Here is a 45,698-nt window from a genome sequence, read left to right on the forward strand (position 1 = left end):
CAGCCTCAAAGGCACCAGCTACCGGCTCCGAGGACACAAAACCCTCACCACTACGACAAACTAGACACACCACGTGGCACCGTTTTCAATCGGCAACATTGGTACCGTTTTCGGTCGGCGTTAACAGAGCCCTCTGCGGAGGAGCTGGCGGCCAAGGAATTGGTCCGGATGGCGGCTGAGCAGGGCCTGTCTTTGACGGGGCCTGATGGGCTGCTGAAGCAGTTCACCAAAACGGTCCTCGAGACGGCGCTGAACGAGGAAATGACCGAACACCTCGGGCATGCGAAGAACCAGGCCGAACGTGACCGTGGTTCTTCGAACGTGCGGAACGGGTCACGGTCGAAGACGGTTCTGACGGAGGCGACGGGGCACGTGGGGATCGAGGTGCCCCGGGACCGGGACGGGACCTTCGAGCCGGTGATCGTGAAGAAGCATCAACGCCGCCTCACTGGCGTCGACGAGATGGTCCTGTCGCTGTATGCCCACGGTTTGACGACCGGGGAGATCAGTTCGCATTTCGCTCAGATCTATGGTGCGCAGGTGTCCAAGGAAACGATCTCGAGGATCACGGACAAGGTGTCCGAGGAGATGGCTACCTGGGCCAACCGGCCCCTCGATAGCGTGTACGCGGCGATCTTCATCGATGCCATCGTGGTGAAGATCCGGGACGGCCAGGTCGCCAACCGCCCAATCTATGCCGCGATCGGCGTCTCCTTAGAGGGTGAGAAAGACGTCCTCGGCCTGTGGGCAGGGACCGGTGGTGAGGGGGCGAAATTCTGGATGAGTGTCCTGACCGACATCAAGAACCGTGGCGTCCAGGACACGTTCTTCCTCGTCTGCGACGGCCTGAAAGGGCTCCCGGAGGTGGTGTCCAACGTATGGCCGTTAGCGACGGTTCAGACCTGCATCATTCATCTGATCCGAGGCACATTCCGGTTGGCGTCGAAGAAGGACTGGGACGCGTTGAAGAAGGACGTCCGACCGATCTATACCGCCCCGAACGCGGCCGCAGCACGGGTGGCTTTGGAGGAGCTGACGGAGAAATGGGGACGTCAATACGGGGCGATCATCCGGCTGTGGGAAAACGCGTGGGAAGAGTTCACACCGTTCCTGTCCTATGACGTCGAGATCCGCACCGTGATCTGTTCCACGAACGCGATCGAGTCCCTGAACGCCCGCTACCGGCGGGCCGTCAGGGCCAGGGGTCATTTCCCGACCGAGGCCGCGGCGCTGAAATGTCTGTATTTGGTGACTCGGTCGCTTGACCCGACCGGGGCCGGCAGGACACGCTGGACAGTGCGGTGGAAACCCGCGCTGAACGCGTTCGCGATCACCTTCGCCGACCGCTGGCCGGCAGCAGAAACCTACTAACCGAAAATGCTGGAAACACCGAAAACGTTACAGACCCGTGCCCCGACGTATGAAGGCGAAGTGTTGTTGTTCGCCCGAAATAATATTCTCCCGGCAGCCGAGGACAGTCGCTTAGTTGTGGCTCGCAGGAGATGGTATCGGGTGAACGGATGGGAACCCCGTAGAGCGTCATTGGGTCAGTGAGGGTCGTTGGTCAGCTGAGGTGACATGCGCTTCCTCGGGCCAGAGGCTCACTCAGCGATTCGAGCACCAAGATGGATTGGGTGACGTGGTCAACGATATGCGGGGGGAGTAGGCCATCCGTGAGATCGAAGAGGTCTTCGCGTAGCAATTTCACGAGAGGCTCGATTGGGTGGTTGAGTGGCGGGGCGATCTTCTCGTCTCGCGGTTCGATGTTCACTGGGGTGCCTTTCTATAGATGATGCTTTACCCAGTATAGTGACAAAACCTCGATTGATATAGTGGCATTTGTGGCCGAAACTTTTGATGAGCTTGAGAAGGCCGTCGCGGCGTTGCGTAGTGTCACCGAGGAGCGCGAAATACTGATCCGTCGTCGCGACGAGCTGATACGCGCATCACTGAAGGGCGGTGCGACCTGGGTTCAGGTTCAAAACGTGACCGGGCTTAGCCCGCGTGGCCTGTCTCTCGCGATTAACAGGCTGCCGAAGGAATGAATCTGACGCTTTCGTCAGGCCTGCGATCGGCTGTGCAGCGGGGTCGGCCCGGGTGACGGCGTCAGCGCACGAACAGCTGCAGCGCGACGGGATCCGGCATCACGGCGAAGCCCGTCAGTCGTTCGATCTCCGCCTCGGCCTCAGCGGCGAGCCTCTGGTGGGCTTCGCGGAAGGTGTCGTGGGCGCGTTGCCCGATCCATTCGGCCGGCAGTAGTTTGCTGGGGCAGGTCGGGTTCGCGGAACGGGAAGTGTCGGTACTCGTCCCTCTCCCCACGCTGGCTGTCTCACTACACTTGCGGCATGACAACAGGGCTCCTCTTGGATCGTGTCGCGATCGCTCGTGCGTGTCGCGCTCATGGAGTCAGCCGGCTTCGGATCTTCGGGTCTGCCACTACCGATCGGTTTGATCCAGAGCGGAGTGACGTCGACATTCTCGTTGAGTTCACCCCTGACTCGCTGCATCCTTTCGAAGACTATTTCGGTCTGCGCAACATTCTGGCTCACGGATACACGACCATCGACGATGCGTTGTCTGGGGTGCCGCATCGGAGCGGGTGCCTGAGCTGATCGTCGCGGTTGACAGGCTCCTCGGCGCCGAGGGTGGAACGGGTGGGGTCGCTTCCGCCTGATTTGCGATTGGCGGAAAGCCCTGGCGGCGGTAAAAAGGCTGACCGTGCGTCGGTACTCAAGCACTGTTTCGATCCGGCGAACGCGTAGTCGCCTCATCAACTTATCATCGAGCTCTAGCTAGGCTCGAGGCATTGATAGAGCGGGGATCGGCGAGAATCGTTTGCCTGCCGGACATCTCGGGAGGGAAGAGTCGTGTCATGTATCCGTACCGGCCCGCGCTTGTCCTCGTCGCTCTCAGCGTCTGTCTCGTCATTCTCGGCGGAGCGGTCGGTCGGGCCGGGTTCTGGTACGGCCAGGCGTGGCTTGAATGGGACTCGCAGGGTGCGAGCTACTTCTATACGGAGCGCCCCGGCGGTTTTCTGGTGTTGCTCGTCACCCAGGCGTGGATGCTGATCGTTTTCATCGCGGCGGCCGGGCTCGTGATCCTGGCCGTGACCCGGTGGTACAGACAGTCGATGAGGTACCGGCGGCGCGCCGACGAGGTGTGAGCGTCACCTACCCGCGGTTCGCCACCCAGCGCGCCGCCTCTACGAGTTCTGCCTCGGTGATGCCGTGCCCGCCGGGGCGTCTCACACGGGTCACGGTGGCTCCGGATGCCCGGGCCGTCCGTTCGAGCGTGTCGACACTGGTCGACGGGGCCATCGGATCGTTATCGCCATTGAGGAGCAGCAGCTGTGTCGGGATCGGGTCGGTCAGAGTTTCGCGCGATCCGAACGGGTACATCCCCGAGAAGGCCACGACGGTGGCCGCGACCGAGGGGTGGAGCATTCCGAGTGCGAGAGCCATGTTGGCGCCGTTCGAGAACCCCGTCGCGATGACGGGGCGTCCGCCCAGGTCGTATTCGGCGAGAGCCCAGCCGACGAACCCGGCGAGTTCCCCGGCGCGGAAGATCACGTCGTCGACGTCGAACACGCCTTCACCGGCTCGGCGGAACCACCGGCTAGCCCCGTTCTCGTCGACCCGGCCCCGGGGCGCGAGGATCGCGGCGCCCGGGGCGATCCGTTCGGCGAGGCCGACGATGTCGGATTCGCTGGCGCCGGTTCCGTGCAGGGCGAGGATGAGGGGGCCTGTGGAGGGCCCTGAGGCGGGCCGGAAGATGTGCGGCCAGGCGGCGAACCCGGATCCGGATCCGGCCGCCGCGGTCGACGACGTCATCGGTCGTCACCCTCGGAGAGGGCGGGGTTGTTCTCGTGAGGGAGGGTGACGGGAACGACGGCGTGCTCGATCTGCTCGCGGTTCGGTTCGAGCCACGGCGGGAGCTTCAGGCCGCGGCCGAGCTCGAGGAGGGGCTCGTCGATGTCGAATCCGGGGGTGTCCGTGGCGATCTCGAACAGCACTCCGCCGGGTTCGCGGAAGTAGATCGAGGTGAAGTACTGGCGGTCGAGGATCTCGGTGACCTGGTAGCCCTGGTCGACCAGCTGCGAACGCCAGAGCGCCTGCGTGGCACCGTCGGGCACGCGGAAGGCGATGTGGTGCACGGTGCCACCGGCCGTGAGGCCGAGTTCTGCCCGGGGGTCGGCGACAACGTCGACGATGTGTCCGGCGCCGCCGGGGCCTGCGGAGAATCGCTGCCGGTCAGCGGTCTCAGAGACGAGCTGCAGGCCGAGGTGCTCGGTGAGGGTGCGCGCGGTGCCGGCGGCATCCCGCACGGTGAGCACGGAGGAGTGCTGCCCGCGCACGGCGAATTCGGCGGGAACGGATGCCGAATCCCACGGATCGCGAGGATCGACTACGTTCGAGGCGACGAGGTCGAGCTGCAGGCCGTCGGGGTCGCGGAGGCTCAGGCGCTCTTCGTCGGAGGACTGTGTCGACACGGTCGAGTCGACGCCGAGATCGGCGAAGTGCTGCTTCCACCAGCCGAGGCTGCCCGCCGGCACCGAGAATGCTGTCGTGGTCGACTGGCCGGCGCCGACGCGGCCCTGGCGCACGTTCGGCCACGGAAAGAAGGTCATCAGCGAGCCGGGACGGCCCGCGTCATCCCCGTAATAGAGGTGGTAGGTGCCGGGGCTGTCGAAGTTGACGGTCTTCTTCACCAGCCTGAGGCCTAGCCCGGTGATGTAGAAGTCGATGTTCTGCTGCGGTGCGCCGCCGATGGCAGTGACGTGGTGCAGTCCTTGAGTCTGTGTTGGCATGATGCTCTCTTCTCCTGAGACAGGCGGCCCGACGAGGGCCTATCTATGCAAACGCATGTAAGCCGTGGTTATTCCGCGGACACAACCAGATCTGAGGATTGCAGAGGCAGTGTGGGGTGGTGCCGTGAGCGCGCCAGGTTTTCTGGAGTTCTGCGCAGCGCGGCGAACGCGCGCTCGAGGTCGTCGAGCAGGTCGACGTCGTCCTCGATGCCGACCGAGAGCCGGATGAGCCCCTGCGGGATGCCGAGGGCGTCGCGTTCGTCATCGGTGAGGTGCGCGTGCGAGGTCGATGCGGGGTGCAGGATGAGCGACCGCACATCGCCCATGTGCGACATCCGGCTGAAGAGCTCGACCGCGTCGATGACCGTGCGTGCGGCATCCCGTCCCCCGGCCAGCGTGAAGCCGAACACGGAGCCCGTGCCCCGCGGGTAGTGCTTGAGGGCGATCGCGTGCGATGGGTTCGAGGCGAGTCCCGGGTAGTCGACGGAGACGACCTCGGGCTGCTGCTCGAGCCACGTCGCGACAGCGAGGGCGTTCCGGCAGTGCCGTTCGACGCGCAGCGAGAGAGTCTCGAGCCCCTGCTGCAGCAGGAACGCATTTATCGGCGACAGCACGGGGCCGAACCGGCCGGCGATCACCAGCCGGGTGTACTCGAGGTAGGCCTTGCGGCCGAACTTCTGAACGAGCGTCGGGCTGTCCGGCCTGCTCGGTCCGCCGGCCGGGGTGTTGAACTGGGGGAACTTCTCGGGGTAGGCGGCCCAGTCGAAGTTTCCGCCATCGACGACGACGCCGGCGAGGGATGCGCCGTGCCCGCTCAGGAACTTGCTTGCAGAGTGCACCACGATGTTGGCACCGTGCTCGATCGGCCGGATGAGGTAGGGAGTGGATGCCGTGCTGTCGATCACGAACGGCAGGCCCTCTGCGCGCGCGAACCCCGCGATGAGGTCGATGTCGATGAGGTCGTTCTTCGGGTTCGGGATCGTCTCGCCGTAGATGGCCCGGGTGTTCGGACGCACACGGCGCTTCCATTCGCCGAGGTCGTGCGGATCATCCACGAACTCGACCTCGATGCCGAGGCGTTCGAAGTTCTCGCGGAACAGCGTCTTCGAGCCCTCGTAGAGGCTCGGCGTGCTGAGGAAGTGGTCGCCTGAGCGCAGGATGCCGAGCAGGGCGACCGTGATCGCGGCCTGGCCGCTCGCCACGAGGAGGGAGTCGACGCCGCGCTCCATCGCGGTCAGCTTGGCTTCGACGGCGGTGTGCGTCGGGTTGGCGTACCGGGTGTAGACCAGCCCGCCATCCTCACCGGCGAAACGTGCCTCGGCGTGGTCGAACGAGTCGAACAGAAAACCGGCCGTCAGGTAGATGGGGGTGATGCGGGCGCCGAACTCTGCGTCGATGACTTCGCCGGCGTGCACCTGCTCGGTGCTGAAGCCGAAGTTGTCCTCGCCGTACGCCTGCCGGGTGGTTGTCATGGTTCTACCTGTGCTCTTTCTCGATGCCGCCACGCTACGGGTTCGCCCGCCTGACCCGGAGCCCGCCCTTCACATGGCGAAACATTGCGGTTCTGGGCCGGGCTCCTCACCCAGACTGGGGGCATGTCACAGCTCCAGCACTTCGGATGGTTCTTCGGCCGCGGCTTCGGCCCGCAGGGCTGGGGCGGCCCGACTACCGCTGGAACTACGCATGGCAGCGGCCCGACATCTACCAGCAGTCGGCCAGGGAGCTCGAGCAGGCGGGGTTCGACCTGCTCATCGTCGAGGACGCGCTCTCGCTCGGCTCGCCGTCGACGCTTCCGCTCCGGGTCGACTCGGCCTACGGCGGGCCCAAGCATGACCCGCTGCTGCTCGCGCCCTACCTCTTCGGTGCCACCACGCACCTCGGTGTGGCGCCCACGGTGAATGCCGGCGCCTACCCGCCCTATCTCGCGGCCCGCCAGTTCGCCACCCTGCAGCACCTCAGCAGCAACAGGTTCGGGGTGAACGTGGTCACGGATGTGAAGAGCGCGAGGCGCTTCGGCCTGCCCGAACTCTCGCACGACGCCGCCTACGATCGCGCCGAGGAGTGGCTGGAGGTCGTGCGCCGGCTGTGGCACAGCTGGGGTTCGGGAGCCTACGTCGGTGACGTCGACTCCGGGCGGTTCGCCGATGCCTCCCGGCTCGACGCGTTCGAGCATCGCGGCGAGTACTTCACGCTCGACGGGCCCCTCAACGCCCTGCCGTTCGACGAGGGTGTGGGCGATCCGGTGATCGTGTCGCCGGGCGGATCCGGTCGCGGGCTCGCCTTCGCGGGGCACCAGTCCGACGTGCAGCTCGCGCTCGCTCCACTCGACGCTTCGAGCGTGCGGGCGTACCGTGCACGCATCCACGACGCCGCCGTGGCCGAGGGCCGGGAACCGTCGGACATCGCGGTGCTCTTCGTGATCAAGCCCGAGATCCTGGGCAGCCAGGAGGAGGTGGATCGCCTCGTGCGGGAGTCCGAGCATCCGACCGACGACGTTCTGCTCGCCGTTCTCGCCGCACAGTCGAGCGACCTCGAGACCGACCTCACCGGGCTCGACCTCGACCGCCCCCTGCCCGCCGGGGTCTTCGGGCAGCACGTGTCAGAGGGCACGATCAACAACCTCGTCGGGCGGGGAGGCTCGCTCACCTCCGACACCGTGCGCCAGATCGCGACCCGCAAGGCGCGCAAGGGGCGGCTCGCCGACGGTTCCGGTTTCGTGGGCACGGCCGTGCAGTTCGCCGACTTCGTCGAGGAGCTCGGCGACACGTGCGACAACGACGGCTTCATCATCAACGGCGACCTGCATCCTGTCACCGTGCACCGGATGCTCGACGAGACCGTGCCCGAACTCCGTCGCCGTGGCATCCTCCGTACCTCCTTCGGCGGCGGCGGCCTCCGAGCGAACCTCCGCGACTTCTGACGCCCCTCAATAGATCGGTCTGTGCTCGAACGATGATCAATGTGACGTTCTCCCTGGAGAGAACCCGATTCGATGAGGACTATCGCCCTCGCGGCGATTCGCGCATCACGACGAACTTCGCCAACCTGGCGCGGGGCGAGAACCGCGAGCAGAACCTGCGGAAGGCCCTGGGGATGATCGACAGGCGGTTCGCCGAACTCGCCCACGTGGGCGGCGGAAGCGGGGATCGGTACTCGATCGAACTCGACATCGTCTCGGTGAGCGTCGCCATCGACGGTGGCAGCGACGGTGGCGGCCAAAGCGGTGGCGGCGGAGGCGGCGGTGACGCCATGCCGGTGATCGAAGTGCTGCAGACCACCCTGGTCGACCGACGGTCCGGTGAACGCATTCAGGGCATCACAGGGAACAACTTCTCGTCGTACGTCAGGGACTACGACTTCAGCATCCTGCTCCCCGAGTACAACAGGAACCAGCTCGCGGCCGGCCTCCCCAACGACTTCGGGGTTCTGCACGGAAACCTGTTCAAGGCGTTTCTGAGTTCCGACGCCTATGCCCGGAACTTCGCCAAGCCGCCCGTCATCTGTCTCAGCGTCTCGACCAGCAAGACCTACCGGCGTACCGAGAATCGTCACCCTGTGCTGGGCGTCGAGTACCGGCAGAGTGAGTACTCGCAGACGGATGCCTACTTCGCGAAGATGGGGCTGGGCGTCCGCTTCTTCCTCCCCCCGAATGGCGTGGCCCCTCTGGCCTTCTATCACCTCGGTGATCTGCTCGGTACGTACAGCGACCTCGAACTGGCCGCTACGATCGGAGCGATGGAGACCTTCCAGAAGATCTACCGACCGGAGGTCTACAACGCCACCTCCGTAGCGGGCGCCCTGTACCGGCCGAGCCTCGCGAACCCGGACTTCTCGCCTATCCCGATCGTCTACGACCGCGAAGAGCGCAGCCGGCTGGCCCTCGAGCAGGGCAGGTTCGCAGAGGAGTACTTCATCACTCCGCACAGGGCCGCGCTCGAGGAGTGGTCGAACAGCGTCACGGTCCATCAGCTCGATCCGCACGGAGAACGGTCATGAACACAGTACGTCCGACATCCACACTTCCGACCTCCACCGCCGGCAGCCTGCCCAAGCCCTCGTGGCTCGCAGAGCCCGAGAAGCTCTGGTCGCCCTGGAAGCTCGACGGCGACGAGTTGGCGGAGGGCCGGCGGGATGCCCTCCGCCTGTCGCTGCTGGATCAGCAGCAGTCGGGAATCGACATCGTGAGCGACGGCGAGCAGACCCGCCAGCACTTCGTCACCACCTTCATCGAGCACCTCAGTGGAGTCGATTTCGAGAACCGGAGGACGGTCAGGATCCGCGACCGCTACGACGCCTCTGTGCCCACCGTGGTCGGCGCCGTGACCCGGGAGCAGCCGGTCTTCGTCGACGATGCGAGGTTCCTCCGGGCACAGACCGGCCAGCCCATCAAGTGGGCCCTGCCCGGGCCGATGACCATGGTCGACACTCTCTACGACGCCCATTACGGGAGCCGGGAGAAGCTGGCCTGGGAGTTCGCCACCATCCTCAACCAGGAGGCGAGAGAGCTGCAGGATGCGGGCGTCGACATCATCCAGTTCGATGAGCCCTCCTTCAACGTCTTCTTCGACGAGGTGAACGACTGGGGCGTGGCCGCGCTGGAGAGAGCGATCGAAGGGCTCACCTGCGAGACGGCGGTGCACGTCTGTTACGGCTACGGCATCAAAGCCAACACCGACTGGAAACAGACCCTCGGGGCGGAGTGGCGCCAGTACGAAGCGATCTTCCCGAAGATCCAGGCCTCCGACATCGACATCGTCTCGCTTGAGTGCCACAACTCGCACGTACCCCTCGACCTGATCGAGCTCATCCGGGGCAAGAAGGTCATGGTCGGTGCCATCGACGTGGCGACCACCGCCATCGAGACACCGGAGGAGGTCGCCCACACGCTGCGGAGATCGCTGCAGTTCGTCGACGCCGACAAGCTCTACCCCTCCACCAACTGCGGCATGGCGCCCCTGCCCCGGGGAGTTGCCCGGGCCAAGCTCGCCGCGCTCGGGGCGGGGGCGGAGATCATCCGAAGCGAGCTCTCGGCGTAGGTTCGGAGCCCGGAGTCGACGGCGTCGACAGAGGGGGGACCTCTGTTGCAGATGCGGTCAACAAGAATGGGGGCCAACTGTCGTTCATCGAATCGAAGAGGACGAAGATGTCGGGTAAGCGCAACCGGCTGCCGACGATGGCCGATGTGGCCGCACTGGCGGGGGTCTCACCGCTGACCGTATCCCGTGCTCTGCGCGGTCTCGACTCCGTGACCGCGTCCACGAGGCGAAGCGTTGAGGAGTGGCGACTGGAGTCCGGAAGAGGGCTACCGCAATGGACTCATCCTCGGCAGGATGCCCGTCGATCGAGTTCTGGCGCTCATCGAAGCGGCGCCCGCGCCAGCCGAGGTGGTCACCGTCGAGCCGCAGCTCCGATCTCCCCGTACCTCCCCAGGAGCGTTTCGTCGACCCAGACGAAACCCTTATCGAACCCCGGGAGGTGAAGGTGAGCATCCGCCGACTCGGCGACGGACAGCACCGCGGTGAGGAGCCCCGCCCGGCGAAGTGACGACGTCGGTACACGATGACGGTGTGTGGACAGCGTTCCGCCGACACCGGCTCATCTGACGCCGCGCCCGCGATGTCTTCCCCGATTCCCAGCCGGTCGCGGGCAGGTGTCGATTCGAAGCTGTACTGGCCTCAGAAAATCATTGCGGTGGAAACAGACTCGGCAACCCCGGCCGCAGCCGTTCGTCGAACGCCCAGGTCAGACTTCTCGCAAACGGGTCTGTCAAGTGGCTGTCATCACGGTACGTCACGACGTTGCCGATCGCGGCGTTGCAAACATCGCCCGGACAGAGCAGGTCGTTCAGGTTGAGGGGTATGACACGAGGCGAGCCTCGGTGCCGTCGTCACCCGAGGTCAATCCGACTGGTCTCTGGGGCCGGCCTCAGGATGGGCGGGCCGCTCCGTTACGGTGCGGGCGAGCCGTTCGGGTGACGCGGTGACGATCCGGGCCCGGGTGGATGAGGAGATGTGGCGCCTGGTTCGGGTGGCGCCGCTCCGACCTGAAGCCGTGGTGAGCGCCGGGCCGTTCTGCTGCGCGCCGTCACGGGCGGGCCTCGTCGTTCTCTTCACTTCGTGGCGCACGACCGACGCGGACATCAGCCTCCACCCCTGACCGACCGTCCGGCCAAGTGAGACCGGCTGTCGCCCGCTTGCGGACATGACCGCTTGAGGATGTTGCGACCGCAACCGGGCTGCTGCCGGAGTTGGGCAGCGACCGACAACGGCTCGCCGGAGGCGAAAACCACTCGAAAGGCCAGCCATGCCCGAGTGGTACACCCTGGGCGTCGTTGCGCTCGTGATCGCGGCGGTCGTCGTGGTGATCGTGCGGTTCCGCGTCAATCCCGTCATCGCGTTGGCGCTCGGTGCGGCTGCGATCGGCCTGCTCACGGGGCTCGGCCCGGTCGACACCGTCTCGGCCATGACCCAGGGCTTCGGCGACGTGATGATGGAGGCGGGCATCCTGATCGGCTGGGGGGTACTGATCGGGGCCATGCTGAACGAGCTCGGCGCCATCACCCGGCTCGTCGAGAGCCTGATGCGCGTCTTCGGGCGGCGCGGCATCCCGTACGCCCTCGGCCTGTCGCTCGCGACCTACCTGCAGACGGTCTTCGTCGACGTGCTGATCGTGATCGCGGCGCCTCTCGCCCGGCGCATCGCCCCGCGGCTCGGGCGCGTCGGCACCGGCATCGTGGGGGTGACCTTCGCCGTCGGGCTCGAGATGGGGATCGTGATGATGGTGCCGGGGTTCGCGGCGGTCGCTCTGGCGGGCCTCCTCGGGGTGCCGCTGGGGGTGATGATGCTCGGGGGCTTCGCGGTGGTGGCGCCGACGGTCGTGCTGACCATCCTGCTGATGTCGCTGTTCTTCCGGCTCGGCTTCTGGAACCCCGAGCGTGACGAGCCGGTCGTGGTGCGCGACGACGATGAAGCCCCCGCACCGCAGGCGGCAGGGGGAGGCGAACCTGACGAAAAGGAGCAACCGCTGCTGCTGCTGTTCGCCCCGATGCTGGTCGCCCTCGCGCTGATCGCCGCTCAGGCGGTGCTCTCCGTGGCCGGGATCGAGGTGCCCGTGATGCAGTTCCTCGGCAGCCCGATCATCGCCCTGCTCCTCGCCGTGATCGCGACCGGCATCACCGGCCGCGCGGCCGTCGGCAGCAAGCGCATCGAGAACGCCGTGGTGAAGGGCTTCCAGGACGGCGGCCAGATCTTCCTTCTCACCGGCATCGGCGGGTCGCTGGCCGCGGTGATCGCGAAGGGCGACCTCGGTGCGGTGCTGCAGGGCTACTTCTCGGCGACGGCGTTCGCCCCCATCCTGCTGGTCTGGGCGATGGCGGCGGTGCTGCACATCGCGGTCGGCTCGGTGACCCTCTCGGCCATCACGGCGGCCGGCATCATCGCGCCCGTCGCGCACACGAGGGGGCTCGACCCCCTGCTCATTGCGCTCGCCGCCGGGTCGGGGGCGCTGTTCTGCATCCACGTGACGTCGAACACCTTCTGGTTGCTGCAGAGCTTCCTCGACCAGTCGGTTCGGGGCGCCCTCAAGACCGTGACCGTCGGCGTCTCGCTTGCTTCGGTGATCGCGCTCGGGATGACGCTCCTGATCTCGCTGGCGCTGTCCTGAGCTTCTTCGACGCGTGGTGCGGCATCCACGAGAGTGAGGGTAGCCTTACATAACCCGAAAACTGAGCGTGAAAGCCCGAAGGATCCATGAAACGCCTCCCCCTCCTCATCGCCGTCTCCGCAGCGGTCGCTCTCGCCCTCTCCGCCTGTTCCGGTTCCAGCCCGACGCCGGGCGCCTCGGGCGACTCCGCCTCCCTCGCCGGCACCTCGATCACGGTCTACAACGCCCAGCACGAAGAACTCACGCAGGCCTGGGCAGACGCCTTCACGGCGCAGACCGGCGTGAAAGTGACCCTCCGGAACGGCGACGATTCCGAGCTGTCGAACCAGCTCGTCGCCGAGGGCGCGGCCTCGCCCGCCGACGTGTTCCTCACCGAGAACTCACCGGCGATGTCGCTGGTCGAGAACGCGGGTCTGTTCGCCGACGTCGATGCGGCGACGCTCGCGCAGGTTCCGGATGCGTACAGACCGTCGACCGCGAAGTGGACCGGAATCGCCGCCCGCTCCACGGTGCTGGTCTACAACCCGTCGTTGCTGCCCGAAGCCGACCTGCCCGCATCCCTCAGCGACCTCGCCGACCCGGCATGGAAAGGACGCTGGGCCGCGTCCCCGGGAGGAGCCGACTTCCAGGCGATCGTGTCGGCCTACCTCGACCTCAAGGGTTCCGACGCAACGCTCGCCTGGCTCACCGCGATGAAGACGAACTACGTCGACTACAAGGGCAACAGCACCGTGATGAAGGCCGTCAACGCCGGTCAGGTGCCGGCGGGCGTGATCTACCACTACTACTGGGCCATCGACCAGGCCGGCACGAAGGAGAACAGCGGCAATACGAAGCTGTACTACTTCAAGAACCAGGATCCGGGCGCGTTCGTGAGCATCTCGGGCGGGGGAGTGCTGGCCTCGAGTAAGAACCAGGCCGCGGCGCAGGCGTTCCTCGCCTTCCTCACCGGCACGGCCGGCCAGACGATCCTCCAGACCGGCACAAGCTTCGAATATCCTGTGGCCAGCGATGTCACTCCGAATCCGGCGTTGCCCGCACTCGACACTCTCGATGCTCCCGCGATCGACCCGTCGACGCTGAACAGCACCCAGGTCACCGACCTCATGACCCAGGCCGGCCTCATCTGATGAACGCGGGGCGGCGGCGGCCGTCACTCCTGCTGGTCGTGGTGGCGGTGTTGGCCGTCGTGATGCTGCTGCCCGTCGGCTACGTGGTCGCCATCGGGTTCCAGGTCGGTTGGCCGACGCTCGCCCCGCTGGTCTTCCGGCCGAAAGTCGGCGAACTGCTGGTCAACACCGTGCTGCTCGTCGTGCTCGGAGTTCCCGTGACGGTAGTGCTCGGGGTGGGCGGCGCGTGGCTCGTGGAGCGCACGAACCTCCCGGGCCGGCGCGTCTGGGCAGTTCTGCTCGCCGCTCCGCTGGCCATCCCGGCGTTCGTGAGCAGCTACGGCTGGGTCAGCGCCATTCCCTCGATCGGAGGTATCGGCGGGGGCCTTCTCGTTGCGACTCTGGCCTACTACCCGTTGGTCTATCTCCCGGCGGTCGCTACGCTCCGTCGGCTGGACCCTGCGCTCGAGGAATCCGCCCGGGCGCTCGGGCTGGGTCCCTGGGGGGTCTTCGCGCGTGTCGTTCTGCCGCAGTTGAGGCTCGCGGTCTGGGGCGGCGGCCTCGTCGTCGCCCTGCACCTGCTGTCGGAGTACGGCGCGTTCGCGCTCATCCGGTTCGACACGTTCACCACCGCGATCGTGGTGCAGTACCAGTCCACCTTCGCCGGGCCCGCTGCCAGCGCGCTCGGCATCGTGCTCGCCGGTCTCTGCCTCATCCTGCTCGTCGGCGAATCTGCGACGCGCGGCACGGCGAGGTACTCCCGGGTCGGATCGGGCGCGGCGAGGTCTGCAGTGGTGCAGCGACTCGGCTGGTCGGCGCCCTTCGCGTTGGCCGCGCTGGCGGCGCTGCTGGTCGCGGCAATCGGTGTGCCCGCGGCGAGTCTCGTGCGCTGGCTCAGCATCGGCGACCCCTGGTCGCAGCGTGAGCTACCGGGGGCGATCATCCAGACGGCCGGCCTGGCCGTGACCGGTGCCGTCGTGACCGTGCTCGTCGCCCTTCCCATCGCCTGGCTCACCGTTCGACGCCCGGGGCGCCTGGCCCGCTTTCTCGAGGGTGCCTACTACCTCGCCAGCAGTCTGCCGGCCATCATCATTGCGCTGGGGCTCGTCACCATCACCATCAGGATCGTTCCGGCGCTGTACCAGTCCGTGTTCACCGTGGTGCTCGCCTACGTCATCATCTTCCTGCCCCGCGCTCTCGTGAGCCTCCGGGCCGGTATCGCCCAGGCGCCGGTCTCCCTCGAAGAAGCCGCCCGGTCTCTCGGCCGCTCACCCCTTGCAGCCCGGGCGCAGGTGACCCTGCCGCTCATCCTCCCTGCCCTCGGCGCCGGGGCCGCGCTGGTGGGTCTCGGTGCCGCGAACGAACTCACCGCGACACTCCTGCTCGCCCCCAGCGGCACACGGACTCTCGCCACGCAGTTCTGGTCGGCCAGCTCGTCTGTCGCCTACTCCGACGCCGCCCCGTACGCGTTGCTGCTCATCGCACTGTCGTTTCCCTCGGTGGCCATCCTCTTCCTGCAGACCCGAAAGCGTGCTCGCTGATGTCCACTCTCACCCTCACCGACGTCACGAAGCACCTGGGCGGGCACCCTGTTCTGCAGAACGTCGACCTCACCGTGCCCAGAGGTTCACGGACATCCGTCGTCGGCGCATCCGGCAGCGGCAAGAGCACCCTGCTGCGCATCATCGCCGGCTTCGATGCTCCGGATGCCGGACGGATCAGCCTCGGAGACGTGCTTCTGGCGGGCGGGGCCTCGCCTGTTCCCGCGCATCAGAGGGGGGTGGGTTATGTCGCGCAGGATGGGGCGCTCTTCCCGCACCTCACGGTCGAGCAGAACATCCGGTTCGGACTGTCCCGACCGGCACGGAGATCCACGCGGGTGGCTGAGGTCGCCGAGCTGGTGGCGATCGGCGCGAACCTGTTCGGCCGGTATCCGCACGAACTCTCCGGAGGCCAGCAGCAGCGGGTCGCCCTGGCTCGCGCGCTGGCTCCGGAACCGCAGGTCGTGCTGCTCGACGAACCGTTCAGCGCGCTCGACACAGGGCTTCGGGCATCCACTCGCGAAGCGGTCATCCAAGCCCTCGAACACAGTGGTGTCACGACGATCCTTGTCACGCACGACCAGGATGAGGCCCTTTCGTTCGGTGACCAGGTCGCCATCCTCGCCGGCGGTCGCATCTCACAGGCCGGACCGCCCTCGGAGGTCTACGACAACCCAGGCACAGCAGACATCGCGGACTTTCTCGGAGACTCGATCTTCCTGCCCTGCGAGGTGAGCGCCGGCGAAGCCCGGACCGTGCTCGGGTCGCACCCCGTCCGGCATGACCACCGCGCGGCGATCGGGCTGCACCGGGCCCTCGTCAGGCCGGCGCAGCTCGCCATCGACGTCGGGAGCACGTCGCCCAACGCCACGATCGTCGACGTGCAGTCGGTGGGCTCGACGCTCTACGTGACCGTCACGATCGGTGGGGGTGGGGAGCTCGTGAGAGTTCCCTACGTGACTCCCGTGCCCGAACGATACAGCGCGGGCCAGGATGCCCGGGTGAGTGTCACCGGCGGAGTGGTCGTCTACCCGGCCTGAGGAGCGGGGCGAGCGGCAGTCGTGGAAGGAGAACGACGTCTCTCAGTCGTACTCTTCCGGGCTCCATTCTTCGCGCCAGTCGATGACGGGGGTGTCTTCGTCGAAGCGGATCGGCAGCCAGACATAGTCGGCCAGCGAGGTGTTGACCTCGGCGAACTCCTCCATGGGTTCGTCGCTGTCGCGGCCGGGGGCGAAGTGTTCGACGAAGGCCTCGTGGGCCTGGGCGCCGTCGGCGAGGTAGCTCGAGAGCCAGCGGTCGCCGAGCGCGATGTACAGGTCCTTCTTGGTGGGGTGCTTGAACACCGACGAGATCTGGGAGTGGAATGACGTGCGTGATGAGTCGGTGGGGTGGAGGTCGCCGAGCACCTCGAACGGGCCGTGGTAGCTGTGGGCCACCGCTGCTTCTGAGGGGTTGGGGTAGTACCCGGTCGTGCCCGAGGTGAGCAGGTAGTGCAGCCCGTTCCGGGCGAAGTAGGCCGGGGCCTCCCTCACGAAGGGTGGCTGGGGCTGCGGGAAGTGCGTGGAGTAGTACCCGGTGACGTCGGTGTAGTCGTCGGTGAGGTCGGCGCAGATCATCTCCGAGTGCACGCGTTCGAAGTAGTAGTAGCCCTTTCCGTCGTGAGGGTCGACGACGAGATCGAAGTCGCCGGCGCTCATCCCCAGGGGCCGGAGCCAGGTGCGGGCGATCGTGTAGGGGCCGAGGATCGAGTCCGCGGTGAGTACGGTGGAGCGCTGGATGGATCCTTTCGTCATGATCTTGATCCAGCAGACGAACTTCCCCGTCTGCTCGTTGTGGATGATGTGGGGGCGGTCGACGTACTGCGCCGGGTGCATCGGGGATTCCGGGTCGGTTTGGTCGGGCGGGATGATCAGGCCACGGTCCTGCCAGTTGATGAGGTCGCTCGAGGAATAGCAGCGCACCCCCCAGTGCCAGATGTCGGAGCCGGGAGTCGACCGCTCCTTGTTCTCTACGTACCAGTAGAAGACTCCGTCGACGGTGATGACGGAGCCCCCGTGGGCGTGGATGCGGTTGCCGTCGGTGTCGAGCCAGGGCTGGCCGGGGCGGATCATGGTCTGCGGGTCGGTCACGATGACAGTTCTCTCTGGTCTTGTTCGGCTGGGGTGAAAGTGGAGGAGAAGTGGTGCCGGCCTGGCCCGACAGGCAGGCCCTCTCCAGTGCTGCCGGGCAGCACGACGGTCGCGGTGGCTCCCGCCGGCACTTCGACATCCAGGTCGAAGGTCGTTCCGACGCGGGTCCATGCCACTGATGCCGTGCCGAGCGGGCCCCGGTGTTCGGCGGACGCGTGGGTGAGACCCCCGCCGGGCCTGGGCGCGATCCGGAGCCTTCGGCTTCCGACACCTTCTGTGCTGAGCCCGGCCACGACGCGGTGCATGAAGTCGGCCACGGCGCCCAGGGCGTAGTGGTTGAACGAGGTCATGCCGCCGGGGTTGATCGAGCCGTCGGGCAGCATGCTGTCCCAGCGTTCCCAGATCGTCGTGGCTCCCATCGACACGGGGTACAGCCACGAGGGCAGTTCGTCCTGAAGGAGGAGCCGGTAGGCCGAGTCGACGCTCCCCGCGATCGTGAGGGCGTCGCAGATGATGGGGGTGCCGACGAAGCCGGTCGTGATGTGGAATCCGGATGCCCGGACGAGGTCGTTCAGGCGTCGCCCGGCGTGGGCGGCCTGCTCTTCGCTCGCGAAGAGATCGAAGACCAGGGCGATGGCGATCGAGGTGACGGTGTCGCTGACGACACGTCCGGTCTCGGAGAGGTACTCGTCGCCGAAGGCGGCGGCTGCCGTGTCGGCCATGACGCGATACCGCTCGGCGTCGGCCGTGTGCCCGAGGATCTGGGCGACATCCGCGAGGATCCGCGCGGTTTTCACGTGGTAGGCGGTCGCGACGAGGTATTTGTCGGTCTGCGAGGTGCCGGGATTCTCCGGTGGTGCGGCCGGGTCCAGCCAGTCTCCCAACTGGAACCCGGTGTTCCAGAGACCCGTTCCACCGGTCAGCGAGGAGACCAGGTCGACCCAGGCCTTCATGCTGTCGTACTGGTCGGCGAGGATCCGGGGGTCGCCGTCGTGGCGGTACAGCTCCCAGGGCACGATCACGGCAGCGTCGCCCCAGGCTGCGGTCGGGAAGTTGGGGAAGCCGCATTCGATCCACGGCACGAAGTTCGGAACGTGGCCCTGATCCCGCTGTTCGAACGCCAGGTCCCGGAGCCAGCCGGTGAGCGTGCCGTGGGCGCCGTAGAGGGAGAGGGCAGTGGGAGTGAAGACCTGGATGTCCCCGGTCCAGCCTGCGCGCTCATCACGCTGGGGGCAGTCGGTCGGGAGGTCGACGAAGTTGTCGCGCATGCTCCAGACGACGTTCTCGTGGAGCCGGTTCAGGCCGGCATGGGAGCTGTCGAACCATCCGGTGCGTTCCATGTCGGTGTGGATCACGACCGCTTCGACGTCGATCCCGTCGGTGTCGCCGGGCCAGTTCTCGAGCTCGGCGTACTGGAAACCGTGGATGGTGAACCGCGGGCTCCACTCCTCGAAACCGTCGCCGCTGCAGGTGTAGGTGTCGATGGAGATGGCGGTGCGGAGGGGGCGGATGCCGAGGAGCCCGTCTTCGATCACTTCGGCATGGTGGAGTCTGAGCTGGTGGCCGGCGGGCCCGCTCACCCGGATCCGGAGGCGACCGGCGATGTTCTGGCCGAAGTCCAGACGGATGCGGCCACTCGGCAGCAGCTCCGTGGATGTCGGTCGCAGAGTCTCCGTGACCCTGACCGGGGGGCCGGTCGGCGCTTCGATCTCAGCCGGATAGTCGCTCAGTTCGAGGCGGTGGGGGGTGGCCCAGTCGGCGGAATCGAAGTCGGGGGTGCTCCATCCGATCGGCAGTTCCCTGGCGTCGTAGGTCTCCCCCTCGTAGAGTCCGGTGGCCTGGATGGGGGAGACTCGGTACCGCCAGCTGTTCTCCAGCGGAACGCGGATGACCGTGCCGCTGTCGAGGGTGAGCTCGAGCTGCAGCAATACCGACACGTCGGGCCCGTAGGCATCCCAGACGCCGCCGTCGAATCCGATCCGACCGCGGTACCAGCCGTCGGCGAGCCAGACGCCGACGGTGTTGCCGCCTGGCCGCAGGCGTCTCGTGACGTCGGTGGTCTGGTACCGGAGGCGGTGGCTGTAACTCGTCCAGCCGGGGGCGAGCAGCTCGTCGCTGACCGGGGCGCCGTTGATCTCGAGCTCGTACATTCCGTGTGCGGTCGAGTAGATGCGGGCACGACTGATCCGTGCCGAGTCGGTTCCGAGATCGGCGGGGTCGAAGTCGGCGCGGAGGAGGAAGCCCGGCCGCAGGGTTCCCGCGGCAGCTGAGGGAGAAGGGCTGATGAACGGGACGGCCCAGTCGTCGCGCTCCAGAAGCCCGGCCTCGATCGTGAGCGGCTCGCTCCAGGATTCCCCGCCATCCTGCTGGGTGATGTGCAGCCGCACCTGCACCTGCGTGCGGGAGCGGAGCGGGCTGAAGGGCCAGTCGATGAGCCGGGTGGTCGTCGGGTCGACGGCCTCGACGTGGAGTTCGCCGCTGTTGTCGTTCAGTTCGATGTCGACCGCGGCGGGAGTGTCCCAGCCGCTGAGTTGCCAGGACAGTCGGGGCCGGCTCTCGCCGATCCCCAGAGCCGAGCTGCCCCGACGGTTCTCGAGCCAGATCTCGGCGATGACGGTGGTGGTGATGGCGGGGTTGGCGCGGTTGATGGGGTTAGTGGTGGTGCTCACGTTCAGCCCTTGACCGATCCGGCCGTGAGGCCCTTCATGACGCGCTGATTGAGGAAGAGATAGATGACGAGCGTGCCGAACACGCTCACGCAGATGGCCGCGAACAGGGGGCCGTAGGAGACCTGGCCGTAGTTGCCGGTGAAGTTCAGGAGACCGACCTGGATGGTCTGGAGGCTCTGGCTGTTCGTGAACGTCAGGGCGATCAGCAGGTCGTTCCAGAGGAAGAAGAACTGCACGAGTGCGACGGTGAAGACCGCGTTCCGCACCATCGGGAAGCCGACCGACCAGAACGTGCGGAAGATGTTCGCGCCATCCAGGGTCGACGCCTCGAAGATCTCCTTCGGGATGGATCGGAAGTAGGTGGCCATGAAGAACACCGTCAGAGGCATCCCGGTGGCCGTGTACGTGATGATCAGAGGCCAGAGCGAGCCGGTGAGTCCGGTCTGGAAGTAGATCGTGAAGAGCGGGAGCAGGATCATCTGGCCGGGAATGAGGATGCCCGCCAGGAACAGCATCAGGATGAACCCGCGCCCCTTGAACACCATGACCTCGAGGGCGAAGCCGGCTGCGGTGCCGAACAGGATGATCAGGGCCAGCGACGGGAAGACGACGATGGCGCTGTTCAGGATGTAGTGGCCCATGTCGCCGACCGTGAACGCGTTCACATAGTTGGAGAACTGCGGGTCGGCGGGAAACGACCAGAACGATTTGCCGAGAAACTCGGCCTGCGTCTTGAAGGAGCTGATGAGCATCCAGACCAGCGGGTAGATCTCGATGATGAGGATGACCGCGATCAGGATCTTCATCGGCACAGAGAGGAGGACTCCCTTCAGCGTGCGTGAATTCCGGCGGCGCCTGGCCTGCGTGATCGGTGGTGCGGAGGGGTGGGATGCGGAGGGGTGGGGCGCGGTGAGGTTCGGAGTGGCCACGGGGATCACGCTTTCGTGAGGTCGCGTCGTTGCGCGCGGAAGATGAACACGGTGACGAGCAGGCAGAGGATCGTCAGCATCAGGGCGATCGTGCTGCCGTAGCCGTAGTCCCCGTAGGTGAACGACGTCTGGTACATGTAGAGGGTCAGCGGGGTGGTGCCGCTTCCCGGCCCCCCGTTCGTCAGTGCCAGAACACTGTCGAAGACCTTCAGGGTGCCGTTGATGCTGAAGATGACGGAGGACAGCAGCACCGGCAGCGACAGCGGCAGGATGATGTGCCGGAGCAGCTTCCAGCCGGAGGCGCCGTCGATGCGGGAGGACTCGACGATGTCGTCGGGGATGTCGACGATGCCGGCGTAGAGCAGCACGGCGTAGAACCCCATCGATCGCCAGATGTCCACGGCGACGATGACCCAGAACGCTGAATCTGCGTGGCCGAACCAGTCCACGCTCGACAGGCCCAGCGAGTTCAGGAACCCGTTGACCGGCCCTGTTGTCGGGGCGGACTGGAAGAACTGCTGGAAGAGGAGCGCGACAGCCACCGTGGGGAGCACGACGGGAAAGAAGACGAGGGTGCGGATGATCGCGGATGCGCGCTTCAGATAGAAGTGGTACATCAGCGCGAAGGCGTAGCCGATGACGACCTGGCCGACGGTGAGCACAACGGCGTACTTGACCGTGAAGGCCAGAGCCGACCACGCCGTCGGATCCGTGAAGAACTCGACGAAGTTGTCGAACCCGTTGGGGGTGAATCCGCTGACGATGCTGCCGGTGAAGAACGTGTAGCCCAGCGACCAGAAGATCGGGACCATGACGATCAGGGAGTAGACCAAGAGGGCCGGCCCGAGCAGGGCGAAGATCGCCCGTCTGTCGCCGAGAACGCTTTTCATCGGGGTACGTCTTTTCTGTGAAGGAGGTCGGTGGAGCAGGAGGAGGGCCGGAACGGCGGGTCTGCTGACGCCGCTTCGGCCCCCCTGCGTGCGGGCTGCTACTGGCCGGCGTCCTGGACCATCTGCATGAACTGCTCACCCGTCAACGAGCCGGTCGCGAGAAGAGCTGCGTTGTTCTGGCTGACGGTGGTCTGCTTCGGGGAGAAGAGCGCCTCGAACCAGAGCGTGGCGGTGGTGGTGGCTGCGACCTTCGCCTGAACGACCTGGGTGAGCGCGGGGAGATCCGTCGGCACGTTGGTGACCTTGAAGCCGGAGACGACGCCCCCGTTGGCCAGGGCGAGGTCGCCGTAGTTCGCGGCGATGCACTTGATCCAGGCCTGTGTGTTGGTGCCGTAACTGCTCTGGCCGAGCATTACGGGGATACCGATGTTGGCCGGGGTGTCGTCGATCGATCCCTTGCCGCCGGTGACCGCGGGGAACGGCATGTAGGCGATGTTGTCGAGGCCGATCGTGTTCTGGGCGGGGTCGTTGAAGTTCGCCAGCGTCCAGCTGCCGTTGTACATCATCGCTGCACCGCCGGTCAGGAACGCGTTCTCCATACCGTTGTAGTCGATGGAGCCGACCGAGGGCCCGAATGCTCCGCCCTGACCGAGGGCGGCGACGGCGTCAGCCGCCTTGACGTAGGCGGCGTCGGTGAGTTTCGCACTGCCGTCTTTGACCGCCTGCAGGGCGTCGGCGCCCTGGTCGCGAAAGATGTAGTTGCCGATCAGGCGGGTGATCGGCCAGCCATCCTTGCCGTCGGCGGTGATGGGCTGAACGCCTGCCGCTTCGAGCTTCTGGGAAGCCGCGACGAGCGCGTCCCAGGTCTCCGGCACGGTGATGCCGTTGTCGGCGAAGATCTTCTTGTTGTACCAGATGCCTTCGATATTGAACTCGGTCGGCAGCACGTACGAGTCACTGCCTCCGCACAGCTTGGTGATGATCGACTGGGCCGCCGGCAGCAGGTTGCTCGACTCGTCTCCCAGGGCCTCCGTGATGTTCACGATCTTCTTCGCCTCGACGAACTGGGTCATCAGGCTGGGCGTCCCCGAGGCGGTCGAGATGGCCGGAAGCGCATTCTGGCCGGCGAGCAGCTGGAGCTTCTGGTCCACCCCCGTGCCGGGCGTCGTGCCGACGGAGAGTGGTTGGGCGGTGTTCTCGCTCGAGCACTGGTCCTTCGACATCAGCGTGAGAACCGTGGAGATCTCGGTGTTGGTGTCGGCGCCGAGATAGTCGAACTTCGCGCTTCCTGTCGCGCTGCCGGATGCTGCCGAGCCGGAGGCGCAGCCCGCGAGCAGCAGCGCCCCGGTTCCGATGATGGCGACGGCGGGCACGATACGCCCCAGGCGCCCCTTGGCTGTGGTGATCACATTTCCTCCTTGAGATGCGAATGTGCCTCGAATGAAGCGCTTCAAAAGAACCATATAGACGGGTCACCACCCTGTCAACGCTGTTTTGGTTACGCTTCAATTACTTTGCTAAAGTAGCGTCACACTGGCTGGGAGGTTCCAATGGCGGATGCTCGAAAGGCTCGTCCCACCCCGCTGCAGCCCAACATGTCCGACGTCGCCCGGCACGCCGGGGTCGCCATCGGCACGGTCTCCAACACACTGAACAATCCCGAGAAGGTTCGAGAGCCCACCAGGCTCCGTGTGCAGGCGTCGATCGAGGCGCTGGGCTTCGTGCGCAACGACGCTGCCCGGTCCCTGGCGGCGGGCTCGAGCAACACCGTCGGCATCGTTCTGGTGGACATGGGCAACTCGTTCTTCGTCGACATCGCCCGGGGTGCGGAGGCAACGCTCCGTGAGCAGGGAATGAACCTCCTGATAGCCAACAGCGACATCGAGATCGAGAAGCAGCTCTCGAATCTCGAGGTGTTCGAGCAGGCGCGGGTGGCAGGCATCATCCTCGCGCCCCTTGACCCTCACATCACGAACTCGCTCGTCTCGAAGGCAGTGAGCAGACCGTTGGTGCTGGTCAACTACGCAGCCGAAGACGCTCGCTATGCCGGGGTCGTCGCCGATGAGCACTACGGCGGGTACATCGCCGCGCAGCACCTGATCTCCCTCGGGCGGAAGAACCTGGTCTTCGCCGGCGGTCCGATAAAGCTGCAGGCCGTCGCGGAGCGTCTCGCCGGAGCCGGACAGGCGGTGAGCGAGACTCCGGGAACCGTTCTGACACTGATCGAGACGACCGGCATGAACATCTCCCACGGGCGCACTGCGGGCAGCCGGATCGCCGCTCAGGATGCATGTGTCGACGGCGTCGTGGCGGCCTCCGACCTCCTCGCCATCGGCATCATCCAGGTTCTCGAGCAACAGGCGGGGCGACGCATTCCGGAAGACGTGGCCGTCGTCGGATACGACAACAACCACTTCGCGTCGGAGAGCACGACCCCGGTGACGACGATCAGCCAGCCCGGCGAAGACATGGGCCGGGCCGCGGCCGAACTGCTCCTCGCCGAGATCCGCGGCGAGGACGAGGGGGGCAGGAGCACGATCGTGCTGCGGCCCCACCTCATCACCAGAGCCAGCACTGTCGCCACGCGCAACAGAGTCTGACTCGACTCGCCTCGCCTCGCCTCTAGGAGAAGGCGTTCAGTCCTCGCCCAGAAGGACGGCTCGCCGGTCGTGTGCCCAGGCCGACATCGGCCGGGCCGGCGTTCCGGTGAGGCGTTCGACGTCGGAGGTCAGCGCGTCGACGCCGTCGAGACCGAGACGGGCGACCCGGCCGAACTGCCTGCGGAGTCCCTCGGCCTGCCATGACGAGACGCCGGACAGGCGGAGCATGCCGGCAAAAGCCCGGCTGGGGAGGTGCAGGTAGCGCACTCGCCGACCGAGACCCGCGGTCAGCGATTCGGCGATCCCCCGCCCGTCGAGCAGGGCCGGCCCGGTGAGGACGGGCTCTTCGCCGGCGTGCACCCCAGCGGCGAGAACCGTGGCGGCGACCCGGGCGATGTCGTCGGTGTCGATCCACCCGATCCGTCCGCGTCCCATCGTCTGCGGAAAGATGCCGCGCCGAAGCGCCGGCGCCGATGATTCCAGGTTCGTCATGAACCCGGACGGATGGAGGATGGTGTACTCGAGTCCGCTGGAGCGCACGAGCTCGTCGATCTGCCAGATCGCGCTCGCCCAGGGCAGGGGGGAATGCTCGGCAGCGTCGCCGCCGGAGAGCTGCACGATCGCCCGCACTCCCGCCGCCTGTGCGGCACGCACGCCGTTGGCCCCGTGCTCGGCCTGCCTTGTCGTCGCCGCCGTTATCAGGAACAGTTGGTCCGCGCCGTCCAGGGCGGCGGCGAGAGACTGCGGATCGCCGAGATCTGCGACCCTGGCGTCGACGCCGCGGGCGCGGAGTGCGTCTGCCTGGTCCGTCCGGCGCACGATCGCCCGTACGGGCACTCCCGCTGCCCGGAGCTTGTCGAGAGTCTTCCCGCCCACGTCCCCAGTCACGCCTGTGACAGCTACCAGCGAATCCATGATGCCTCCTAGTATCAGCTAACTGATACTCAAGCATACGCGGCTAGGATCGACCCATGGCCGCAGAGTTCTCCGTGTCACGGGACGACATCGATGACGTCGCGGCGTGGACCGTCATCCGCGCCGCCCGGCAACTGGCCCGGATGCTCGCCCTCGAACTCGCGCCGATGGAGCTCAGCCCCGTCGAGTTCGGCGTACTCGCCCAGCTCGCCGACTCGGACGGGCTCAGTCAGGCCGAACTCGCGCGGTCGGTGGGAGTCCGGCCGCAGAGCATGACCGCCCTCTGTGCTGCACTCGAAAGCCGCGGTCTCCTCGCCCGCGGCCCGGACCGGGGCCGAGGCCGGCTCTCCCGGATCCGCCTGACGGAAGAGGGCCGGGCTCTCCTCGCGCGCGCCTACCCCCGGGTGCTGGCGAGCAACGACTGGTTCGGCGAAGACACCACCCGGCTCGAGGTGTTGCGCTCGACCCTCCGGCCGATGCTCGGCACGCCGGGCGAGCCGGTACCAGACGTGCCGTAGTGAAGCGCTAGAGGGTGACGACGATCTTCTGGGCGGAGACGCCCTTCCGCTGGAGGTCGAGGGCATCCTGGATGGCGCCCACACCGTGGCCGACAACCCGGGGCTTCGGAACGATCTGGTACGAGCCGTCCGCGAGGGCCGCCGGAAGGAAGTCTCGGTAGATGGCCAGGCTGACATCCGTCTTCTTCAGCGCGCTGCCGAAGATGTACTTCAGCTTCACGCCCCGGGTTCTGGCGGAGACCTGCATTCCGATGTTCGACGAGATCAGTTGGGCGGTGATCCGCGCGCGTGTGGCGAGGCGGCCATCGGCCAGTGCTGCAAACGAGACTGGGGGTGTGCCGATGGCGACGAAGCGGCGGCCTTTCGAAGCGCCGGCGATGCGGATGCACGCCGGAGCGCCTGTCGTGCCGAACGAGACGGCGCCGGCAAGAGTCCGGCTGGACAGGGCCCCGATGATGTCCTCTTCGACGGTGGGGCTGTTGTAGTCGAACACGAGCGCCGCGCCGAGTTCTCTCAGCGAGTCGACGTTCCGGGGCGAGGCGGTCGTGATGACCTCATACCCTGCTGCGACGGCCAGCTGGATGGCCTGGCTTCCCACGCTCGTCGAACCACCCCAGACCAGTACCGTCTGCCCGGTCGCCGCCGGGTGCGCTGAGGGATGCTGGAGGCCGAGCCACGCGGACTCGAAGAGCGCACAGGATGCCGTCGACACGGCGAGCGGAAGGGTCGCGGCCTCTTCGAACGGCAGCGCCTGGGGAATCGGCGCTGTCAGGCGCTCGAGCACGACGGTGTACTCCTGGAAGGTGCCCTCGGCTGCACTGGTGACGTCCCTGTCGGTGCCGACAGCGTGCCCGAGCACGCGGTCGCCGACCTGGAAGCGGGTGACACCCGAACCGATCTCGACGATCTCGCCGGCAGTGTCGGAGCCGAGAATCGTCGGATAGTCGAGCCATCCGTAGGTGAGGTTGCCTTCCACCTGGATGATCCATTCCAGCGGATTCATCGCGACCGCTCTGTTCCTGACGACCACCTGGTCGGCGGCGGGCGAGGGGTAGGCGGCCTCCCCGAGGTGGAAGCGGCCGTGCTTCTCTGTCAGCCAGGCGGCGGTATTGGTGGGCATGGTGGGCTCCTCAGGCAGTGTTCCGCGTGCGTGATTGCACTTGGTGTAGTCGATCATGCCATGTGATTGCACCGTATGCAATGGCAGGTTAGAGTGTTGCCATGTCGAGATGGAGACCGGATGGCCGGGAGCGCCTCCAGGAAGCAGCCGTCGAACTGTTCCGGGAGCACGGTTACGAAGCGGTGACCGTGGCCGAGATCGCCGCCCGAGCGGGATTGACCAAGCGCACGTTCTTCAACCACTTCACCGACAAGCGGGAAGTGCTCTTCGCCGGCGGCGCCGACCTCCAGGCCGAGGTGCTTCGCTGCCTGCAGGATGCCGATCGAGCGAAGCCACCTTTCGAGAGGGCGATCGAGGCGCTGGGCCGAGCGGGCCGGACCCTGGCTGATGTGGTGCCCTATGCCTCCTTGAGGCGCGATCTCATCGATTCGTCGCTCGAGCTCCGAGAGCGCGACCTGATGAAATCCTCTTCTCTTTCGGCGGCAATCGCCGCCGAGCTCGAGGCGCAGGGCGCTTCCGGCCGGCTTGCCGCCTTCGCCGCCCACGCCGCTGTGGCGGTGTTCGGTGTCGCCTACGACGACTGGACGGAGACGCCCGAAGCAGATTTCGCCGACCTCATCACGGCCGCGGCTTCTGAGTTGCAGGCATCCATCGGTGCCCGCCCGGGCCGGGATGGCGACGGCCAGGGCGCGTCGTTCGGCTAGCCTTGACGCTGCGGCCGGCGGTTCCGGCGGGAATGAGGCGTTCGGGAATGGTACGGGGTGAGGGCGTGCCGACGCGGGAGCGCATCCGTTCCGCGGCGTCCACGCTCTTCCGGGAGCGTGGTTACGCACGCAGTTCCGTTCGTGACATCGCAGCCCTGGCGGAGGCGGACGCGGCGCTCGTGATCCGGCACTTCGGGTCGAAGGAGCTGCTGTTCCTCGAGACCATGCAGCCGTCTCTGGATGACGAACCGCTGCTCGCGGTGCCGCTCGAGCAGCTCGGCCGTCGGTTCGTCGAGGTCGTGCTGGCCGACGCCGACGAGTTCAGCGACGTCTATCTCGCCCTCGTGCGCGGGAGCGGGGAGCCCTCGATCGCCGGGCGACTCCGCACCGTACACGAGGAGACCTTCGTGCGGCCGCTGCTCGCCCGGCTGCCGGGTCAGGGCGGGGAGCTGCGGGCACGGCTCGCCGCTGCGCTCATCGGCGGGCTGCTCTACTCCCTCTGGGTGGTCGGCGACGAGTACCTCCTGGCCGCCGACCGGCACGAGGTCGTGGAGCGCTACGGGTCGCTGCTGCAGGACATCCTCACGCCTGCAGCCTGACGCGCCCCGGCCCGCCCGCCCCGTGCTACTGCACTGACCAGCCGCCGTCCGACGGCAGCACGACGCCGTTGATGTTGACGGCATCGTCGCTCAACAGGAAGGTGATGGAGGCGGCCAGCTGCTCGGCGGTCGCAACCGTCGGGATCTGCGCCTGGAAGGGGGAGAGCCGCGCCTTTCCGGCTTCGGAGACGTTCGGTGGGAACGGGATACCCGTGGCCACGCCGCCCGGAGCGACCGCATTCACGCGGATACCCTGCAGACCGTACATGAAGGCGGCGCTGCGGGTCAGGCCGATCACGCCGTGCTTCGAGACCGTGTACGCATTGCCCGAGGCGTCGCCGCGGAGACCTGCCTCCGAGGCGACGTTCACGACCGAACCGCTTCCGGCAGCGAGCATCGCCGGCAGCACGGCGCGCATGAGCTTGAAGCCGCCGGTGAGGTTGATCGCGATGACCCGATCCCAGACCGCATCGCTGGTCTCGTGCGCCGGCGAGAAGTCGTCGTTGATGCCGGCGACGTTGGCGAGGGCGTGGATCGACGGACCCGCGGCGGCGGTGATGGCATCGATGTCGGCCTGCTGGGTGATGTCACCGGCGACGGTCACGATCTCGGCGCCGGGAACAAGGCCGGCCAGGTCGGCCAGGCGTTCCGCGGAGATGTCGACGGCGATCACGCGGCCGCCTTCCCTGGCGACGCGGAGGGCGGTGGCCCGGCCGATGCCGGAGGCGGCGCCCGTCACGATGACCGTCTGCCCGGCGAACCGACCGGTCGTGACGCGTTCCTGCCAGCCCGTCGGCTCCGCAGACCCGTCGGGGACGACTCCGCCGTTCACCTGCAGCACGAGGGCATCCACGGCCTCCTGGGGGAGCTGGCCCTGGCTCAGCACGACCAGTTGCTGCAGGGGGAGGCCGAGTACCGGGGTCAGGCTGCTGGCGTCGAAGCCGCCGCCGGCGCCGAGCAGGGCGGTGATGGCGGGGCCGCCCACCGGGTGATCCAGCCACGTTCCGATCGGACTGTTCGCAGTCAGGGGGGTCTGGTCGGTCATGATTCGCTCCTTCTCGGGTGGGGGAGCCCCGTCTTTCGCCAGGGCAGGGGTGTCAACTAAGTTGACACCCCTCATCCTAGGTCGCCGGGAGCGGATGAGGGGGATGGCGTCCCCGCTTCGGGAAAGCTCGGGGGAGCTAGCATGGAGCGAGATGTCACCCTCTTCCGCCCCACCCGCATCCGCCCCGTCGATCGAGCGGTCACTCGCCCTCAGCGCGTCGGGGGGAACGCTCAGCGCAGAGGCAGCCGAGGCCCTGCTGCACGCGCGCGGCGCCGAGCTCGACGCACTGCTCGCCGAGGCCGGCCGGCTGCGTGACCTCGGGCTCGAGCGCGCGGGCCGCCCCGGCGTCATCACGTACTCCCGCAAGGTCTTCATCCCGCTCACCCATCTCTGCCAGGACCGCTGCCACTACTGCGTGTTCGTGCAGTCGCCGGGCAAGCTGGAGCGTGCGGGGATCGCGCCCTTCCTTTCGGCAGACGATGTGCTCGAGATCGCCCGGCAGGGCGCCGCGCTCGGCTGCAAGGAGGCCCTCTTCACGCTCGGCGACCGCCCCGAGAACCGCTGGGCCGCGGCGCGCGACTGGCTCGACGAGCACGGCTACGAGTCGACGATCGACTACATGCGGGCGATGTCGCAGCTGGTGCTGGAGGAGACCGGGCTGCTGCCGCACCTGAATCCGGGCGTCATGACGTACGCCGAGCTGGAGTCGCTGAAGGCCGTTGCCCCATCGATGGGCATGATGCTCGAGACCACTGCGACGAGGCTCTGGGCCGACAGGGGGGAGGCGCACTTCGGCTCGCCCGACAAGGATCCGGCGGTGCGCCTGCGGGTGCTCGACGACGCAGGCCTGCTGAAGATCCCGTTCACGACCGGGGTGCTGTTCGGCATCGGGGAGAACACCGCCGAACGGGTCGATGCGATGTTCGCCATCCGGGCATCCGCAGAGCTCCACGGGCACGTGCAGGAGACCATCGTGCAGAACTTCCGAGCGAAGGACTCGACGGCGATGATGTCGACGGGCGACCTGGCGACCGACGAGTACGCGGCGGCCGTCGCCGTGACGCGGCTGGTGCTCGGCCCGGATGCCCGGCTGCAGGCCCCGCCGAACCTCACCGATGCGGCAGAACTGGCGCTGCTCATCCGCGCCGGCATCGACGACTGGGGTGGGGTGAGCCCGCTCACGCCCGACCATGTGAACCCCGAGCGGCCCTGGCCGCAGATCGACGAGCTCGCCAGGCTGACGGCGGCGGGTGGCTACACGCTTCGGGAGCGGCTGACGGCGCATCCGCACTACATCCGTGAGGGTGCGCCCTGGATCGACGATGCCGTGCTGCCGGCGGTGCGCGCCCTCGCCGATTCGCGGGGCCTTGCCCGTGAGGAGGGTCTGCCGGTGGCGCCGCCGGCGACCGCGACGCGCTCGCGCTCCGCTCGCGCACTGCCGTTCCCCGCGCCCCACGCGGCGGTGCGTTCGGTGGTGTCCCTGGCGCTCGAGCGGGCGGAACGCTCGCCCGGCACGCTCAGCGATGGCGACTACGCGGCGCTCCTGCGGGCTTCGGGCGCCGAGCTCGACGCGCTCACGGGCCTGGCCGACGACCTCCGCCGTGCCCGCTTCGGGAACACCCTGTCGTTCGTGGTGAACCGCAACCTCGACTCGTCGCTCGTTCGTTCGGGAGCTGACAGAACGTCCCCGACCCTGGGTCTCGACGACTTCGCCGACCTGGCCGACGAGGCACGGATGCTCGGGGCGACCGAGATCTGCATGCAGGGTGCCGCGCATCCGGAGCTCGGGCCGTCGGGCTACGTCGACCTCGTACGCGCGGTGAAGGCCCGGCAGCCCGCTCTGCACCTGCACGCCTTCCGCCCCGCCGAGCTCGCCGACGGGGCGGCCCGCGCAGGCCTCGCGCTGCCCGACTTCCTCACCGCGCTCGCCGAAGCCGGAGTCGATTCCGTGCCCGGAACCGGTGCCCGCATCCTCGACGACACCGTGCGAGAGACGATGACCGGCGGCCGGGACCTCAGAGTCGCCGCGTGGCTCGGCATCGTCGAGGCGGCCCACCGCGCGGGCCTGGCCTCGACCGCCACGATGATCTACGGCCACATCGAGACCGCGCCTCAGATCGTCGCGCACCTCCGCACCCTCATCGCGCTGCAGGAGCGCACCGGCGGGTTCAGCGAGTTCATCCCGATGCCGTTCGTGCCGGCCGAGCATCCGTCCATGCCGCCGCATCTCGCCGGCCGCGGGCCGAATCTCCGGCGGTCCCGCGCCGTGCACGCGGTCAGCCGGCTCATGCTCGACGAGCACATCCCGCACCTCCAGTCGGCGTGGACGAAGCTCGGCCCGGCCGGCGCCCGCGCTGTTCTCGGAGGCGGCGCCGACGACCTCGGCGGAATCCTGCTCGACGGTTCGCTCCGACCGGATGCCGGGGCCGAGTCGGGCCGCCAGCTCACTCTCGACGAGGTGGCTGGTTTCGCCCGCGACCTCGGCCGGAGCGCCTGGCAGCGATCGACGCTCTACGATCCGATCGGGCCCGATGCGGGCTGACGCTCGCGCACCTGCGACCGAGGCCGCCCCCGAACGCGTCGACGTGTTCATCGTCGGGGCCGGCTTCGCGGGCCTCGGCCTTGGCATCCGGCTCGCCCGCGAGACAGCGCACACCTTCGTCATCGCCGAGAGATCCGACAGCGTGGGCGGAACCTGGCGAGACAACACCTACCCCGGTGTCGCCTGCGACATCCCCTCGCACCTCTACTCGTTCTCGTTCCGTCAGAAGCCCGACTGGTCGTCGGTGTTCGCCCCGGGGCCCGAGATCCGCGCCTACCTCGAGGAGTGCGCCCGCGAGGAGGGACTGCTGCCCCACCTCCGTCTCGGCTCCGAGCTCCTCCACGCGGAATGGAAAGGGGCCGACGGTCGGTGGCTGATCACCACGACCACCGGCCGGTACTCCGCCCGCGCTCTCGTCACCGCGGCCGGCCGACTCTCCGAACCGCGGATCCCCGCCACACCGGGTCTCGACACCTTCGAGGGCCCGCACTTCCACACCAGCCGGTGGAACCACGACGTCGATCTGCGGGGCATGCGCGTCGGCATCACCGGCACCGGGGCATCCGCTGTGCAGGTGCTGCCCGCGCTCGCCGCCGAGGCCTCCGAGGTCGTCGTCTTCCAGCGGAGCGCCCCCTACGTGGTGCCGCGGGGCGATCGCCGTTACTCCGACGCCGAGAAGGCCCTCCTCGCGGGTGACCCGCAGCTGCTCGACGACTCCCGCAACGCGATCTTCTGGAAGGCCGAGCAGACGTTCCCCAGCCGCCTCGGCCGGCAACCGGACCTCGACGCCCAGCGCGCCCGCTGGCAGAACCACCTCGACGCGCAGGTCGACGATCCGGCCCTCCGCGAGGCGCTGACGCCCGACTACGAGATCGGCTGCAAACGCGTGCTGCTCTCCGACGACTACTACCCGACGCTCGCGCTGGCGAATGTGCACCTCGAGAACTCAGCACTCGCCTCCCTCGACGCCTCCCGGGCGACCGCCGCCAGTGGCCGCACCCACGACCTCGACGTGCTCATCTTCGCGACCGGTTTCCACTCCACGCGCCAGCCCTACGCCGAACGGATCGCCGGCCGCGCCGGAGAACTCCTCAGCGAACACTGGGCCGACGGGATGACCGCCTACGCCTCCACGGTCGTGCACGGCTTTCCGAACCTGTTCATCATCGACGGCCCGAATGCGAGCCTCGGCCACAACTCGGCGATCCACATGATCGAGACGCAGCTCGAGTACGTCCTCGGTGCGCTGGAACACCTGGCCGGGCATCCGGATGCCGCACTCGAGGTCAGCGCCGAGGCCGAGGTTGCCTACACCGCCGACATCGATGCCGCCGCGGCGCAGACGGTCTGGCTCACCGGCGGCTGCCGCAGCTGGTATGTCGACGACCGCAGCCACCGCCTGACCCTGCTCTGGCCGGGGTACGCGCACACCTTCCGCGAGAGGAACGGGCGGTTCGACGCGCGGCCGTTCGGCGTCTGACCGGTCTGTCAGCGCGCTTCCTGCCGCGGCACGACCACCCGGTTCACGATGATGAGGCCCGCCGCCGCGACGGGTACGGCCACGAGCGCGCCGAGGATTCCGCCGAGGGCGGCGCCGCCGATCGCCGAGACGATGACGAGCGCACCGGGCACCGCGACGGCCTTGGCCATGACCCGGGGCGAGAGGATGTACGCCTCGACCTGCATGTAGACGAGCAGCACGACGGCCACGATGAGCGCGCCCCCCGGGTTCACGATCAGGGTCGCAAGAGCGGCGATCGCGGAACCGAAGACCGTGCCGACGACGGGGATGAGGGCCCCGATGAATGCCACGAGGGCGAGGAGGGCCGGGGCGGGGCTGCCGACGGCCGAGGTGACCGTGAAGGTCACGACCGCATTGGCGAGGGCGAGCACGACCTGGCCGCCGACGTAACGTCCGACGGACTGGAAGATCTCCTCGGCGAGCTCGGTCACGCGCTCGCGGCTGGAGCGGGCGACGAGGGTGTACCCCTTCCTCTTCACGGCAGGGAGGGTGAGCACGAAGTAGATCGTGAGGATGCTGACGACGATCACGCCCGTCACTGCGTCGATGATCCCCGTGCCGACGCTGAGGATGCCGCCGGCGATGCCGAGCAGCTTGCTGGGGTCGGTGAAGAAGGCGGTGACGCTCGAGAGGAGGCCGTCGACGTCGATGCTCGGCCCGACGTTCGCGGTCACCCACTGGAACCAGGCCTGGTTCGGGAGGTTCTGGACGAGCGTCGTCAGCTGGGCACTGATAACGGACACCTGTGCGGTGACCGCGGGGATGATCGCGAACACGAGCCCGACGACGGCACCGAGCACGATGACGCCGAGCACCGCGGAGGCGGCCCAGCGGGGCCAGCCACGGGCCGACATGCGCTGCAGGAGCGGATCGAGGGCCAGCGCGAGGAACAGGGCGATGCCGAGGTAGATGAGCACGGTCGACAGGCTCGACACCGCGCCGAGAACGACCGTCGCGGCCCCCACGCCGAGGGTCGCGATGAACGCGTAGCGGAACGGATGATCGGGCAGGAGCCCGCGCTGACTGTCGTTGGCCCGGGCGGGCCTCCCGGCCATCCCGGCCAGTCGCCGTGCTCGTCGGTCGGAGGGGCGCGTCGGGCTCGTGCTCATGGGCTCAGAGTACCGAACCCGACGCCGGGGGGAGGGGAGGGGCGCTACTGCTGGCGGGCCAGCTCATGGAGCGTCGGGTAGGTCGTGTAGCCCTCGGCCGTCGAACCGTAGAACGTCGACGGATCGACTTCGTTCTCGGGGTGGTCGCCCTCCCAGCGCTCGACCAGGTCGGGGTTCGCGATGATCGCGCGCCCGACGGCCACGGCGTCGGCGAAGTCGCCCTCGACGAGGGTGGTCGCCTCCTCGCGGGTGGTCATGTGGCTGAAGCCGCTGTTCACGACGAAGCCGCCGCCGAACCGCGTGCGGAGTTCCTGCACGAATTCACCGGTCGGGTCGGCGTGCAGAACGCTCACGAAGGCGAGTCCGAGCGGAGCGAGGGCATCCATCAGCGCCTGGTAAGTGGCGCGCGCGTCGTCTGCGTCGGTCTCGAGAACGTCCTGGATGTTGTGCGAGGGCGAGATGCGGATGCCGGTGCGCTCCGCACCGATCGCCTCGACCACGGCCTCGACCACCGACACGACGAAGCGGATCCGGTTCTCAGGGCTACCGCCGAACTCGTCGGTGCGCTGGTTCGAGGCAGGGGAGAGGAACTGGTGCAGCAGGTAACCGTTGGCCGAGTGCAGTTCGACGCCGTCGAGACCGGCACGCACCGCGCGGCGGGAGGCTTCGACGAACTCGCCGCGGACGATGGCCAGTTCGTCGGTCGTGAGCTCGTGCGGCACCGGGAACGGCTTCTTGCCCTCGGGCACGTGCACGTCGCCCTCGATGGCGATCGCGCTCGGTGCGACGATGCGGGGCGTGCCGGTGATGTCGGTGTGCGACACGCGTCCGCCGTTCATCACCTGCATGATGAGCTTTCCGCCGCGCTCGTGCACGGCGTCGGCCACGCGCTTCCAGCCGGCCTCCTGCTCGTCGGTCACCATGCCGGGCTGTCCGGGGTAGGAGCGCGACTCGGCGCTCGGGTAGGTGCCCTCCGTGATGATCAGGCCGGCGCTCGCGCGCTGCGCGTAGTGCTCGACGTTCAGGTCGTTCGGTACGCCCGACTCACCGGAGCGGGTGCGGGTGAGCGGTGCCATCACGAGGCGGTTGGCGAGGTCGATGCTGCCGAGGCTGAGCGGCGAGAAGAGATCCACGGAGGTCCTTTCAGGTGGTGCCGCCGTCTGCGGCACCACAGGTCCAACGCGCAGGGCGCCGACGCATTCCCCGGTCGCACCGATTCTCAGTGGGTGAATCCCGTCGTCTGGCCCTCCGTCGGCATGGGGGACTCGAGCCGGTCGAGGTAGCCGACGGCGTCGCGGATGTCGGCCATCAGGCTTTCGGCGAGGTTCCGGCTGAGTCCGTTCCGAACGACGATGCGCTGCACCGTGATGTCGCTGAGATTGTCGGGCATCGGGTACGCCGGGATCAACCAGCCCTTCAGTCGCAGTCGTTCGGACAGGTGGTAGAGGTTCCAGTTCGTGGTGTAGCCCCGACTCAGCTGCCAGGCGAAGACCGGGATGTCGGTGCCCTCGTTCCACAGGTCGAATGCCGGCATCGCCCCGATCTCCCGGGCGAGGTAGACGGCCACGTCGTGCGAGGTCTTCTGCACGCGGTAGTAGCCGTCGAACCCGAGACGGAGGAACAGGTAGTACTGCAGCAGCACCTGCGCGCCGGGCCGGGAGAAGTTCAGCGCGAAGCTCGGCATGTGCCCGCCGAGGTAGGTCACGTCGAAGATGAGCTCCTTCGGCAGGGCGTCGACGCTGCGCCAGACGACCCAGCCGAGACCGGGGTAGACCAGGCCGTATTTGTGGGCCGACGTGCTGATCGAGGCGACCCGTTCGATCCGGAAGTCCCACTTCAGGTCGGGCTGCAGGAACGGCGCGATCATGCCGCCGGACGCACCGTCGACGTGGATCGGCACGTCGAGACCCGTCGCGGCCTGGATGCGGTCGAGCGCCTCGGCGATCTGCTCCACCGGCTCGTACATGCCGGTGTAGGTGACGCCCATGATCGCGACGACGCCGATCGTGTTCTCGTCCACATACTTCTCCAGCTCGTGGCCGTCGAGCACCTTGTGGTCGTCGGTGATCGGAACGTAGCGCGGCTCGACCTCCCAGTAGTTGCAGAACTTCTCCCAGCACACCTGCACGGCACTCGAGAGAACGATGTTCGGCTTCGCGGTGTCGAGACCCTGGGCGCGGCGTGCCAGCTGCCAGCGGCGCTTCAGGGCGAGGCCGCCGAGCATGCACGCCTCCGAGGAGCCGATGGTGGATGTTCCGATCGTGTTGTTCGCATCGGGGGCGTTCCAGAGGTCGGCGAGCATCATCCAGCAGCGGGTCTCGATGGCGGCCGTCTGGGGGTACTCGTCTTTGTCGACCATGTTCTTGTCGGCGGACTCGGCGTAGATGCGCTGCGCGTGCTCGTCCATCCAGGTGCCGACGAAGGTGGCGAGGTTGAGCCGCGAGTTGCCGTCGAGCATCGCCTCGTCGTGCACGATCTGGTAGGCCGTCTCGGGCAGGGACTCCTCCTGCGGAAGGGTGTTCAGCGGAAAGTCGTTCGCCTCCCCGTCGCGACAGAACAGGGGATTCAGCTGGTTGCGGCCGGAGACGCCGGTGAAGGCGAGGCCCGATTCGCTCGGTTTCATCGGGTTCGGGGTGTTCTGGGAGTTCTGGGCGTTTTGGGAGTTCTGGGCGTTCACAGCGACCTTCTCACGTCTCACAGCGGGCAGGCGGCGGCCAGCCGTGATACCAGTGTGTCGTACCGGGAGACGGCTGTCTCAGCGCGGGGCCATGCGGATCGCGCCGTCGAGCCGGATCGTCTCGCCGTTGAGGTACTCGCTGCCGGCGATCGTCAGCACGAGGTCCGCGAACTCGGTGGGTCGCGCGAGCCGGGCGGGGAACGGAACCGACTTCGCGAGAGACTCGTTCACCGCCGGACCGAGCGCCGCGAGCATCGGGGTGTCGACGATGCCGGGTGCGATGGTGACGACGCGGATGCCGCTCGACGCCAGATCCCTCGCCCCGGCGATCGTCATCGCGACCACTCCGCCCTTCGAGGCGGCATAGGCGATCTGGCCGATCTGCCCCTCGAACGCCGCAACGGATGCCGTGTTGACGACGACGCCGCGCGCGCCGAACTCGTCGTAGGGTTCGTCGCCGGCCATCTTCGCGGCCGCGAGTCTCATCACGTTGAACGTTCCCACGAGGTTGATGTCGATCGTCTTCTGGAACAGGGCGAGGTCGTGCACGCCCGACTTCGAGAGGATGCGGCGGGCCGGCCCGATGCCGGCGCAGTTCACCACGACCCGCAGGGGCCCGTCGATGCCGTCGATCGCCTGCTGCACCTGATCCTCGTCGGTGATGTCGGCCGCCACGAACCGCACGTTCTCGGGAAGCGTCGCCTTCTCCAGGGCGGCCGCCAGATCGACGCCCGTGACGCTCATGCCCTTCTCGGCCAGGGCCAGGGCTGTTGCAGCACCCAGCCCGGAGGCCGCGCCTGTCACGAGAGCGTGTGCGCCGGTGAATTCCATGTTCTGTCTCCTTGTTGTCTGTCGAGAGTCGTTTCGTCGAGACGGTGTCTCGTGTGCCGAGGAGGTCTCAGCCGGGTGTGCAGAACCTCAGCGCGCCGTGACCTTCCCGAAGAGCGACGCGATCGGTGCGATGACCAGCGGTCGTGCCGCGATCCAGCCCGCCACCATCACCACGAGTGAGGCGAAGAAGATGCCGAAGCCCACCCAGTTGACCTCATCGCTCGAGCCGTACATGTGGTTCAGGTTGCGGAGTGCGCCCGTGGCGAAGACCAGGGCGACATGCACGACGATGAAGCCGACGAAGAAGAGCATCACCGGAAAGTGGATGGCCCGGGCCACCTCGATCGGGTAGGCGGCGTTCAGGCGTGTGGCGCGCTTCGGCCAGACCCCCGACATCCGCACCCCGGTGAGGGCCGCGAGCGGGGCGGCGACGAAGACGACGATGAAGTACATGAGCTGCTGCAGGCTGTTGTAGTTGACCCACCCGTTGTCGGTCGGCCACTCCAGTGTGAGGTAGTGGATGAGCGCGGAGACGGCATTCGGAAAGACCGCCCAGCTGGAGGGCACCAGCCTCAGCCAGTGCCCGGTCGCGAAGATCAGCACGACGAAGACCACACCGTTCAGGAGCCACAGCACGTCGAGTGCCTGGTGGAACCAGAGGGTGAGGCTGATCCTCCGCTTCGTCTTCGCCCAGCGCGCTGTCCAGAAGGCGCTCGGTCGCTTCTCGGTGCGCACCTGCCAGCCCGAGCGGATGATCAGCACGATGAAGAACGCATTCAGGAAGTGCTGCCAGCCGATCCAGGCGGGAAAGCCGGATTCGACGGTGTCGGGCAGGGGGTACTCGCCCGGGTAGGTCTGCAGGAAGTCCTGCACGACGCGATAGGTGGTGAGGCCGCGCGCAGCCAGCACGGCGACGGCGGCCACGAGGAGCAGGGCGAGCGAGCCGAGCACGATCTGCGTGGGTCGCGGCAGGTGCCGCAGTCGGGTGATTCCCGTGCTGGCGCCGGTCGGCGCGGGTGCTGCTGCGCTGGCGCTGCCGTTGGCTTTGGGTGCGGTGCTGGCGGCGGGTGCGGCGGCGGGTGCGGCGCCGGTCGAGATGATGATGGGCGACCGCCTGGGAGGGGCGCCCGTGCGGGCGGCAGGCCGGCGCGGCGACTCGGGCGCGGTCGCCGGTGGTGCGGGCGCGGCGGCGGGTGCGGGCGCGGCGGCGGGAGTGGGCGCGGCGGCGGGAGTGGGCGCGGCGGCGGGCGGCGGCGCGGCGGAGGGCGGTGACAAGGGCTCCGCCGGCGCGTCGGGCGAGGTGGCGGGGGAGGCCGCGAGGCTGGCGTCGGAAGCCTCCGGCGGCCACGGTTCTCCGCCAGCGGAACGCGGGAGGCCGCGGCGCCTCGCCTGCGTGGTCGCACCCATGTCGGTGGGTGCGGGGGGAACCGCGGTTGTCGCCGAAGGAGGGGCGGTCGCGGTCGTCGCGGCAGCGGGGATGGGCGCGGTGGGTGTCGCGCCCGGAGCCGGCACCGTGGCAGCCAGAGACGCATCCGCCGCCGATGTCGGTGCGGTGTCGACCGGAGCCGCGCCGGCCGGCGGCCACGGTTCGCCGCCCGCCACACGGGGCAGCCCACGACGCAGCGGCGCTGCATCCCCCCGCACAGTGCCGGCCACTACTGCTTCTTCTTCTCGAGGGCGGCGATCAGCTGGGGGACCACCGTGAAGACATCGCCCACCACCCCGAAGTCGGCGATGTCGAAAATGGGGGCGTCACCGTCTGTGTTGATCGCCACGATGGTCTTCGCCGTCTGCATACCCGCCCGGTGCTGGATGGCGCCCGAGATGCCGAGCGCAATGTAGAGCTGGGGCGCCACCGACACCCCGGTCTGGCCCACCTGGAAGCTCTGCGGAACGTAGCCCGCATCCACCGCTGCCCGCGACGCCCCGACGGCGGCACCGAGGGTGTCGGCGAGTTCGTCGACGAGTGCGAACTTCTCCTGGGAACCGAGCCCGCGGCCGCCCGAGACCACCGTGGTCGCTCCGCGGAGCTCGGGACGGGTCGACTTCCGGGCGGTCTGGGTGAACGTCTCGATGGTGGCGACGGGAGTCGTCGAGACCTTGACGTCGAGGGTCTCGGGCCGGGCATCCGTCGCCGCCGCTCTCTGCTCGATCGACCCCTGCCGGATCGTCACGACGGGGGCGCCGAAGGTGGCGGCCGAGTCGACGGTGTACGTTCCGCCGTAGACGGAGTGGTGGATGACCACGCCCTCGTCGTCGCGCGAGAGGCCGACCGCGTCGACGCAGATGGCCGAGTGGCTGCGGGCCGCGAACCGGCCAGCGACCTCGCGACCCTCGATGGAGTTGGAGATGAGCACCGCGCCTGGACCGACAGCCTCGACCGCGGCCTCGAGCGCTGCGACGGTGGGTGTCGCGACCTCGGTGAGCACCTGGGCGCTCTCGACGACCAGCACGCGGGCGGCTCCGAGCTCTGCGGCGGCGCGCGCTGCGGACGCCCCGGTGCCGGGTAGCACGACGATCAGGGCCACGGGGGTGCCGATGCCGGAGGCGGCTCCCAGCAGTCCGGCCGCACTCTTCAGAGGTTCGCCGTCGGGTGTGGTGTCGACCAGCACGAGGATCGGTTCGGAAACACTGTCGGTCGTCTTCTGTCCATCGGTCATCTTCGCCCCTCCCTCAGACGAGCTTGTTCTTCAGGAGGAAGTCCGCGAGCTGCTGCCCGCCGTCACCCTCGTCGACGATCTTCGTGCCCGCGGTGCGGGGCGGCTTGCGGGCGACGCTCAGCACGATCGAACGGGGGGCGCTCTGGTCGGCGGGATCGATCTTCAGGTCTGCGGCACTCAGCGTGACCACGGGCTTCTTCTTGGCCGCCACGATGCCCTTGAAGTTCGGGTACCGGGCTTCGGGCAGGCTCTCGGTGATGGCGACCACCGCCGGCAGCGCTGAGCGGAGCGCCATCGTTCCTGCGTCGGTGAGCCGCACCCCGGTGACCCCGGTCTCGGAGATCTCCACGCTCGAGAGCGATCCGGCCAGGGGGACCCCGAGGTGCTCGGCGATCATCGAGGGCAGAACCCCGCCCGATCCGTCGGTCGACAGGTTGCCCGTGATGACGAGGTCGTACCCGGTCTGGGTGATCGCGGCGGCGAGGATCTCGGCGGTGAGCCCGAGGTCGGCGCCGGCGAGGGCCACATCGGCGACGTGCACCACGCTGGTCGCGCCCATGGCGAGCCCCTTGCGGAGGGTCGTCGACGCCGACTCCGGCGCCATCGCGAGGATCACGACCTCGGTGTCGGGATTCGCATCCCGGTAGGTCAGTGCGACCTCGAGCGAGCGTTCCCCGATCTCGTCGAGCACCGCTTCGCTCGCGGCACGGTCGGCCAGACCCGTCTCTTCATCGATGGTGCGATCGCCGTAGGTGTCGGGCACTTCCTTGACGAGAACGATGATCTTCACGGGTTCAACTCCTTGGCTTCTGATTCTGTCGGACACGTCGTTGCGGCCACAAGGTGACGGTCGCATCAGCAAGGTGTTCCCTCCATATTGTCACCCGTACCGACGATCTACCAGCACGCCCTAGTTTATTGGTGCACGTCCTTGTAGAGTCGAGAAAAGCGCAGGCATTGGAGCAGGCGAGACGAGAGGGATTGTCCATGGTTCGCGAAACGACCCTGCTCGAGGACGCACCCGCACCGGCGCCGGATGACCTCACCGACGACCAGCGCGACATCGCCCTGGCCGTGCGCCAGTTCGCCCAGGAGGCCCTTGCGCCGCACGCGGTGGAGTGGGACCAGGCGAAGCACTTCCCCATCGATGTGCTGCAGCAGGCCGGAGAACTCGGCCTCGGCGGCGTGTACGTGCGGGAAGACCTCGGAGGCTCGGCGCTCAGTCGGCTCGATGCCGTGCTGATCTTCGAAGAGCTCGCCCAGGGCGACACCACCATCGCCGCCTACATCTCGATCCACAACATGGTGGCGTGGATGATCGACACCTACGGCAGCGACGAGATCCGCCGTGAGTGGCTGCCGGGCCTCTCGGCCCTGGAGCTTCGGGGCAGCTACTGCCTCACCGAGGCGGGGGCGGGTTCGGACGCCGCGGCCCTTCGAACCACGGCCGTCGTCGACGGCGACGACTACGTACTGAACGGCGAGAAGCTCTTCATCTCGGGTGCCGGATCCTCGGCCGTCTACGTCGTGATGGCGCGCACCGGTGGCCCAGGTCCCAAGGGCATCAGCGCCATCGTCGTGCCGGCCGACACCCCCGGGCTCACCTTCGGCGCCAACGAGAAGAAGATGGGCTGGAACGCCCAGCCCACGGCGGCCGTCTGGTTCGACAACGTGCGGGTGCCGAGATCCAACCTGCTCGGCGAGGAGGGTGGCGGGTTCACAATTGCCATGAAGGGGCTGAACGGCGGGCGACTGAACATCGCAGCGTGCTCCCTCGGCGGTGCGCAGTGGGCATACGAGAGGGCCGTGGTCCATGTGAAGGAACGCCAGACGTTCGGCCATCCGCTCTCCGACCAGCAGGCGCTGGTCTTCCGGCTCGCCGAGATGCGGATCCAACTCGAGGCGGCCCGCGGGCTGCTGCGCCGTGCCGCCCGGGCCCTCGATGCGGGTTCCCCCGACACGGTGGAGTTCTCTGCCATGGCGAAGAAGTTCGGAACCGATGTCGCGTTCACGGTTGCGAACGAGGCTCTGCAGCTGCACGGTGGATACGGGTACCTCGCCGAGTACGGCCTCGAGAAGGTCGTGCGCGACCTGCGGGTGCACCAGATCCTGGAGGGCACGAACGAGATCATGAGCCTCATCGTCGGACGATCGATCATTGCAGGCACCATATGACGGCGGCCGGGCCCGCATCCGCCTCCGCCTCCGCTGAGCCTTCGTCCTCTGCCTCCGAGGCTGAGGTCGTGTTCACCCGGCGCGGGCAGCTCGGCGAGATCGCCCTCAATCGGCCTCGCGCCATCAACGCGCTGACCCACGGCATGGTCACGCTCATCCGGAAGCAGCTCGACGAGTGGGCGGCGGCCCCGGATGTCGCCAGCGTCGTGCTGGTCGGCAGGGGTGAGCGCGGGCTCTGCGCGGGAGGCGACATCGTCTCGCTCTACAACGACGCGACGACCGGTGACGGCCGCGCCTCCCTCTCCTTCTGGGCCGACGAGTATGCCCTGAACGCCGCCATCGCGCGGTTTCCGAAGCCCTACGTGGCCCTCATGGACGGCATCGTGCTGGGCGGAGGCATCGGCCTTTCGGCCCACGGGTCGCACCGCATCGTGACCGAGCGTTCGAAGCTCGGGCTGCCCGAGACGGGTATCGGGTTCATCCCGGACGTCGGGGCGACCTGGCTGCTCTCACACGCCCCCGGCCGGCTCGGAACCCACCTCGCCCTCACTGCCGGAACCGTGGGGGCGGGCGATGCGATCGAGGTCGGGCTGGCCGACAGCTACGTGCCGAGCGAACGGTTGCCCGACCTGCTGGTCGCTCTCGAGGAGACCGACGCGGATGCCGCGATCGCTCTGTTCTCGATGAGCCCACCCGACTCCGAACTGGCGGCCGAGCGCGGTTGGATCGACGCGGCCTATGCGGCAGACACCGTTCCGGGCATCCTGGCCGAGCTTCGCGCGGATTCCGCGAACGAGAAGGCCCTCTCCACCGCCTCGACGATCGAGAGGAAGTCGCCCATCGCGGTCGCCGTCTCGCTCGAGTCGCTCGCTCGGGCGGCCGCGCTGCCCGACCTCGAATCCGCCCTGGAGCAGGAGTTCCGCGTCTCGGCGAACGCCCTCACGTCGCACGACTTCGCGGAGGGCGTGCGCGCCCAGGTCATCGACAAGGACCGTAATCCGCAGTGGGAGCCCCGCTCGGCGAGCGAGGTCGACCGGGCGCAGATCGACGCCTACTTCGCCGCTGCCACCTGATCTGAACCACAAGGAGAGACATGCGCATCGCATTCATCGGGCTCGGCAACATGGGCGGGCCCATGGCCGTCAACCTCGCGCGGGGAGGCCACGACGTTGTGGGCTTCGACCTCGTGCAGGCGGCCACCGAATCCGCTCGCGCGGCGGGGGTGGCCGTCGCGGAGTCTGCGGCCGAAGCCGTCGCGGGTGCCGAGGTCGTCATCACCATGCTGCCGGCCGGGCGCCACGTGCTCTCGGCCTACGGGGGCACTCCCGACGCGCCCGGCCTGCTTGCCAGCGCCGCGCCCGGAACCCTCTTCATCGACTCCTCGACCATCGCGGTGGATGACGCCCGCCAGGCGCACGACCTCGCGCTCGCGGCAGGCCACCGGGCGATGGATGCGCCGGTCTCCGGCGGCACGGTGGGAGCCGAGGCCGGAACGCTGGCGTTCATGGTCGGGGGTTCCGACGAGGACTTCGCCGTGGCCGAGCCGATCCTCGCCAGCATGGGCGCGCGTATCGTGCACTGCGGCGGAACAGGACTCGGCCAGGCCGCTAAGGTCTGCAACAACCTGATCCTCGGCATCACGATGATCGGGGTGAGCGAGGCCTTCGTGCTCGGCGAGAAGCTCGGGCTCACGAATCAGGCGCTGTTCGACGTGGCATCCAACGCCAGCGGGCAGTGCTGGGCGCTCACCACGAACTGCCCCGTGCCCGGCCCCGTGCCGACGAGCCCCGCCAACCGCGACTACCGGCCCGGTTTCGCCGGAGCGCTGATGGCGAAGGATCTCGGCCTGGCCGAGCAGGCCATCACCTCGACGGGTGTGCGCGCCGAGATCGGCCTGCTCGCCGCCGCGATCTACCGCCGGTTCGCCGACGGGGCGGGTGCCGGCCTCGACTTCTCTGGCATCATCGACGACATCCGCGTCAGCAGTGAAGAAGGAGTTACAGCATGACCGACTATGAGAACATCCTTGTCGAGCGCCGGGGGCGCGTCGGCCTCATCACGCTGAACCGGCCGAAGGCGCTGAACGCGCTGAACGCTGCCCTGATGCGTGACGTCGTCGCTGCCGCTGAGGAGTTCGACGCCGACCGGGGCATCGGGGCGATCGTGCTCACCGGTTCCGACCGGGCCTTCGCCGCGGGCGCCGACATCAAGGAGATGGCGACCCTCAGCTACCAGGAGGTCTACCTCGACGGGCTGTTCTCGGGCTGGGCCGCCTTCACTGCGGTGCGCACGCCGATCGTCGCCGCGGTTGCGGGGTATGCCCTCGGCGGCGGCTGCGAGCTGGCGATGATGTGCGACATCCTGATCGCCGCCGACACCGCGAAGTTCGGGCAGCCGGAGATCAACCTGGGTGTGATTCCCGGCATGGGCGGCACGCAGCGGCTCAGCCGCGCGATCGGCAAGGCCAAGGCGATGGACCTCATCCTGACGGGTCGCACGATGGGCGCGGAGGAGGCGGAACGTGCGGGCCTCGTCTCGCGGATCGTTCCGGCGGCTGAGCTCCTCGACACGGCTCTGGAGGTCGCGACCACGATCGCGTCGAAGTCACTCCCGGTCGCCTACGCGGCGAAGGAGTCGGTCCAGGTCGCGTTCGAGTCGACTCTCGCCGAGGGCCTCCGCTTCGAGAAGCGCGCCTTCCAGGCCCTGTTCGCGCTCGCCGACCAGACGGAGGGCATGGCGGCCTTCGCCGAGAAGCGGGATCCGACCTTCGTCAACGGCTGACCCTCTCCTCTCCCCTCCCCTCCCCTCACGCCTCAATCGCGGGGGCGCGCGGGGCGTCAGAGGGGGTCGGGGATGGTGGGCGGGTCGCCGAAGTCGCCCGATTCGCGGCGGAAGCGGGCGAGGATGCCCACCAGGCTCGACAGCTCATCATCGGGGAAGCCCGG

General features: G+C 67.8%; 42 protein-coding genes and 1 pseudogene. 23 read left to right on the forward strand and 20 right to left on the reverse strand.

What is annotated here, in order from left to right:
- Positions 1 to 168: 168 nt before the first annotated feature.
- Together B7R21_RS08485 and B7R21_RS19710 are read left to right on the forward strand one after the other, a co-directional pair.
- A complete protein-coding gene (locus B7R21_RS08485) occupies positions 169 to 1,371 on the forward strand; it encodes an IS256 family transposase (protein WP_437184182.1) in 1,203 nt (400 codons plus the stop codon).
- Positions 1,372 to 1,841: 470 nt separating this feature from the next.
- Complete coding sequence (locus B7R21_RS19710; protein WP_147305850.1) at positions 1,842 to 2,045, forward strand: hypothetical protein; 204 nt, start codon at positions 1,842 to 1,844, stop codon at positions 2,043 to 2,045.
- A 61-nt stretch (positions 2,046 to 2,106) separates the two neighbouring features.
- Here the strand turns inward: B7R21_RS19710 and B7R21_RS08495 are convergent, their stop codons facing one another.
- On the reverse strand, positions 2,107 to 2,319 hold the full coding sequence (locus B7R21_RS08495; protein ID WP_172592104.1) for a PaaX family transcriptional regulator C-terminal domain-containing protein: 213 nt from the start codon (positions 2,317 to 2,319) through the stop codon (positions 2,107 to 2,109).
- Positions 2,320 to 2,345: 26 nt separating this feature from the next.
- On the opposite strand from B7R21_RS08495, the gene B7R21_RS20945 reads away from it, so the two are divergent.
- Positions 2,346 to 2,612: a nucleotidyltransferase family protein gene (locus B7R21_RS20945; protein WP_116282825.1), complete on the forward strand. Its 267-nt coding sequence runs from the start codon at positions 2,346 to 2,348 to the stop codon at positions 2,610 to 2,612.
- A gap of 260 nt (positions 2,613 to 2,872) precedes the next feature.
- Positions 2,873 to 3,163 carry a hypothetical protein gene (locus tag B7R21_RS08505; RefSeq protein WP_116282826.1) on the forward strand — a complete coding sequence of 97 codons (291 nt, stop codon included), beginning with the start codon at positions 2,873 to 2,875 and terminating at the stop codon, positions 3,161 to 3,163.
- A gap of 7 nt (positions 3,164 to 3,170) precedes the next feature.
- Here B7R21_RS08505 and B7R21_RS08510 read toward each other — a convergent pair whose 3' ends face one another.
- From B7R21_RS08510 to B7R21_RS08520, 3 genes are all read right to left on the reverse strand, one after another.
- Positions 3,171 to 3,830, reverse strand: a complete 660-nt coding sequence (locus B7R21_RS08510) for an alpha/beta hydrolase (protein WP_116282827.1) — start codon at positions 3,828 to 3,830, stop codon at positions 3,171 to 3,173.
- Positions 3,827 to 4,807: a ring-cleaving dioxygenase gene (locus B7R21_RS08515; RefSeq protein ID WP_116282828.1), complete on the reverse strand. Its 981-nt coding sequence runs from the start codon at positions 4,805 to 4,807 to the stop codon at positions 3,827 to 3,829. Before B7R21_RS08515 ends, B7R21_RS08510 begins: the two co-directional genes overlap by 4 nt.
- Before the next feature lie 68 nt (positions 4,808 to 4,875).
- Positions 4,876 to 6,279 (reverse strand): O-acetylhomoserine aminocarboxypropyltransferase/cysteine synthase family protein, encoded by a 1,404-nt coding sequence (locus B7R21_RS08520; RefSeq protein WP_116282829.1) that lies wholly within the window; start codon positions 6,277 to 6,279, stop codon positions 4,876 to 4,878.
- 123 nt (positions 6,280 to 6,402) lie between these two features.
- Here B7R21_RS08520 and B7R21_RS08525 point away from each other — a divergent pair.
- The 4 genes and pseudogenes from B7R21_RS08525 (at position 6,403) to B7R21_RS08540 (ending at position 10,286) form a co-directional block, all read left to right on the forward strand.
- Positions 6,403 to 7,727, forward strand: a pseudogene (locus tag B7R21_RS08525) (LLM class flavin-dependent oxidoreductase).
- A 32-nt stretch (positions 7,728 to 7,759) separates the two neighbouring features.
- Positions 7,760 to 8,803, forward strand: a complete 1,044-nt coding sequence (locus B7R21_RS08530; RefSeq protein WP_116282830.1) for a putative oxygenase MesX — start codon at positions 7,760 to 7,762, stop codon at positions 8,801 to 8,803.
- Complete coding sequence (locus B7R21_RS08535; protein ID WP_116282831.1) at positions 8,800 to 9,843, forward strand: methionine synthase; 1,044 nt, start codon at positions 8,800 to 8,802, stop codon at positions 9,841 to 9,843. The genes B7R21_RS08530 and B7R21_RS08535 overlap by 4 nt, the downstream gene beginning before the upstream one ends.
- A gap of 137 nt (positions 9,844 to 9,980) precedes the next feature.
- Positions 9,981 to 10,286, forward strand: a complete 306-nt coding sequence (locus B7R21_RS08540; protein WP_253259717.1) for a LacI family DNA-binding transcriptional regulator — start codon at positions 9,981 to 9,983, stop codon at positions 10,284 to 10,286.
- Positions 10,287 to 10,490: 204 nt separating this feature from the next.
- Here the strand turns inward: B7R21_RS08540 and B7R21_RS20950 are convergent, their stop codons facing one another.
- Positions 10,491 to 10,667 carry an SGNH hydrolase domain-containing protein gene (locus B7R21_RS20950; RefSeq protein ID WP_367379395.1) on the reverse strand — a complete coding sequence of 59 codons (177 nt, stop codon included), beginning with the start codon at positions 10,665 to 10,667 and terminating at the stop codon, positions 10,491 to 10,493.
- Between the two features lie 53 nt (positions 10,668 to 10,720).
- On the opposite strand from B7R21_RS20950, the gene B7R21_RS08545 reads away from it, so the two are divergent.
- The 5 genes from B7R21_RS08545 (at position 10,721) to B7R21_RS08565 (ending at position 16,159) form a co-directional block, all read left to right on the forward strand.
- Positions 10,721 to 10,963 carry a DUF1349 domain-containing protein gene (locus B7R21_RS08545; protein WP_116282832.1) on the forward strand — a complete coding sequence of 81 codons (243 nt, stop codon included), beginning with the start codon at positions 10,721 to 10,723 and terminating at the stop codon, positions 10,961 to 10,963.
- Positions 10,964 to 11,110: 147 nt separating this feature from the next.
- Complete coding sequence (locus tag B7R21_RS08550; RefSeq protein ID WP_116282833.1) at positions 11,111 to 12,469, forward strand: GntP family permease; 1,359 nt, start codon at positions 11,111 to 11,113, stop codon at positions 12,467 to 12,469.
- A gap of 86 nt (positions 12,470 to 12,555) precedes the next feature.
- Positions 12,556 to 13,599, forward strand: coding sequence for an iron ABC transporter substrate-binding protein (locus B7R21_RS08555; protein ID WP_116282834.1), 1,044 nt, complete (start codon positions 12,556 to 12,558; stop codon positions 13,597 to 13,599).
- Complete coding sequence (locus B7R21_RS08560) at positions 13,599 to 15,119, forward strand: ABC transporter permease (RefSeq protein ID WP_116282835.1); 1,521 nt, start codon at positions 13,599 to 13,601, stop codon at positions 15,117 to 15,119. The genes B7R21_RS08555 and B7R21_RS08560 overlap by 1 nt, the downstream gene beginning before the upstream one ends.
- Positions 15,119 to 16,159 (forward strand): ABC transporter ATP-binding protein, encoded by a 1,041-nt coding sequence (locus B7R21_RS08565; protein ID WP_116282836.1) that lies wholly within the window; start codon positions 15,119 to 15,121, stop codon positions 16,157 to 16,159. The genes B7R21_RS08560 and B7R21_RS08565 overlap by 1 nt, the downstream gene beginning before the upstream one ends.
- A 42-nt stretch (positions 16,160 to 16,201) precedes the next feature.
- On the opposite strand, the gene B7R21_RS08570 is transcribed toward B7R21_RS08565, so the two are convergent.
- The 5 genes from B7R21_RS08570 to B7R21_RS08590 form a co-directional block, all read right to left on the reverse strand.
- A complete protein-coding gene (locus tag B7R21_RS08570) occupies positions 16,202 to 17,248 on the reverse strand; it encodes a family 43 glycosylhydrolase (RefSeq protein ID WP_253259711.1) in 1,047 nt (348 codons plus the stop codon).
- The gene (locus tag B7R21_RS08575) at positions 17,245 to 19,917 is read right to left on the reverse strand and encodes an alpha-L-rhamnosidase (RefSeq protein WP_253259712.1); all 2,673 of its coding nucleotides are present in this window, start codon (positions 19,915 to 19,917) and stop codon (positions 17,245 to 17,247) included. Before B7R21_RS08575 ends, B7R21_RS08570 begins: the two co-directional genes overlap by 4 nt.
- A gap of 2 nt (positions 19,918 to 19,919) precedes the next feature.
- A complete protein-coding gene (locus B7R21_RS08580) occupies positions 19,920 to 20,846 on the reverse strand; it encodes a carbohydrate ABC transporter permease (protein ID WP_253259713.1) in 927 nt (308 codons plus the stop codon).
- A gap of 5 nt (positions 20,847 to 20,851) precedes the next feature.
- The gene (locus B7R21_RS08585; protein WP_116282837.1) at positions 20,852 to 21,736 is read right to left on the reverse strand and encodes a carbohydrate ABC transporter permease; all 885 of its coding nucleotides are present in this window, start codon (positions 21,734 to 21,736) and stop codon (positions 20,852 to 20,854) included.
- Positions 21,737 to 21,834: 98 nt separating this feature from the next.
- Positions 21,835 to 23,145, reverse strand: coding sequence for an ABC transporter substrate-binding protein (locus tag B7R21_RS08590; RefSeq protein WP_216364185.1), 1,311 nt, complete (start codon positions 23,143 to 23,145; stop codon positions 21,835 to 21,837).
- A gap of 186 nt (positions 23,146 to 23,331) precedes the next feature.
- On the opposite strand from B7R21_RS08590, the gene B7R21_RS08595 reads away from it, so the two are divergent.
- Positions 23,332 to 24,336 carry a LacI family DNA-binding transcriptional regulator gene (locus B7R21_RS08595; protein ID WP_253259714.1) on the forward strand — a complete coding sequence of 335 codons (1,005 nt, stop codon included), beginning with the start codon at positions 23,332 to 23,334 and terminating at the stop codon, positions 24,334 to 24,336.
- Between the two features lie 36 nt (positions 24,337 to 24,372).
- On the opposite strand, the gene B7R21_RS08600 is transcribed toward B7R21_RS08595, so the two are convergent.
- On the reverse strand, positions 24,373 to 25,251 hold the full coding sequence (locus B7R21_RS08600; protein ID WP_116282840.1) for an NmrA family NAD(P)-binding protein: 879 nt from the start codon (positions 25,249 to 25,251) through the stop codon (positions 24,373 to 24,375).
- A 56-nt stretch (positions 25,252 to 25,307) separates the two neighbouring features.
- Between B7R21_RS08600 and B7R21_RS08605 the strand changes: the two genes are divergently transcribed.
- Positions 25,308 to 25,769 (forward strand): MarR family winged helix-turn-helix transcriptional regulator, encoded by a 462-nt coding sequence (locus B7R21_RS08605; RefSeq protein ID WP_116282841.1) that lies wholly within the window; start codon positions 25,308 to 25,310, stop codon positions 25,767 to 25,769.
- 7 nt (positions 25,770 to 25,776) lie between these two features.
- Here the strand turns inward: B7R21_RS08605 and B7R21_RS08610 are convergent, their stop codons facing one another.
- Positions 25,777 to 26,889, reverse strand: a complete 1,113-nt coding sequence (locus tag B7R21_RS08610; RefSeq protein ID WP_116282842.1) for a zinc-binding alcohol dehydrogenase family protein — start codon at positions 26,887 to 26,889, stop codon at positions 25,777 to 25,779.
- A gap of 101 nt (positions 26,890 to 26,990) precedes the next feature.
- Here B7R21_RS08610 and B7R21_RS08615 point away from each other — a divergent pair, with 101 nt between their 5' ends.
- Both B7R21_RS08615 and B7R21_RS08620 read left to right on the forward strand, forming a co-directional pair.
- Complete coding sequence (locus B7R21_RS08615) at positions 26,991 to 27,593, forward strand: TetR/AcrR family transcriptional regulator (RefSeq protein ID WP_116282843.1); 603 nt, start codon at positions 26,991 to 26,993, stop codon at positions 27,591 to 27,593.
- A gap of 65 nt (positions 27,594 to 27,658) precedes the next feature.
- Positions 27,659 to 28,192 carry a TetR family transcriptional regulator gene (locus B7R21_RS08620; protein ID WP_216364186.1) on the forward strand — a complete coding sequence of 178 codons (534 nt, stop codon included), beginning with the start codon at positions 27,659 to 27,661 and terminating at the stop codon, positions 28,190 to 28,192.
- Positions 28,193 to 28,217: 25 nt separating this feature from the next.
- Here the strand turns inward: B7R21_RS08620 and B7R21_RS08625 are convergent, their stop codons facing one another.
- Positions 28,218 to 29,237, reverse strand: a complete 1,020-nt coding sequence (locus tag B7R21_RS08625; RefSeq protein ID WP_116282845.1) for an SDR family NAD(P)-dependent oxidoreductase — start codon at positions 29,235 to 29,237, stop codon at positions 28,218 to 28,220.
- A 151-nt stretch (positions 29,238 to 29,388) separates the two neighbouring features.
- On the opposite strand from B7R21_RS08625, the gene cofG reads away from it, so the two are divergent.
- Together cofG and B7R21_RS08635 are read left to right on the forward strand one after the other, a co-directional pair.
- Positions 29,389 to 31,779, forward strand: coding sequence for a 7,8-didemethyl-8-hydroxy-5-deazariboflavin synthase CofG (gene cofG / locus B7R21_RS08630; protein ID WP_116282846.1), 2,391 nt, complete (start codon positions 29,389 to 29,391; stop codon positions 31,777 to 31,779).
- The gene (locus tag B7R21_RS08635) at positions 31,769 to 33,259 is read left to right on the forward strand and encodes a flavin-containing monooxygenase (RefSeq protein WP_116282847.1); all 1,491 of its coding nucleotides are present in this window, start codon (positions 31,769 to 31,771) and stop codon (positions 33,257 to 33,259) included. The genes cofG and B7R21_RS08635 overlap by 11 nt, the downstream gene beginning before the upstream one ends.
- An 8-nt stretch (positions 33,260 to 33,267) precedes the next feature.
- Here B7R21_RS08635 and B7R21_RS08640 read toward each other — a convergent pair whose 3' ends face one another.
- From B7R21_RS08640 to B7R21_RS08670, 7 genes are all read right to left on the reverse strand, one after another.
- Positions 33,268 to 34,410, reverse strand: a complete 1,143-nt coding sequence (locus B7R21_RS08640) for an AI-2E family transporter (protein ID WP_116282848.1) — start codon at positions 34,408 to 34,410, stop codon at positions 33,268 to 33,270.
- A gap of 44 nt (positions 34,411 to 34,454) precedes the next feature.
- On the reverse strand, positions 34,455 to 35,543 hold the full coding sequence (locus B7R21_RS08645; RefSeq protein WP_116282849.1) for an alkene reductase: 1,089 nt from the start codon (positions 35,541 to 35,543) through the stop codon (positions 34,455 to 34,457).
- A gap of 86 nt (positions 35,544 to 35,629) precedes the next feature.
- A complete protein-coding gene (locus tag B7R21_RS08650) occupies positions 35,630 to 37,033 on the reverse strand; it encodes a glutamate decarboxylase (RefSeq protein ID WP_116282861.1) in 1,404 nt (467 codons plus the stop codon).
- 132 nt (positions 37,034 to 37,165) lie between these two features.
- The gene (locus B7R21_RS08655; RefSeq protein WP_116282850.1) at positions 37,166 to 37,918 is read right to left on the reverse strand and encodes an SDR family NAD(P)-dependent oxidoreductase; all 753 of its coding nucleotides are present in this window, start codon (positions 37,916 to 37,918) and stop codon (positions 37,166 to 37,168) included.
- A gap of 87 nt (positions 37,919 to 38,005) precedes the next feature.
- On the reverse strand, positions 38,006 to 39,574 hold the full coding sequence (locus tag B7R21_RS08660) for a cytochrome b/b6 domain-containing protein (RefSeq protein WP_253259715.1): 1,569 nt from the start codon (positions 39,572 to 39,574) through the stop codon (positions 38,006 to 38,008).
- On the reverse strand, positions 39,574 to 40,578 hold the full coding sequence (locus B7R21_RS08665) for an electron transfer flavoprotein subunit alpha/FixB family protein (protein WP_116282851.1): 1,005 nt from the start codon (positions 40,576 to 40,578) through the stop codon (positions 39,574 to 39,576). Before B7R21_RS08665 ends, B7R21_RS08660 begins: the two co-directional genes overlap by 1 nt.
- A gap of 13 nt (positions 40,579 to 40,591) precedes the next feature.
- The gene (locus tag B7R21_RS08670) at positions 40,592 to 41,368 is read right to left on the reverse strand and encodes an electron transfer flavoprotein subunit beta/FixA family protein (protein WP_116282852.1); all 777 of its coding nucleotides are present in this window, start codon (positions 41,366 to 41,368) and stop codon (positions 40,592 to 40,594) included.
- A gap of 197 nt (positions 41,369 to 41,565) precedes the next feature.
- Between B7R21_RS08670 and B7R21_RS08675 the strand changes: the two genes are divergently transcribed.
- Genes B7R21_RS08675 through B7R21_RS08690 form a run of 4 tightly spaced genes read left to right on the forward strand, consistent with a single transcriptional unit; the run spans position 41,566 to position 45,534 of the window.
- Positions 41,566 to 42,753 (forward strand): acyl-CoA dehydrogenase family protein, encoded by a 1,188-nt coding sequence (locus B7R21_RS08675; protein ID WP_116282853.1) that lies wholly within the window; start codon positions 41,566 to 41,568, stop codon positions 42,751 to 42,753.
- The gene (locus B7R21_RS08680) at positions 42,750 to 43,826 is read left to right on the forward strand and encodes an enoyl-CoA hydratase/isomerase family protein (RefSeq protein ID WP_116282854.1); all 1,077 of its coding nucleotides are present in this window, start codon (positions 42,750 to 42,752) and stop codon (positions 43,824 to 43,826) included. The genes B7R21_RS08675 and B7R21_RS08680 overlap by 4 nt, the downstream gene beginning before the upstream one ends.
- A 20-nt stretch (positions 43,827 to 43,846) precedes the next feature.
- Positions 43,847 to 44,761: a 3-hydroxyisobutyrate dehydrogenase gene (gene mmsB / locus B7R21_RS08685; protein WP_116282855.1), complete on the forward strand. Its 915-nt coding sequence runs from the start codon at positions 43,847 to 43,849 to the stop codon at positions 44,759 to 44,761.
- Complete coding sequence (locus B7R21_RS08690) at positions 44,758 to 45,534, forward strand: enoyl-CoA hydratase (RefSeq protein ID WP_116282856.1); 777 nt, start codon at positions 44,758 to 44,760, stop codon at positions 45,532 to 45,534. The genes mmsB and B7R21_RS08690 overlap by 4 nt, the downstream gene beginning before the upstream one ends.
- The last annotated feature ends 164 nt before the right edge of the window (positions 45,535 to 45,698 follow it).

This window comes from Subtercola boreus (assembly GCF_003399625.1).
GTDB classification, from domain to species: Bacteria; Actinomycetota; Actinomycetes; order Actinomycetales; family Microbacteriaceae; genus Subtercola; species Subtercola boreus_C.

Bases quoted from the DNA above. Each gene is read 5' to 3' on its own strand.
- B7R21_RS08535 (WP_116282831.1), top strand. From the start codon at position 8,800: ATGAACACAGTACGTCCGACATCCACACTTCCGACCTCCACCGCCGGC.
- B7R21_RS08625 (WP_116282845.1), bottom strand. From the start codon at position 29,237: ATGACCGACCAGACCCCCCTGACTGCGAACAGTCCGATCGGAACGTGG.
- B7R21_RS08665 (WP_116282851.1), bottom strand. From the start codon at position 40,578: ATGACCGATGGACAGAAGACGACCGACAGTGTTTCCGAACCGATCCTC.
- B7R21_RS08565 (WP_116282836.1), top strand. From the start codon at position 15,119: ATGTCCACTCTCACCCTCACCGACGTCACGAAGCACCTGGGCGGGCAC.
- B7R21_RS08635 (WP_116282847.1), top strand. From the start codon at position 31,769: ATGCGGGCTGACGCTCGCGCACCTGCGACCGAGGCCGCCCCCGAACGC.
- B7R21_RS08540 (WP_253259717.1), top strand. From the start codon at position 9,981: ATGGCCGATGTGGCCGCACTGGCGGGGGTCTCACCGCTGACCGTATCC.
- B7R21_RS08640 (WP_116282848.1), bottom strand. From the start codon at position 34,410: ATGAGCACGAGCCCGACGCGCCCCTCCGACCGACGAGCACGGCGACTG.
- B7R21_RS08610 (WP_116282842.1), bottom strand. From the start codon at position 26,889: ATGCCCACCAATACCGCCGCCTGGCTGACAGAGAAGCACGGCCGCTTC.
- B7R21_RS08555 (WP_116282834.1), top strand. From the start codon at position 12,556: ATGAAACGCCTCCCCCTCCTCATCGCCGTCTCCGCAGCGGTCGCTCTC.
- B7R21_RS08595 (WP_253259714.1), top strand. From the start codon at position 23,332: ATGTCCGACGTCGCCCGGCACGCCGGGGTCGCCATCGGCACGGTCTCC.
- B7R21_RS08650 (WP_116282861.1), bottom strand. From the start codon at position 37,033: ATGAAACCGAGCGAATCGGGCCTCGCCTTCACCGGCGTCTCCGGCCGC.
- B7R21_RS08675 (WP_116282853.1), top strand. From the start codon at position 41,566: ATGGTTCGCGAAACGACCCTGCTCGAGGACGCACCCGCACCGGCGCCG.
- B7R21_RS08605 (WP_116282841.1), top strand. From the start codon at position 25,308: ATGGCCGCAGAGTTCTCCGTGTCACGGGACGACATCGATGACGTCGCG.
- B7R21_RS08520 (WP_116282829.1), bottom strand. From the start codon at position 6,279: ATGACAACCACCCGGCAGGCGTACGGCGAGGACAACTTCGGCTTCAGC.
- cofG (WP_116282846.1), top strand. From the start codon at position 29,389: ATGTCACCCTCTTCCGCCCCACCCGCATCCGCCCCGTCGATCGAGCGG.
- B7R21_RS08615 (WP_116282843.1), top strand. From the start codon at position 26,991: ATGTCGAGATGGAGACCGGATGGCCGGGAGCGCCTCCAGGAAGCAGCC.
- B7R21_RS08680 (WP_116282854.1), top strand. From the start codon at position 42,750: ATGACGGCGGCCGGGCCCGCATCCGCCTCCGCCTCCGCTGAGCCTTCG.
- B7R21_RS08485 (WP_437184182.1), top strand. From the start codon at position 169: ATGGCGGCTGAGCAGGGCCTGTCTTTGACGGGGCCTGATGGGCTGCTG.
- B7R21_RS08550 (WP_116282833.1), top strand. From the start codon at position 11,111: ATGCCCGAGTGGTACACCCTGGGCGTCGTTGCGCTCGTGATCGCGGCG.
- B7R21_RS08585 (WP_116282837.1), bottom strand. From the start codon at position 21,736: ATGAAAAGCGTTCTCGGCGACAGACGGGCGATCTTCGCCCTGCTCGGG.
- B7R21_RS08655 (WP_116282850.1), bottom strand. From the start codon at position 37,918: ATGGAATTCACCGGCGCACACGCTCTCGTGACAGGCGCGGCCTCCGGG.
- B7R21_RS08530 (WP_116282830.1), top strand. From the start codon at position 7,760: ATGATCAATGTGACGTTCTCCCTGGAGAGAACCCGATTCGATGAGGAC.
- B7R21_RS08515 (WP_116282828.1), bottom strand. From the start codon at position 4,807: ATGCCAACACAGACTCAAGGACTGCACCACGTCACTGCCATCGGCGGC.
- B7R21_RS08560 (WP_116282835.1), top strand. From the start codon at position 13,599: ATGAACGCGGGGCGGCGGCGGCCGTCACTCCTGCTGGTCGTGGTGGCG.
- B7R21_RS08505 (WP_116282826.1), top strand. From the start codon at position 2,873: ATGTATCCGTACCGGCCCGCGCTTGTCCTCGTCGCTCTCAGCGTCTGT.
- B7R21_RS20945 (WP_116282825.1), top strand. From the start codon at position 2,346: ATGACAACAGGGCTCCTCTTGGATCGTGTCGCGATCGCTCGTGCGTGT.
- B7R21_RS08690 (WP_116282856.1), top strand. From the start codon at position 44,758: ATGACCGACTATGAGAACATCCTTGTCGAGCGCCGGGGGCGCGTCGGC.
- mmsB (WP_116282855.1), top strand. From the start codon at position 43,847: ATGCGCATCGCATTCATCGGGCTCGGCAACATGGGCGGGCCCATGGCC.
- B7R21_RS08510 (WP_116282827.1), bottom strand. From the start codon at position 3,830: ATGACGTCGTCGACCGCGGCGGCCGGATCCGGATCCGGGTTCGCCGCC.
- B7R21_RS08600 (WP_116282840.1), bottom strand. From the start codon at position 25,251: ATGGATTCGCTGGTAGCTGTCACAGGCGTGACTGGGGACGTGGGCGGG.